Consider the following 57,671-nt stretch of genomic DNA (forward strand, 5'->3'; position numbering starts at 1 on the left):
CCGATCTGGCTGACCTGGGTGGTGATCAAGTTCGTGTTCGTGCTGCTGTCCGGCATCAGCAGCCCGCTGGTGGTGCCGCTGTCCGAACGCATCGCCGCGTCCTTCCCGCATTACCTGGGCTGGGTACGGGTGGAATGGATGCAGGACGTGTTCGCCCTGCTCGCCACGCTGCTGGTGATCCTGCTGGTGGGCGTGCTCAGCCGCCGGGTCATCGGCCAGCGCCTGCTGCGCTGGTTCGGCGCGGTGATCCGCCGCATCCCGCTGGCCAGCATCATCTACGACAGCGCCAAGAAGCTGCTGGACATCCTGCAGACCCAGCCGGGCAGCACCCAGCGGGTGGTGCTGATCGACTTCCCGCACCGCGAGATGAAATCGGTGGGTCTGGTGACCCGCGTCATCCGCGAACACGGCACCGGCCGCGAACTGGCCGCGGTGTACGTGCCGACCACGCCGAACCCGACCTCCGGCTATCTGGAGATCGTGCCGGTGGAGCTGCTGACGCCGACCGACTGGACCGTGGACCAGGCCATGAGTTTCATCATCTCCGGTGGCGCGGTGGCCCCGGACAGCGTGCCGTTCACCCGCGCCGGCGAGCGCTGAAACGCCGCTCGCCAGGGCAGGAACATGCTGCGCCGGGCGGGCACCGGGGGTGACTGCCGCCTTTATCCGTTGCCGGTTGCTCTTCACTAGCGCCGGCCGCTGAGGCAAGCTCCCGGGCCTGTGCGTTTCCGGAACCACCGATGACCTCCAGCCCGCTTCGCCTTCTCGCGCTTGCCATGGCCTCCGTCCTGATGTTCTCCGCCGCCGCGCCCGCCGAGGCGGCGAAGAAGAAGAGCCAGCGCCCGACCGCGACGCAATCGCGCACCGCCAAGCCCAAGGCGCGCGGCAGCAGGCCCCCGGCGCGTCCGGCGCCCCGCCCGGCGCGCGCGCCGCTGCCGGTCACCCAGGACAAGGCCACCCGCCTGAACCGGCTCTACGACGAGTACTGGGATGCGTCGATGCGGCTGAACCCGCTGCAGGCCACGTTCCAGGGCGACCCGCGCTTCAACGACCAGCTGCCCAACTTCCTGTCGCCGGCCTCGCGCCGCCAGGCGCACGACTTCATGGTCGAGTGGCAGGGCAAGGCCGAGGCGCTGGGCAAGGACGGCCTGCAGGGCCAGGACCTGCTCAGTTACGAGATCTTCATGCGCGACGCGCGCATCTCGCTGGCCGCCGAGCAGTACCCGTCGTGGATGCTGCCGATCAACCCCTACAACAACCTCGCCAGCATCATCGCGGTGCTCGGTTCGGGAGCCGGCGCGCAGCCGTTCCGCACGGTGAAGGATTACGAGAACTGGTCGCGGCGCTCGCTCGGGGTGCCGGCGCTGTTCGACCAGGCCATCGCCAACATGCGCGAAGGCATGGCCGCCGGCGTGGTGCAGCCGCGCGCGCTGATGGAGAAGGTGCTGCCGCAGCTGGACGCGGTGATCACCCCGACCGCCGAGGAAAGCATCTTCTGGGCGCCGATCCGCAACATGCCGGAGGACTTCCCGGCCGCGGACCGGGAACGGTTGGCCGCCGAATACAAGCGCATGATCGAGTACCGGCTGCTGCCGGCCTACCGCGCGCTGCGCGGCTTCATCGCCACCCAGTACCTGCCGGCCACGCGCGCCAGCGACGGCCTCGGCGCCCTGCCCGGCGGCCAGGCCTGGTACGCGCACACCATCGCCGGGTTGACCAGCGCCTCGCGCACGCCGGCCGAGATCCACGCGCTCGGCGAGCAGGAGGTCACGGACCTGCAGGAGCGCATCGCCCGGGTCATGAAGGAAGCCAGGATCCGCGGCTCGATGCAGAAGGCGTTCAACGCCATGCGCAACGACCGCCAGTTCACCTTCCGCGACGAGGCCGCGCTGCTGGCGCGCTACCGCGAGGTGGGGCAGCAGGTGGACGCGGCGCTGCCGGCGCTGTTCGCCACCCGTCCCAGGGCCGCGCTGCAGGTACAGCCGGTGCCGGCCGAACATGCATTGAACGCCAGCGCCGCCAGCTACCAGCCGCCGACCGCGGCCGACGGCGGCCAGCACGGGCGGCTGCAGGTCAACACCCGCGACCTGCCGTCGCGCAAGCGCTGGGCGGTGCCGATGCAGTACCTGCACGAGGGCATCCCCGGCCATCACCTGCAGCTTGGGCTGCAGCAGGAACTGTCGACGCTGCCGCGCTTCCGGCGGCTCGGCGGCGACGTCGCCTTCATCGAGGGCTGGGGCCTGTACGCCGAGTCGCTGGGCGACGAACTGGGTCTGTACCGCGACCCGTACGACCGCCTCGGCTACCTGCAGGCCACCCTGCTGCGCACCGTGCGGCTGGTCGCCGACACCGGCCTGCACGCGGCCGGCTGGAGCCGCCAGCAGGCGATCGACTACATGGTGAAGAACGCCGACATCAGCGCCGCCGATGCCGCCGCGGAAGTCGAGCGCTTCATGGCCCTGCCCGGGCAGACGCTGGCCTACCGGGTGGGCGAGATCAAGATCCGGCGCCTGCGCGAGAAGGCGCAGGCGGCACTGGGTGAGCGCTTCGATCCGCGCGAGTTCCACGATGAAGTGTTGAAGGACGGCTCGATGCCGTTGGATATTCTGGAAGCCAAGATCGACCGCTGGATTGCCAGCAAGACCCCCTGACCCTGCAAGGAGCCGCCATGCTGCCGTGGATGTCCCGACTCGCCCCGCTGTGCCTGTTCGCGTTCTCCACGGTGGCCGGCGCCGCGCCGCCGGCAGCGCCGGACGCCGGCATCGACGGCCTGATGCAACGCTATGACGGCCGCGTGCCCGGTGCCGCGGTGCTGGTGCTCAAGGACGGGCAACCGGTGTTCCGCCGCGGCTATGGGCTGGCGGTGCTGGAGGACGGCACGCCGGTATCGCCGGCCACCAACTTCCGGCTGGCGTCGGTGAGCAAGCAGTTCACCGCCGCCGCGATCCTGCTGCTGGCCGAGGACGGCGCGCTGTCGATCGACGACCCGCTGAAAAAGTGGCTGCCCGAGCTGCCGGCGGTGGCCGACGCGATGACCCTGCGCCAGCTGCTCAGCCACAGCAGCGGCCTGCTCGACTACGAAGACCTGATGGACCCGGCCGACACGCGCCAGGTGCATGACATCGACGTGCTGCACCTGCTGCAGAAGGAGAACCGCACCTACTTCGCGCCGGGCAGCAGCTACCGCTACAGCAACAGCGGCTACGCGCTGCTGGCGCTGGTGGTCGGCAAGGCCTCCGGCAGCGACTTCGCCAGCTTCCTGCGCCAGCGCATCTTCCTGCCGCTGGGCATGACCGCCACCTTCGCCCACCAGGACGGCGTCGACGAGGTGCCCGAGCGCGCCTACGGCTACAGCCAGATCGATGGCCACTGGCAGCGCACCGACCAGAGCACCACCAGCGCGGTGCTCGGCGACGGCGGCATCTATTCCTCGATCGACGACCTGGCCAAGTGGGACGCCGCGCTGTACGACGAGCGCCTGCTGCGCCGCGCCTCGCTGCAGCAGGCCTTCAGCGCGGCCACGGCGACGCCGGAACCGGACGTGCCGCACTACGGCTTCGGCTGGCGCATCAACGGCGACGCGCTGTGGCACAGCGGCGAGAGCATCGGCTTCCGCAACGTGATCGTGCGCTACCCGAAGCAGAAGCTGACGGTGGTCGTGCTGAGCAACCGCAACGATCCCGAGCCCTATGCGCTGGCGCTGCAGATCGCCCGCCGCTGGCAGGCCCCGCAACGGTGAAGCTGCAGGGCATCCACCATGTCGCGCTGATCGCGTCGGACTACGCGCGGTCGCGCGACTTCTACACCCGCATCCTCGGGCTGGAGGTGGTGGCCGAGCATTTCCGCGCCGAACGCCAGTCGTGGAAGCTGGACCTGCGCCTGCCCGACGGCACCGGGCTGGAGCTGTTCTCGTTCCCGGCCCCGCCGCCGCGCCCCAGTCGCCCGGAAGCGCGGGGCCTGCGCCACCTCGCCTTCCGCGTCGCCGCGCTGGACGCGGCCATCGCCCACCTGCAGGCCGAGGGCGTGGCCTGCGAGCCGGTGCGGGTGGATGAGTACACCGGCCGCCGCTTCACCTTCTTCGCCGACCCCGACGCGCTGCCGCTGGAGCTGTACGAACTGCCCTGACGGCGACCGGCCGCGACGGGCACGGCGCGCAGGTGGCCGCCTGGCCGCGCCCGCACGGGCGGCCGTGGCCGCGCCGCCGGTCACATCCGCCGCCCTCCCACGTCCCTGGTCCCAATGACTTCCGGCGCATTGCCGGCAGCCCGGCCGCGGCGGCATGTTGCGGCCATCATCCAAGGAGAGGTCCGGCCCCATGCTGCAGATCCGCGGTCTGTCGAAAACCTACGCCAATGGCGTGCATGCATTGAACAATGTCGATCTCGACATTCCGCGCGGCATGTTCGGGCTGCTCGGGCCCAATGGCGCCGGCAAGTCCTCGCTGATGCGCACGCTCGCCACGCTGCAGGAGGCCGATGCCGGCAGCGCCACCCTGACCACCGCCGATGGCACCGGCATCGACGTGCTCAGGGACAAGGACGCGCTGCGCCGCCGGCTGGGCTACCTGCCGCAGGATTTCGGCGTCTACCCGAAAGTCAGCGCGCTGGACCTGCTCGACCATTTCGCCGTGCTCAAGGGCCTGACCGCGCGCGCGCAGCGCCGGGAAGTGGTCGAGGGCCTGCTGCAGCAGGTGAACCTGTGGGATGCCCGCAAGCGCAAGCTCGGCACCTATTCCGGCGGCATGCGCCAGCGCTTCGGCATTGCCCAGGCGCTGTTGGGCGACCCGCAGCTGGTGATCGTCGACGAGCCGACCGCGGGCCTGGACCCGGAAGAGCGCAACCGCTTCCTCAACCTGCTTGCCGAAATCGGCGAGAACGTGGTGGTGATCCTGTCCACCCACATCGTCGAGGACGTCACCGACCTGTGCCCGGCCATGGCCATCATGAACAAGGGCCAGGTGCTGCTGTCCGGCAAGCCGGTCGATGCGATCGCCGCGCTGCAGGCGCAGGTCTGGCGCAAACAGGTGGCCAAGGCCGCGCTGGCGGACTATGAAAGCCGCTTCACCGTGCTGTCGACGCGGCTGGTGGGCGGCCACCCGGTGATCCATGTGTTCGCCGACACCTGCCCGGAAGCCGGCTTCGAGCCGGTCGCGCCGGGGCTCGAGGACGTCTACTTCCAGCGCCTGCGCCTGCAGGCGCAGGCCGCCTGACGGAGACGACCATGACCCTGGCCTTCCTGCGCTTCGAGCTGCGCGAGCAGCTGCGTTCCCCGTTGCTGTGGCTGCTGGCGGCGCTGTTCGCGCTGCTCGCCTTCGGCGCGGCCTCCAGCGATGCCGTGCAGATCGGCGGCGGCATCGGCAACGTGCACCGCAATGCACCGTCGGTGATCGCCACCTTCATGACCGCCTTCACCCTGATCGGGCTGCTGGTGGTCACCCTGTTCGTCAGCAATGCGCTGCTGCGCGACTTCGAGCTGGGCACCTCGGAACTGGTGTTCTCCAGCCCGATCCGGCGCCGCGACTACCTGCTCGGCCGGCTTGGCGCCGCGCTGCTGGCCAGCCTGCTGATGTACGCCATCATCGGCGCCGGCCTGTTCGTGGCGCAGTTCATGCCCTGGATCGACGCCGCGCGGCTCGGGCCGGTGTCGCTGCGCCCGTACCTGTGGTCGTTCGCGTTCATGGTGCTGCCGAACGTGCTGTTCACCACCGCGCTGCTGTCGCTGCTGGCGGTGACCACCCGCAACATCCTGTGGGTCTACATCGGCGTCATCGTGTTCTTCGTGCTGTACGGCGTCAGCCGCGCCCTGCTGGCCGACATCGACAACCTGCGCGTCGCTTCGCTGCTCGACCCGCTGGGCATGCGCGCGATGGGCCAGGCGATGCGCTACTGGTCGGCCGAGGAGCGCAACACCGGCCTGCCCGCCTTCAGCGGCTACCTGCTGGAGAACCGGCTGCTGTGGCTGGCGGTCACCGCCGCCCTGTTCGCCGCCACCTTCGCCCTGTTCCGCACCGAACGCAGCGGCACCGGCCGCAGGCGCGGCAGGAAGACCGCCAGCGTCGCCACCATCGACGGCAAGCGCAGCCAGGTGGTCGCCCCCCGGGTCACCCCGGCATTCACTGCCGCCACCGGCTGGCGGCAGCTGCTGCGCCAGGTCGGCTTCGATGCGCTGGGCGTGTTCCGCAGCGCGCCGTTCCTGGTGCTGCTGGTGCTGGGCATGGCCAACTTCATTCCCAGCGCCCTGCACCGCCGCACCCTGTACGGCACGCCCAGCTGGCCGGTGACCTCGCAGATGCTGGAGGCCCTGCAGGGCAGCTACAGCTTCCTGCTGATCATCATCGTGCTGTTCTACGCGGGCGAGCTGGTGTGGCGCGAGCGCAGCGCGCGCATCGCCGGCATCAGCGATGCGATGCCGGTACCCAACTGGGTGCCGCTGCTGGGCAAGTTCCTCACCCTGGTCGCGGTGGTCGCCGCGTTCCAGGCCGTGGGCGGGCTTACCGCCATCGCCATCCAGCTGGCCAAGGGCTACACCCAGCTCGAACCGCTGCTGTACATCAAGACGCTGGCGCTGAACTCGGTGGTCTACATCCTGATGGGCGGCATGGCGCTGGTGCTGCAGGTACTGAGCAACAACAAGTTCCTGGGGTACGCGCTGCTGATCCTGCTGCTGATCGGGCAGTCGGTGCTGGGCATGCTCGACTACACCCAGAACCTGTACAACTTCGGCAGCTGGCCGAACGCGCCGTACTCGGACATGAACGGTTACGGCCATTTCCTGACCGGGCAGCTGGCCTTCCAGGGCTACTGGGCGCTGTTCCTGCTGGTCCTGCTGCTGCTGTGCGCGGCGCTGTGGGTGCGCGGCGTCGATCCGGCCTGGCGCCAGCGCCTGCGCCTGGCCCGGCAGCGCCTGCGCGGCCCGCTGGGCGCGGGCCTGGCCGCCGCCGTGCTGGCGTTCATCGGCTGCGGCGGCTGGCTGTACTGGAACACCAACATCCGCAACGAGTTCGTCTCGCCGGACCAGGTGCTGGACCGCCAGGCCCGCTACGAGCGCGAGTACCGCAAGTACAAGGACCTGCCGCAGCCGCGCATCGTCGCCGTGGACAACCACGTCGACCTGCATCCGGAAACCCAGAGCGTGCGCATCGACGGCCGCTACCGAGTGCGCAACACCCATGCCACGGCCATCCCGGCGATCCATGTGGCGATGGCCGACGACCGCACGCTGGCCGGCATCGAGCTGGGCGGCGCCCGGCTGACCACCCACGACGCGCAGCTGGGGTACCGCATCTACACGCTGGATGTGCCGATGCAGCCTGGCGAGGAGCGCGACATCACCTTCACCGTGGACATCCACCCCGACGGCATCACCGCCGGCCAGGCGCAGACCGAGATCGTCGACAACGGCAGTTTCTTCAACAGCCGCGTGCTGCCGGCGTTCGGCTACGACACCGGGGTGGAGATCAGCGACCGCAACGAACGCCGCAAGCGCGGTCTCGGCGAGCCCACGCGCATGCCGCGGCTGGAGGATGCGGCCGCGCGCGCCAACAACTACATTTCCAACGACGCCGACTGGCTGGATTTCCGCAGCACCATCTGCACCGCGCCGGACCAGATCGCGCTGGCCCCGGGCTACCTGCAGAAGGCGTTCGAACGCGATGGCCGCCGCTGCTTCAGCTACGCCATGGACCGGCCGATGCTGAACTTCTACGCCTACCTGTCGGCACGCTGGGAAGTGAAGAAGGCGGCCTACAACGGCATCCCGATCGAGATCTACCACGACCCCAAACATCCGTACAACGTGGACCGGATGATCGAAGGCGTGCAGAAATCGCTGGCCTACTACGAGGCCAACTTCAGCCCGCACCAGCACAAGCAGGTGCGCATCATCGAGTTCCCGGGCTACCGCACGTTCGCGCAGAGTTTCGCCAACACCATCCCGTATTCCGAATCGATCGGCTTCATCGCCGACCTGCGCGACAAGGATGACGTGGACTACGTGTTCTACGTCACCGCGCACGAGGTGGCGCACCAGTGGTGGGCGCACCAGGTGATCGGCGCCAACATGCAGGGCGCGACGGTGCTGTCCGAGTCGCTGTCGCAGTACTCGGCGCTGATGGTGATGGAGAAGGAGTACGGGCGCGGCCACATGCGCCAGTTCCTCAAGGACGAACTGGACAAGTACCTGTCCGGCCGTGGTGGCGAGGACGTCGAGGAGCTGCCCCTGTACCGGGTGGAGAACCAGCAGTACATCCACTACCAGAAGGGCTCGCTGGTGTTCTACCGGCTGCGCGAGGAGATGGGCGAGCAGGCCCTGAACCGGGCGCTGTCGCGCTTCCTCCAGGCCAAGGCCTTCCAGCAGCCGCCGTACACCACCTCGGTCGAGCTGCTGGAGTTCATCCGCGCCGAGGCCGGCCCGGCGCACCAGGCGCTGATCACCGACCTGTTCGAGAAGAGCGGCTTCTACGACAACCGCGTGGTCGAAGCCACCGCGACCCGGCGTGCCGACGGCCGCTACGACGTGACCATGAAGCTGCATGCCGACAAGCGCTATGCCGACGGCCTGGGCAAGGAAACGCCGGGGACGCTGGACGACTGGATCGAGGTCGGCGTGTTCGCCAAGGGGGCCTCGGGCAAGGAGCGCGACGAGAAGGTGCTGTACCTGCAGCGCCACCACGTCACCACGGCCACGCCGGTGTTCACCGTGACCGTCGACGGGCGCCCGGACGAGGTCGGCTTCGACCCCTACAACAAGCTGATCGACCGCGTGTCGGCCGACAACCGCAAGCGGGTCGGCTACCGGTGACGGCGCTGATCCGGCCCTGACCGGGCGTGCTGCGGTGCGGATTCCGTACCGCAGCGAATGGGTATACATTCGCCTGCACCCGGTCGCTCCTGACCACGCCATCCGCCCTGGGAGGGGACACATGCGCAAGACCTTCAAGACCCTGTTGCTGGCCCTGCCGCTGGCCATGGCCGGCATCACCGCCGCCCAGGCCGACAACACCAGCGCCGAAGGCCGCTGGCGGCAGATCGACCCGGACACCCACCGGGCCAAGTCGATCGTCGAGATCAGCCGCACCAGCAACGGCGCGCTGCACGGCCGCATCGTCGAGCTGCTCAACCCCAGCCGCCCCAACCCGACCTGCGACAAGTGCAGCGACGACCGCAAGGGCAAGCCGATCACCGGCATGGAGATCATCCGCGGCATGCGCGCCGACGGCGCCAACAAGTGGAGCGGCGGCAGCATCCTCAAGCCCGACGAGGGCAAGGTCTACAAGTCCAAGATGGAGCTGATCGAAGGCGGCCGCAAACTGCAGGTCTCCGGCTGCATCGCCTTCATCTGCAAGTCGCAGGTGTGGGAACGGATGTAACCCGCCCGCCGGCGTACCCCGGCACGCCACCGGCAGCCCCCGCGAAACCCGGCCCAGGCCGGGTTTCGCGCGCACGGGGCGGGTTTACCGGTCGCCGCGGCGCGGCATGCGATAATCGGCGGTCCCCTCTGTTCCTGCCAACGGCCATGACCCGTACCGCGCTCGTCACCAATGCCCTGCCCTATGCCAACGGCCCGCTGCACCTGGGCCACCTGGTCGGCTACATCCAGGCCGACATCTGGGTGCGCGCGCGCCGGCTGATGGGCGGCAAGGTCTGGTACGTGTGCGCCGACGACACCCACGGCACGCCGATCATGCTGGCCGCGGAGAAGGCCGGGGTCAGCCCGGAAACCTTCATCGCCAACATCCAGGCCAGCCACGAGCGCGATTTCCTTGCCTTCGGGATCGAGTTCGACCACTACGACTCGACCAACTCGGCCGCCAACCGCGAGCTGACCGAGGCGCTGTACCAGCGGCTCGACGCCGCCGGTCATATCAGCCGCCGCTCGGTGGCGCAGTTCTACGACCCGGCCAAGGGCATGTTCCTGCCCGACCGCTACATCAAGGGCACCTGCCCGAAGTGCAAGTCGCCGGACCAGTACGGCGACAACTGCGAGGTCTGCGGCGCCACCTATGGCCCGACCGACCTGATCGACCCGAAGTCGGTGGTGTCCGGCGCGACGCCCGAGATCCGCGATTCGGAGCATTACTTCTTCGAGGTCGGCCGCTTCCAGGACTTCCTGCGCGACTGGCTGGCCGGCGACGTCGCCCTGCCGGGGGTGAAGGCCAAGCTGGCCGAGTGGCTGGACGCCGAGGGCGGGCTGCGCGCCTGGGACATCTCCCGCGACGCCCCCTATTTCGGCTTCGAGATCCCGGGCGCGCCGGGCAAGTACTTCTACGTGTGGCTGGACGCGCCGATCGGCTACCTGTCCAGCTTCCGCAACCTGTGCGCGAAGACCGGCGACGACTTCGACGCGGTGCTGGCCGCCGACAGCAGCACCGAACTGCACCACTTCATCGGAAAGGACATCGTCAACTTCCACGGCCTGTTCTGGCCGTCGGTGCTGCACGGCGCCGGCCTGCGCGCGCCGACCCGGCTGCACGTCAACGGCTACCTGACCGTGGACGGCGCCAAGATGAGCAAGTCGCGCGGCACCTTCGTCATGGCCCGCACCTACCTGGACGTGGGCCTGGCGCCGGAAGCGCTGCGCTACTACTTCGCCGCCAAGTCCTCCGGCGGCGTCGACGACCTGGACCTGAACCTGGCCGACTTCAGCGCCCGCGTGAATGCCGACCTGGTCGGCAAGTTCGTCAACCTGGCCAGCCGCTGCGCCGGCTTCATCTCCAAGCGTTTCGACGGGCGCCTGGCCGACGCACTGCCGGACCCGGCCCAGTACGAGCGCTTCGTCGCCGCGCTGGCGCCGGTGCGCGAGGCCTACGAGCGCAACGACCCGGCCGCCGCGATCCGCCTGACCATGGCGCTGGCCGACGAGGCCAACAAGTACATCGACGACGCCAAGCCGTGGGTGATCGCCAAGGAGCTTGATAACGGCCGGTCAGGCGCCGAGGCCGAACTGCAGGCGGTCTGCACCCAGGGCCTGAACCTGTTCCGCGTGCTGGTGGCCGCGCTCAAGCCGGTGCTGCCGGCCACCGCGCTGCAGGCCGAGGGCTTCCTCAATGCGCCGATGCACGGTTGGGCCGACATCGCCGCCCCGCTCACCGCCCATACCATCGCGCCCTACGTGGCGCTGTTCACCCGTATCGACCCCAAGATGATCGACGCCATGACCGACGCCTCCAAGGACACCCTGACTTCCCCGCCCGCCGCCGAGGCCAAGCCGGCCAAGGCCGAAAAGCCCGCCAAGGTGGAAGCGAAGACCGAGCCCAAGGCCGACGGCGACGCGCCCGCGTACATCGGCATCGACGACTTCGCCAAGCTCGACCTGCGCATCGGCAAGGTGCTCGAGTGCGGCTTCGTCGAGGGCTCGGACAAGCTGCTGCGCTTCCTGCTCGACGCCGGCGACCTCGGCCAGCGGCAGATCTTCTCCGGCATCCGCGGCAGCTACGGCGAGCCGGAAACGCTGGTGGGCCGCAACGTGGTGTTCATCGCCAACCTGGCGCCGCGCAAGATGCGTTTCGGCCTCAGCGAAGGCATGATCCTGTCGGCCGGCTTCGACGGCGGCGCGCTGGCCCTGCTCGACGCCGATGCCGGCGCGCAGCCGGGCATGCCGGTACGCTGACCCCGGCCGCGGTACGGCCGGCGGTCGCGGGCCTGCGCATGCGGGCCCGGGGCCACGCTCCGCGCCTGCCATTTCCCCGGCCGCATCGCGTCCCCTTTGCCAGAGAACGCCCCGCATCGGCACTGGAACCATGGAACTGGCCCTGTTCGATTTCGACCACACCATCACCGTCTGCGACACCTACAGCCGGTTCCTGCGCCGCGTGGCCACGCCCGAGCAGCGCGCGCAGGCATGGTGGCGGGTCGGGCCGTGGCTGCTGGCCTATCGGCTGAAGCTGATTTCGGCCACGCGCATCCGCCGCCGCGTCACCGCGCAGGTATTCAGCGGCCGCCATGCCGGCGAGATCGCGCAGATGGCCAGCGACTATGCCCGCGACCACCTGCCCGGCATGGTCCGCGCGGAGATGCTGGAGCAGATCCAGTGGCACCGGGCGCAGGGCCACACGGTGGCGGTGGTCTCGGCCTCGATCGACCTGTACCTGCAGTCGTGGTGCGACCAGCTGGGCCTGCAGCTGATCTGCAACCGGCTCGAAGTGCAGGACAACCGCCTCACCGGCCGCTACGCCGATGGCGACTGCGGGCCACGCAAGGTCGCGCATATCCGCCGGCGGTTCGACCTGGGCGCGTTCCAGCGCATCCACGCCTATGGCGACAGCCGCGAGGACAGGCCGATGCTGGCCCTGGCGCACGAACGCTGGTACCGCGGCAGGCCGGTTTCCTGATCCCCATGCACGACACCCACGACACCCTGATCGAACGCCTGGACCGGATGCTGCCGCAGACCCAGTGCGGGCAGTGCGGCTACGACGGCTGCCGCCCGTATGCCGCGGCGATGGCGCGCGGCGAAGCCGGCATCGACCACTGCCCGCCCGGCGGCGACGCCGGCGCCCGCACGCTGGCGCACATCCTGGGCGTGCCGGCGCGGCCCTATGACCGCAGCCGCGGCACGCACACGCCGGCACAGGTCGCGGTGATCGTCGAGGCCGACTGCATCGGCTGCACCAAGTGCATCCAGGCCTGTCCGGTGGATGCCATCGTCGGCGGCGCCAAGTTCATGCACACCGTGCTGGCCGACCTGTGCACCGGCTGCGAACTGTGCCTCCCGCCCTGCCCGGTGGACTGCATCGTGCTGCAGCCGGCATGAACGCCGCGCGGCCGTGGGGCCCTGTCCCCGCCCCACGGCCGTCCCGCATCCCCATGCATGCCGTCAGGCGGCGCCGGCAAGCTGGCGCAGCCCCGCCACCAGCCGGTCGATCTGCGCCGGCGAGGTGAAGATGCCCGGCGTGACCCGCACGCAGGCGCCGTGCGCCAGGCCGTCGCGGTGCACGGTGAACACCCCGTGCTCCTCGAGCAGGCGCCGGGCCACGCCGATGTTCTGCTGCAGCGTGACCTGCCCCACCAGCCGGAACGAGGCGATCGCGCTGCTCAGCCGCGGCTCGTCCGACCCCAGCAGCTGCAGCCCCGGCAGCGCGCGTGCCGCGTCGCGCCACTGGTCGCGCAGGCGCAGCAGGCGCGCGCGCTTGGCTGCGGTGCCGATGCGCTGGTGGAACGCCAGCGCCGCCGGCAGCGCCAGGAACGCGGCGAAATTGGCGGTGCCGGTATGCACGCGGCTGGCGATGCCGCGATCCGGATCGCCCATGTACGGGTCGATGTCGGCCACCCGTCCGCGGCGCACGTACATCGCGCCCACGCCGACCGGCGCGCCGATCCACTTGTGCAGGTTGATGCCGACGAAGTCCGCGCCCAGGCCGTCGATGCGGGTCTCGACCTGGCCGATGGCATGGGCCGCATCGACGATCACGTCCACGCCGCGGGCGCGGGCCATGGCCGCGATCTCCGCCACCGGCAGCAGCATGCCGTTGCGGTGGTTCACCTGGGTCAGCAGCATCAGTTTCAGGCGCGGGTTGCGCTGCAGCGCCTGCGTATAGGCCTCCAGCACCTGCGCATGGCCGCAGGGCTCGGGCAGGGCGATTGCCACCGGCTCGACGCCGCGTCGCGCGCGCAGCCACTGCATCGCGGTGATGGTGCTGTCGTAGTCGATGTCCGCATACAGCACTTGGTCACCCGGGCGCAGCCGGTTGTAGCCGCCGATCAGCGCCTGCAGCGCTTCGGTCGCGCCGCGGGTGAGCACCACCTCGTCCTCGCCCACGCCGAGGAAGTCGGCCAGCTGCCGCTGCACCGCGCGCATGCGCTGCGGAAACGCGACCCGCCCGAACCAGGCATTGCCGCGGTTCACCTCGACGGTGGCTTGCGCGTACGCCTGCAGCACCGGCCGCGCCATCGCCCCCCAGTAGCCGTTGTCGAGCATGACCACTTCGTCGCCGAGGTCGTACTGGGCCGCCACCGCCGCCCAGTAGGTTTCATCGCCGGCCAGCTGCGCCGGCGACACCCCCGCCGGCGCCTCCGGCAGCGCCGGCGCGGCAGCCGTCGCCATCGCCGGCGCGCCCGCGGCCAATGGCATCAGCGCGGCACCGCGCAGCAGGCGTCGTCGTGCGCCGTCCATGCTCAGAACGCCACCCGGTACTCGGCATAGACGTTGCGCCCGTCGGTGTCGTACGGCGCATTGCGCGAGTACACCAGGCCGCGGCTGGCCTGGAACACCGCCTCGTCCGGGTAGCGGTCGAACAGGTTGTCGGCTCCGATGCGCAGGCTGTTGCCCGCATTGAAGCGGTAGGCCACCGCCAGGTCGAAGAACTGCATGTCGCCGAAGCGCTGGAAGATGTCGCCGGTGGCATTGCCGGTGGCATCGGTCCAGGCGCCGTAATGGCGCAGCTTGCCCAGCACGGTCCAGTTGCCGATGTCGTAGTTGGCGCTGAAAGTGCCCTTCTGCCGCGGCAGCCGTTCCTCGAAGATCACCCGCTGGGTCTGGCTGGTGGCGACGCTGGTCGCGCCCTTGTCCACCTGCGTGCGGTTGTAGTTCCAGCCCAGCGTCAGGTTGAGCCGGCCCGGGCCGGCGTCGCCCACCCAGCTGCCCACCAGGTCCACGCCGCGCGTGGTGGTATCGAAGTCATTGGTGAAGTAGCTGACCGAGGTGTAGCCCATCGGGTTGGGCACCCCGGCCGGGATCTGGAACGACGCCGACTGGCTGAAACGGTCGGTGACCTTGATGTCGTACAGGTCCACCGAGCCGGACAGGCCGGCATCGTTGCGCCAGGCCAGGCCCAGGGACGCGGTGCGCGACTGTTCCGGCTTGAGCGCGCGGGCGCCCAGCAGGCGCGCCAGCGGATCGTTCGGCGACAGCCGGCCCGAGGTGAAGACCTGCAGCGTCACCGTGTCCAGCCCCTGCACGGTGCTGGTGGTGTACAGCTGGCCCGGGGTGGGTGCGCGGAAGCCGGTGGACACCGAGCCGCGCAGCGCGAATGCCGGGGTGATCTCGAAGCGGCTGGAGAGCTTGCCGTCGAGGGTGCCGCCGAAACTGGAGAAGCGCTCGTAGCGCGCGGCCGCGCCGACATTCCAGCGCGCGCTCACCGGCGCCTCCACGTCCACGTAGGCGGCATGGCTGCGCTGGCTCCAGCGCCCGGCGTTATCCGGGCCGAAGCCCGGCGCGCCGTTGGAGTTGCCGGCCAGTCCGGCCGCCGCGCCCGGGCCGATCGCGTACGACGCCGGGTCGCCGGCATCCACGCCGTAGGTTTCCTCGCGGAACTCCGCGCCGAAGGCGATGTTCAGCGGCGCCGGCAGCGCCGCCAGCGGCAGTGCGTAGACGAAATCGGCGTTGAGGTTCTTCTCCACCTGCGACAGCCGCCCCAGGTAGAACGCGGTCGGGCTGGCCGGCCCCAGCGAGGCGTTGATCGACTCGTCCAGGGTGTACTCGATGCGGTTGCGGCCATAGGCGCCGCTGACGTCCCAGCTCAGATCGGGGGTGAACTGGCCGCGTACGCCGGCCACCAGCTGCAGGTCGTCGTAGTCGCTGCCGTACTTGGGCGAGAAGCCGGTCGGGTACAGGCTGCGCACGTCCCAGCCGGGGAACACCGCGGTCGGCCTGTACACCGAGGCGGTGCCGTCGGGATTGCGCCAGTTGAAATCGCTGACCCCCTCGCCGCTGTTGTACAGGCCATGGGCGTAGGCCTCGGCGGTCTGCCCGAACGGCAGTTTCAGGTTGAAGCCCAGCCGCCGGTTTTCCAGGTCGGGCTGGCCCCAGCGCTGCACCGGATCGGGCACCTGCAGCTCGGGGTGCGCGTTCTGGAAGGCGATCGCATCGGGGCGCTGGCGGCTGCGCGAGGTGGCATCGGCGGTGTCGTAGTCGAGGAACAGCGACAGCACGCCGGCCTGCCCCAGGCCGACGCCGGTGCGGGCACCGAAGCGGCGGGCGCTGCCGTCGCCCTCGGCGTACTCGGACGCGCCCAGGGTGAACTCGCTGCCGATGCTGTCGTCAAGGATGATGTTGATGACGCCGGCGATGGCATCGGAGCCGTACTGCGCCGAGGCACCGTCGCGCAGCACCTCGATGCGCTTGATCGCGCTGGTCGGGATCTGCGAAAGATCCGGCCCCTGCGCACCGCGCGAGCCGAGCAGCGCCGAGCGATGGAAGCGGCGGCCGTTGACCAGCACCAGGGTCTGGTCCGGCGACAGGCCACGCAGCGTGGCCGGGCGCACGAACACCTGGCCATCGGCCATCGGCAGGCGCTGCACCACGAACGACGGCACCAGCTGCGCCAGCACGTCGGACAGATCGGTCGATTCGATCGCCTGGATTTCCTCCTGCGAGAACACGTCCACCGGTGCCAGCGTATCGAACTGGGTGCGGTTGGAGCCGCGCGTGCCGGTGACGATCATCGCGTCCAGGGTGGTCGGCTGGGCGGCCGCGTCGGCGCCAGCGGTAGCGGTGGCGGCGCGCGCATCGGTGCAGGCAAGGGGAAACAGGACGGCGCCAACGGCCATCGTCAACAGGCAACGCTTCACTTCGGACTCCGGTAGGCAGGGGACCGGGCCGGCAATGCCGACCCGCGGCGCGCATGGTCGGCGCCGCGCGTTTCCCGCCGATGACAGAAGCCCTGCATCTGCTTCATGCAGAAAGTGGCTTTGGCATGTTGCCGGCTGGCGATGCCGGCGCGTGCGTCACTCCAGCCGCTGCAGCTCCCACGCGCGGTGGATGCGCGCGTTGCGTTCGAAATCCGGACCGATGGTCCTGGCGCTGATCTCGCGGCAGCGCGCGAACCCGGCGATGGCGTTCTCTTCGAGTTTGAAGCGGCGGAAGTTGTTGGAGAAGTACAGCACGCCGCCCGGCGCCAGCCGCGCCACCGCCGCGCGCAACAGGCGCAGCTGCTCGCGCTGCACGTCGAAGTCCTCGGCGCGCGCGGAGTTGGAGAAGGTCGGCGGGTCGCAGAAAATCACGTCGTACTGGCCCTGCTCGGCCTCCAGCCACTGGATCGCATCGGCCTGCACCAGCTGGTGGCGGCTGCCGCCCATGCCGTTCAGGGCCAGGTTGTCGGCGCACCACTGCAGGTAAGTACCGGACAGGTCGACGCTGGTGGTCGCGGCCGCGCCGGCCACCGCCGCTTCCACGCTGGCCACGCCGGTGTAGCAGAACAGGTTGAGGAAACGCTTGCCGCGCGCCTGCGCGGCCATGTGCCGGCGCAGCGGGCGGTGGTCGAGGAACAGGCCGGTATCCAGGTAGTCGAACAGATTCACCCGCAGCAGCGTCTCGTTCTCACGCACCAGGATGAACTCGCCGCGCTGCTCGAAGCGGCCGTACTTGCTGCCGCCCTTGCCGCGCTCGCGCGATTTCAGCGCCACCTGCTCGGCCGGCACCTCGAACACCTCGCGCGCGGCGGCCAACAGCTCGTTGCGGCGGCGGCGCACGTCGGCGTCGGGGATGGTGGCCGGCGCGGCGTATTCCTGCACGTGCAGGAAGGTGCGGCGCTTGCCGCCGTCCTCCTGGTAGACGTCGATGGCCGCCGCGTACTCCGGCAGGTCGGCGTCGTAGGCACGGAAGCAGCTCACGTTCTCGCGCGCACGCCAGCTCTTGAACTTCTTCAGGTTCTTGCGCAGGCGGTTGGCCACCATCTGCGCGCCCTCGCTGAGTTCCCGCGGCTGGCCGTCGTCCGCGCGCCCGGCCACCGCGATGGGGTCGCAGACGATCAGCGTGCACTCGATGGCGCCGTTGAACAGCTGGTAGGTCCTGCGCGCGCGCAGGCCGGTGGCGAAGGCCAGCTCGGCGTTGCCGCACAGCAGGCTGGCGCGCCACTGCGGCACCGTGCGCTTGAGCGCCTCGCCCAGGCGGCGGTACAGCGCGGCGTCGGCGGCCAGGCGTTCGTCATAGGGCGGGTTGCAGACCACGCAGCCGGTTTCCTGCGGCGGCACCTGCAGGTCGGCCACGTCGCGCACGCCGAACCAGATGGCCTGGCCGACACCGGCTTCCTCGGCGTTCTGCCTGGCCGCACGGATCGCCTGCGGGTCGAGGTCGCTGCCGTGGATGACCTGTTTCAACGCGGCGCGGCCGACACGCTCGCGCTCGCGCGCCTCGGCCACCAGTTCGCGCCACTGCGCCTGGTCGAAACCGCGCCAGCGGCTCGGCGGCCTGGTGGAAAGTCCGGCCATGGATGGCCGGGCCGTTGCGGAGGGATCCGCATAACGCTGCAGCCCGGGCGCGACGTCGGCGGCCATCAGCGCGCCTTCGATCAGCAGCGTACCGCCGCCGCACATCGGGTCGAGCAGGCCGCCGCCTTCGGCGTGGATCTTCGGCCAGCCGGCGCGCAGCAGCACCGCGGCGGCCAGGTTTTCCTTGAGCGGTGCATCGTTCTGCGCCAGGCGCCAGCCGCGCCGGTGCAGCGAACCGCCGCCGAGGTCGATGGAGATCGTGGCCCGGCCCTTGCGCAGCGACAGGTTGATGCGCACGTCCGGCAACTCGACGTTCACCGACGGCCGCTCCAGCCCCTGCCCGCGCAGCCGGTCCACCACGGCGTCCTTGATCCGCTGCGCGGCGAAACGCGCGTGGGTGATGGCGTCACCGGAGACATGCGCATCGACCGCCAGGGTCAATTCGGCGTCCAGATGCGTTTCCCACGGCATCGCCAGCACGCCTTGGTACAGCGAGCCCTCGTCCGGGCAGTCGAACTCGGCCAGCGGCCACAGCACGCGGCTGGCCAGGCGCGACCACAGCACCACGCGCTGGGCGTCGCGCAGTTCCCCTTCGGCATTGACCCCGGCGATGGTCGCGGTGGCGCGGGGCAGGCCGAGCGCCAGCAGTTCGTCGGCCAGGAGGTACTCCAGGCCCTTGGCGCAGGAAACGAAGAATTTCACGGGGATACCACGGGGGAACGGCAATGGGCCGGGGGCGCCATTGTACGGGGCCCATGTAGATGCGGGGCTTGCCCCGCATGAAGCGTTCCCGGTGAAGCCACATGCGGGGCAAGCCCCGCATCCACGGGATCGGCAGCCGTTACAAGGCCTGCAGCAGGGCTTCGAATTCGCGTGCCGAGGCGTCGACGTGGTGTTCCAGGCGGTGGCCGTCGTCGACCAGCAGCAGCCGCGCGGCGCGGGCCTGCGCCCAGGCGATCACCGCGGCCGGCGGGATCAGTTCGTCGCCCCAGGCATGGACCACGCTGGTCGGCACCGGTGCCGCGTCCAGCGCCGGCATCGGCCCCATCCGGGTCGGCGGCACCATCAGGAACAGCCCGCGCACCGGCACCTGCAGCGAGGCGATGGCGGAGATGTAGGCGCCAAGGCTGGACCCGGCCAGCACCACCGGGCCGCGCGCGGCGGCCTCGCCGGCCAGGCGGATCAGGCGCTGCAGGCGCCCCGGCACGTCGCCCACTTCGCTGATCTCGCGGCGGGCATCGAGGTCGGTGTAGTCCGGGCGCTCATGGGTCCAGCCCAGGCGCTGCGCCACCTCGGCCAGCGCGGTGACCTTGGTCGCGTCGGGACCGCTCTCGAAACCATGGGACAGGATGCAGTGGCCGCGACTCATGGGGCACCGTGGGAGGAAGCATGGCGGGGCGGCAATGCTAGCATCGGCCGATGCACGCCATGCCCGCGATCCATATCGATCCCCTGCCCTACGAGCCGCTGCTGGCGCTGCGTGAACCGGGCGCGATCGACCTGGTGGTGATCCACTGCACCGAACTGCCGGACTTGGCGATGGCACGCGCGTACGGCGAACGCGTGCTGTACGCCAGCGGCACCGGCAACAGCGGCCACTACTACATCGACCGCGACGGCAGCATCCACCAGTACGTCGCGCCGGAACGCAGCGCCCACCACGTGCGCGGCATCAACCCGCGCGCGCTCGGCATCGAACTGGTCAACAGCGGCCGCTACCCGCACTGGCTGGACTCGCGCCACCAGGCGATGGACGAGGCGTACCCGCAGGCCCAGATCGACGCCTTGGTGGCGCTGCTGCGCTGGCTGCCGCAGCGGCTGCCGGCATTGCGCTGGATCGCCGGCCACGAGGATCTGGACACCGAGCAGGTGGCGGCCAGCGACGACCCGGCGCGCACGGTGCCACGCAAGCGCGATCCGGGGCCGCGGTTCCCGTGGGACCCGGTGCTGGCGGCGATCACGCTGCAACGCCTGCCGGCAGCCGCGTAGGCGCGGCTTCAGCCGCGACCGGGCGGATGCATCGGACGCCGGCGATGGCGGCAGGCGCTGCGGTGGAGCGCCATTCCGGGCAGGCCCCGTCGCGGCGGGCGCCGTTGCCGTGGACGCCAGGGGGCGGGCCGGGCAGACCTGCACAGCCGTGGGTGCCGGCGGACAGCCGTTCATTGGCTGGCCGCGGCGGTCGCGCCGGAATCCGCAAGGGCGCAGGCACCGCCACGCCCGCCGTCGCCGGCGGGCACGTTCGCCGCCCAGGCCGCTGCTACGCGCGCGCCACCGGGCGCGAGGGATCGGATGACCAGCCACTCCACGAATCGGCGAACACCCGCGCCCCGCCCAGGCCGGCGACCTCGAAGGCCAGCAGCAGGTGGCAGGCGGTGACGCCGGAGCCGCACATCATCACCGCCTCGCCCGGCGCGTAGGTGCCCAGCAACGGTTCCAGTTCGGCGCGCAGCTCCGCCGCCGGGCGGAAGCGGCCATCGCGCAGGTTGAGCGCGAACGGGCGGTTGCGCGCGCCCGGCACGTGCCCGGCGACCCGGTCCAGCGGCTCGACCTCGCCGCGGTAACGTTCGCCGGCACGGGCGTCGATCAGCCAGCCCGGCGCCTGCGACAGGCGCGCGGCGATTTCGTCGGCAGCGGCAACCTGTGACAGGTCGAAGCGCCCGGGATACGGCGGCAACGCCGGCACCTCCGCCGGCTCGGTCGACAGCGGCTGCGCGGCGGCCTGCCAGGCCGCCAGCCCACCATCGAGCACCGCGACCCGGCGGTGGCCGATCAACCGCAGCAGCCACCACAGCCGCGCCGCGGCCATGCTGCCGTCGCCGGCGTCGTAGACCACCACCTGGGTATCCGGGCCGATGCCCCAGCGCCCCACGGTGGCGGCGAAGGCATCACTTTCCGGCAGCGGGTGACGGCCGTGGCCCTGCCGCGACAGGTCGGACAGGTCGCGGTTGAGATCGGCATACACCGCGCCCGGCAGGTGCCCCGCCGCATACTGCGCGGCGCCGGACTGCGGGTCGGCCAGCGAGAAGCGCGCGTCCACCAGCCGCAGCGCGGTGCTGGCGGTGGCACGGGCGTCGAGCAGGCGCGGGGCTTGCGCGGCAAGGGCGGCGGCAAGCGAAGCGACGTCCACCAGCGTGGTCCATGGCGGGGCGATGGCATTCATGGGGTCTGCTCCAGTCGGCGACGCAGGTTGTAGAGGATGGCCGCGGTGGCGCCCCAGATGCGCTGCCCCGGCCAGGTGTACTCGAGCACGTGGCGGACGCGGCCGCGGTGGTCGATCTCGACCTGGCGCAGGTTGCCCGGGTCCATCAGGAAATCCAGCGGCACTTCGAACACTTCGGCCACTTCCGCAGGCTGCGGCACCGGCACGAACGCCGGGTCGATCACCGCCACCACCGGGGTCACCCGGAAACTGGAGATGGTGACGAACGGATCCAGGTAGCCCAGCGCCTGCACCCGCTCATGCGGCAGCGCGATCTCCTCGCTGCTCTCGCGCAGCGCCGCCGCCACCGGGTTGCGGTCGCCCGGTTCGATGCGGCCGCCGGGAAAGCCGACCTGGCCGCCGTGGTTGCGCAGGGTCTCGGTACGGCGGGTCAGCAGTACCTGCACGCCCTGCGGCCGCGGCACCAGCCCGGCCAGCACCGCGGCCTCGGCCGGGGGACCCGGGGGCAGCAGGTCGGCCAGCTCGTCGTGGTTCCAGCCTTTGCCGGCAGGCGCGGCGGCCAGCGGGTTCAACGCGCGCAGCAGCCGTTCGTGCCCGGGCAGCGCCGCCGCCAGCGAACCGGCAGCGCGCGCGCGCAGCGGCAGCACGTCCTGCATCAGCTGCCGGCGCTGGTGTTCGCTCATGCCGATCCAGCCGGCGATCTCCGCGCGCGTGCGCAGGCAGCCACGGCAGTGGCCGGCCGGGTCCAGCGAGCAGATTCCGATGCAGGGACTGGAAACGGCACGGCGCGTGGCATCCATCGAGTGCGACATCCTGCAAGCCTAGCGCGAACGCGGGCACCGGGGCGTACCGCGCGACAGCCACCGCGGCGCGGCCGTCATCGCGGCGTGTCGCCGCGCGCGGATGCCCGGCGCAGGCAACGCCGGGAAGCCCAATGAAAAATGCGCCGGCGTACTGGCCGCCGGCGCATTCGTCCTGCCCACTGCGGGCAGTGGTTACTTGACGCTGACCAGCTTGACTTCGTACTGGACGGCCACGTTCGGCGGGAAGCCGGTACGCGGATCGGCACCGAAGGCCTTGTCCGGCGACAGCGAGATTTCCCACTTGGAGCCGGCCGGCATCTGCAGCAGCGCTTCGCGCATGGCCTGCATCTCCACGTCGCTCAGCTTCAGCGCCGGCACGTCGTGGGCCTGCACGTTCTCCGGGCGCTGGCCGTAGGGGAACGGACCGGCAACCTGCAGCTGCACGGTGCTGGCCTGGGTCGGCTTGGCGCCGTTGCCGGTCTCGATCACGCGGTACTGGACGCCGCTGGGCAGGGTCTGCACGCCGGCCTTGGCCTTGTTGGCGGCCATGAACTGGTCGCTGCGGGTCTTGTTTTCCGCGGCCACCTTCTCGTACTCGGCCTTGGCCGCCGCGGCACGGCCCTGCTCGCGCTTCTGGAACGCTTCGACGGCCGGCTTCAGCTGCTCGGCGGTGATCGCCGGCTGCTTCTTCGCGTACGCGTCCTGCAGGCCCTTCACCACCGAGGCGATGTCCAGCTGTTCGCCGCGGCCGGTGAGCTCGGCCAGGTTGTTGCCGTAGTCGTATCCGAAGTAGTAGCTCAGCTTGCCCTTCTCGGACGAGACGTCCTGGGCCATTGCAGTGCCGGTGAGGGCCAGGGCGGCCACGGCGACCGCGATAGAACGCAACTTCATCAAACAGTTCTCCAGGAAAGATGTCTCAGGGCAACCATGCCGCTAGAGGCGACGGGTTAGGATAGCCGCCACAACGGCGGACCGCCACTGACGACAAGGGCTTCTGACCAACGGTCGTGGCGGGAGTTCCCCAATCACTTTTTCTTAACTTTTCGTGGAGTCCGCATGTCCGACGCACCGGTTTCGATCAACACCCGCGACGGCGTCCGCACCATCACCGTGCAGCGCCCGGAGAAGCTCAACGCGCTCAACCGCCAGACCCTGGAGGCGCTGGACGCCGCGTTCGCGGACGCGGCCACGGCCGCGGACGTGCGCGTGGTGGTGCTGACCGGCGCCGGCCCCAAGGCGTTCGTGGCCGGGGCCGACATCGCCGAGATGAACGGCCTCAGCGCGGTCCAGGGGCGCGACTTCTCGCTGCTCGGGCAGCGCCTGATGCGGCGCATCGAGCGCCTGCCCAGGCCGGTGATCGCCATGGTGAACGGGTTCGCACTGGGCGGCGGGCTGGAACTGGCCATGGCCTGCCACCTGCGCATCGCCGCCGACAGCGCCCGGCTCGGCCAGCCGGAAATCAACCTCGGCCTGATCCCGGGCTTCGGCGGCACCCAGCGCCTGCTGCGCCTGGCCGGCCGCGCCGCCACCCTGGAACTGTGTTTGCTCGGCGCGCCGATCGACGCCGCCCGCGCCCAGCAACTGGGCATCGTCAACCGCGTGGTCGCCGCCGCCGAGCTGGAAGCGGAAACCCTGAAGATCGCCACGCAGCTGGCCAAGGCCGCGCCGCTGGCGCTGCGCGGCATGCTCGACGCGGTCAATATCGGCGGCGAATGCGGCATCGAGGAAGGGCTGGAGTACGAAAGCGCGCAGTTCGGGCTGATGTTCTCCACCGAGGACATGCGCGAAGGCACCCGCGCGTTCCTGGAACGCCGCGCCCCGGAATTCCGCAACTGCTGACCCGCACCGCGATGCCCGCTGCTTCCGCATCCCCCGCCAGCTGCTGCAGTACGTGCTGGACGACAACCTCGACGCCGCGATCGACGCCGGCCTGATGGACTACGCGCCGCAGCCCGGCGACGCGACGCTGGACCCGCAGCACCCGGACCTGCCACAACGACTGGCCCAGGCCCAGCAGCGGCTGCAGGGCGCCTGGGCGGCGCGTGAGCGGTACCGTGCCCGCGCCGTGCGCCTGGCGCGGCGCGCCGCCGAGCGCGAGGCCCGGCGCGCACCGCCGCCGGCGCCGGACCGCAGACCCGCCCTGCCCGCGGCCGCGGCGGCGATCCTGGCCCGCGCCCAGGCAAAGGCGAAGCAGCCATGAAGAAACCGACGAGCCCGCGCACCGCGGCCAAGGCAGCAACCGGCACCGGTGCCGGCATGACGACGGCGGCGAAGCCCGGACGCGCGCGCCCCGCTGCCGGCGCCGCTGCGGGCGCGCGCGCGTCACGCAGCAGGCGCATGAACGGCGCGGAAGTGCGTGAGATGTTCACCCGACTGCGCGAACTGAATCCGCACCCGACCACCGAGCTGGAATACCGCACGCCGTTCGAGCTGCTGGTGGCGGTGACGCTGTCGGCGCAGGCCACCGATGTCGGGGTGAACAAGGCCACCCGCAAGTTGTTTCCGGTGGCCAACACCGCACAGGCGATCCTCGCGCTGGGCGAGGAAGGACTGAAGCCCTACATCTCCACCATCGGCCTGTACAACGCCAAGGCGAAGAACGTGATCGCCGCCTGCGCGATCCTGGTGGAGAAGTACGGCGGCGAGGTGCCCGCCGACCGCGCCGCGCTGGAAGCGCTGCCCGGGGTTGGCCGCAAGACCGCCAACGTGGTGCTCAATACCGCTTTCGGCGAACCGACGATGGCGGTGGACACGCATATCTTCCGCGTGTCCAACCGCACCGGGCTGGCGCCGGGCAAGGACGTGCGCGCGGTGGAGGACGGGCTGCTGAAGGTGATCCCGGCGGAGTTCCTGCAGGATGCGCATCATTGGTTGATCCTGCATGGACGCTATGTGTGCAAGGCGCGCAAACCGGACTGCCCGCAATGCGTGATCCGCGACCTGTGCCATTTCAAGGACAAGACCGTCGCCTGAGGCGGCGGCAGGGCCAGCCGCGGGCGCGGCATCGACCCAATGGCGCCGATCCGGCGCTGCGGGCCGGCGCGCAAGCCAGACTCCCCGCAGTGCGTGATCCGCGACCTGTGCCATTTCAAGGACAAGACCGTCGCCTGAGGCGGCGGCAGGGCCAGCCGCGGGCGCGGCATCGACCCAAAGGCGCCGATCCGGCGCTGCGGGCCGGCGCGCAAGCCAGACTGCCCGCAGTGCGTCATCCGCGACCTGTGCCACTTCAAGGACAAGACCGTCACCTGAGGCGGCGGCATGGCCAGCCGCGGGCGCGGCATCGACCCAATGCCGCCGATCCGGCGCTGCGGGCCGGCGCGCAAGCCAGACTGCCCGCAGTGCGTGATCCGCGACCTGGGCCACTGCAAGGACAGGATCGTCGCCTGATGCCGCCACGCGTGGCAGCCGCGCGCGGCGCCCATGCAGGGGCCGACAGCCCCCCTCGCGGGCCGCCCGCCCGCTGGCGCACGCGACTGCCATCTGCGCGACACCTGCCGGTAACAGCCACCCCGTCCACTACGCCGGGGTGGGCGCGACGGCAGCGGGCGCAGGTCGCGGGACTGTCACATTTACGCAATCTTTACGCCCTAGCCTGCGCATCATCCTCAACCTGCCCGCAAGGCTACCCATCCCATGAAACTGCATCGCCAACTCCTCACGGCGGCCGTCGCCGCGGCACTGTTCGCGCCGGCTGCCCATGCCGAAGTCGCCATCGACGTCATTGGCGGTTCCGAGATCACGTTTGAAGGCCTGGTACAGGCTGACGGCAACTGGTTCAGCAACGACCGCGCCGACCTCAACGGCACCACCGGGATGAACGGCAAGGACAGCGAGTTCGAGCTGCGCCGCGCCGAGCTGGTGCTGAAGGGCAAGGGCCCGGGCAACGTCGAGTGGGTGGTCGGCTACGACGCCAAGGCCGACAAGTTCCTGGACACCAACCTCAAGTACAAGCTGGGCGGCAACGCCAACCACTTCCTGCAGGCCGGCCAGTTCAAGCAGCCCAACAGCCTGGAAGAACTGTCCAGCACCAAGAACAACGACTTCATTTCCAAGGCCACCGTGACCAACACCTACGCCGTCGCCCGCCGCCTCGGCGTGGGCTACGGCATCGGCGACGCCAACTGGTCGCTCACCGCGTCGGCCTTCGGCCGCGAGCTGACCCGCAACCTGGCCCACGGCAGCGGTTACGGCGTGCGCGGCACCTTCGCCCCGATCAACGAGAAGGGCAACATCCTGCACTTCGGCCTGAGCTACGCCGACTACGACACCGATGCCGACACCCTGCGCCTGCGCGCGCGCCCGAACGCCGACCTGGCCACCGTGCGCCTGGTCGACAGCGGCGACCTGAAGGACACCGACCGCATCGGCACGCTCGGCGCCGAAGCGATGTACGTGCACGGCCCGTTCAAGGCCCAGGGCGAGTACTACAGCGCCAAGGTCAAGCGTTACGACCACGGCAACTACACCACCGACGGCTACTACGTCAGCGGCGTATGGAACGTCACCGGCGAGACCTGGGGCTACAAGGGCGGCACCCCGAGCCTGGGCCTGCCGGACGAGCCGGGCCGTGGCATGTGGCAGCTGGGCGCGCGCTTCGACCACATCGACCTGAACGACGGCGGCCTGCGCGCGCCGGCCGTGGCCGGCGGCGCCCCGCTGGTGGACGGCGTGCTGGGCGGCAAGATGGACATCTGGACCGTCGGCGCCAACTGGTACTGGCGCTCCAACTTCAAGGCCTCGCTGAACTACGTGATGGTCGACAGCAAGAAGTACTCCTCCAGCGCGCGCGGCTTCGTCGCCGACAAGCCGAACATCCTGGAAGCCCGCCTGCAGTTCTTCTGGTAAGCGGCTCCCGCTCCACGCTGCACCACGGACGCCCCGCAAGGGGCGTTCGTCGTTTCAGCCTGCGCCGCTCGCGCGTGCCGCGCTGCGGCCCGTGCAGGCCACCGGCCGGGCGTGCGGGTTGCCCGTTGCCGCGGCGTGGCCGTTGCCGGCCGGCGCACTCCCCTCCCTCGCCCTTGCGCACTGCGCACTGCGCACGGCGCTCGCAACGGCCCCGACACGCCACCCGCGGGAAGCCCAGCGCTCCCGCCTTGCGCGGGGCCACGCGACACTCCGTCGCCAGCGGCGTGGCGGCGTCTTCCAGCGCCCCCACGCTACCGGCATCACGCCCGGCGACGGCGCCCGCCACCTGCAGGCCACGGGCTCACCGCACTCCGCTGGCCGCCGCCGCAACACCGGTCCGGCTCCGCGGCGCCTGTCATGTCCGCGTCACATGACAGACGCGGCGTTGTCATCGAATGGTTATGGAATAGGCGCCGGGCGGAACTGACCGCACATTCACCTGCCAGGAGCCATTCGTGATCCACGCCATCAAATCGCGCGCCGTCGTCGCCATCCTCGCCGCGTCGTCCGTGTTCGCCGCCAATGCCGCCGACGTCACCGGCGCCGGCGCTTCGTTCATCTACCCGGTCATGTCCAAGTGGTCGGCCGACTACAGCGCCGCCACCGGCAAGAAGGTGAACTACCAGTCCATCGGCTCGGGCGGCGGCATTGCCCAGATCAAGGCCAATACGGTGGATTTCGGCTCGTCCGATGCCCCGCTCAAGCCCGAGGAACTGGCCGCCGCGGGCCTGGTGCAGTTCCCGTCGGTGATCGGCGGCGTGGTCCCGGTGATCAACGTGGCCGGCGTGGAAGCCGGTGCGATGAAGCTGGACGGGCCGACGCTTGCCAACATCTTCCTGGGCAAGATCACCAAGTGGAACGACCCGGCCATCGTCGCCCTCAACGCCGGCCTGACCCTGCCGGACGCCAAGATCACCGTCGTGCACCGCTCCGACGGCTCGGGCACCAGCTTCAACTACACCAACTACCTGTCCAAGGTCAGCGCCGACTGGAAGAAGCAGGTCGGCGAAGGCACCACCGTGCAGTGGCCGGTGGGCATCGGCGGCAAGGGCAATGAAGGCGTGGCCGCCTACGTCAAGCAGATCCGCGGCGCGATCGGTTACGTCGAGTTTTCCTATGCGCTGCAGAACCGCCTGACCTTCTCGCGCCTGAAGAACGCCGCCGGTAACTTCGTGCAGCCGCGCGACGAGACCTTCTCGGCCGCCGCCGCCAGCGCCGACTGGGCCAACGCCAAGGACTTCTACCTGGTGATGACCAACGCCCCGGGCGAGCAGTCCTGGCCGATCACCGCCACCAACTTCATCCTGATGCGCAAGCAGCCCAAGACCGTGGAAGGCGCCAAGGCCACCGTCGAGTATTTCCGCTGGATCTATGCCAACGGCAGCGCCCAGGCCCGCCAGCTGGACTACGTGCCGCTGCCGGCCCCGCTGGTCCGCCAGATCGAGACCTACTGGCAGCAGAACATGCGTTACTGAGTAAAGAGCCGGCGGGCCCTCTCCCTCGTCGCCTCGGGCGCGGATCAAGTGATCCGCGCTTTTTTTTGCGTGGGCGGCGGACAGGAAGCAGGGGAACCGGGGCGAGATGCCGCGCGCGGGGGCCGCCCCGGCAGGCGCCCGCTTTCCCGGCGCGACACCGCTGCCGGGCGCCCGCCCCCATGGCCGCCGCCCCGTTTTCCAGCCCATGTAATCAGGCTGTAACAAAAACATCATTTCATAGCCGCATCCGCCGGCAGCGCCGGCCTTTCTGCCGCCATGGAGCTCCCGCATGAAACTGCACACGACCGGCCTTGCCGCCCTTTCCCTGGCCATCGCGCTGGGCCTGTCGGGCTGCGGCGGCAAGAGCGACTCCGCTCCCGGCGCGGCGTCCGCCCCCGCAACGCCCGCCGCCGCCGGCGACAAGGTCGCTGCCGAGATTTCCGGCGCCGGCGCCTCGTTCATCTTCCCGCTGGTCTCCAAGTGGTCGGCCGACTACAACGCCGCCACCGGTGCGCGGATCAACTACCAGTCCATCGGCTCGGGCGGCGGCATCGCCCAGATCAAGGCCGGGACCGTGGATTTCGGCTCGTCCGACAAGCCGCTGTCCTCCGAGGAACTGGCCCAGGCCGGCCTCGGCCAGTTCCCGTCGGCGATCGGCGGCGTGGTCCCGGTGGTCAATCTGGAAGGCCTGCAGCCGGGCCAGCTGCGCCTGAGCGGCACGCTGCTGGCCGACATCTTCCTGGGCAAGATCAAGACCTGGAACGACAAGGCCATCGCCGCCGCCAACCCGGGCGTGGCGCTGCCGGACACCAAGATCACCTTGGTGCACCGCTCCGACGGCTCGGGCACCACCTTCAACTTCTCCAACTACCTGTCCAAGGTCAGCGGCGAATGGAAGGACAAGGTCGGCGAAGGCACCTCGGTGCAGTGGCCCGACGGCGTCGGCGGCAAGGGCAACGAGGGCGTGGCCTCCTACGTGCAGCAGATCAAGGGCTCGCTGGGCTACGTTGAACTGGCCTACGCGCTGCAGAACAACATGCCGTACGCGTCGATGCAGAACGCCGCCGGCAACTGGGTGCAGCCGACCGCCGAGAGCTTCGCCGCCGCGGCCGCCAGCGCCGACTGGGCCAACGCCAGGGACTTCAACCTGGTCATCACCAACGCCCCGGGCGAGCAGGCGTGGCCGATCACCGCCACCAACTTCATGCTGATGCGCAAGCAGCCCAAGGATGCCAAGCGCAACCAGGACACGCTGGCCTTCTTCAAGTGGGCGTTCGAGAACGGCCAGCAGCAGGCCAACGAACTGCACTACGTGCCGCTGCCGGCCGAACTGGTGACCCAGATCGAGGGCTACTGGGCCAGCGAGTTCAAGTGACCGGGGCCTAGCGAGCCACCGCCGCGCCCAGCGGGCGCGGCGCTCCGCACCGCCTCCCGCCGTCCTTCCCCACAGGCCATGCCGCTGCCATGAACGCCACTGCCGCCTCCCTCGCACCGCCCACCTCGCGCGACCTGCGCGACGCCCGCAACGACCGCCTGTTCCGCGGGTTCCTGATCGTCACCGTGGTGCTGGTGCTCACCGCCCTGGCCTGCGCCGCGCTGTCCATGCTGTGGGGCGGCCGCCACGCGCTGCAGGAGCAGGGGCTGAGCTTCTTCTACACCGCCGACTGGAATCCGGTCGAAAACCGCTTCGGCGCGCTGGCGCCGATCTACGGCACCATCGTCACCGCGCTGATCGCCATGCTGATCGCGGTGCCGGTGAGCTTCGGCATCGCCTTCTTCCTGACCGAAGTCGCGCCGCGCTGGCTGCGCGGCCCGGTCGGCACCGCCATCGAACTGCTGGCCGGCATCCCGTCGATCATCTACGGCATGTGGGGCCTGTTCGTGCTGGTGCCGGTGATGACCGAATACGTCACCCCGTTCCTCAACGACCACCTCGGCGGACTGCCGCTGATCGGCCCGCTGTTCCAGGGCCCGCCACTGGGCATCGGCATGCTCACCGCCGGCTTCGTGCTGGCGATCATGGTGATCCCGTTCATCTCCTCGGTGATGCGCGAGGTGTTCCTGACCGTGCCGACCCGGCTGAAGGAATCGGCTTACGCGCTGGGTTCGACCAAGTGGGAAGTGAGCTGGGACATCGTGTTGCCCTACACCCGCTCGGCGGTGATCGGCGGCATCTTCCTCGGCCTCGGCCGCGCCCTCGGCGAGACCATGGCGGTGGCGTTCGTGATCGGCAACAGCGTGCGCCTGACGCCGTCGCTGCTGGAGCCCGGCACCACCATCGCCGCGCTGATCGCCAACGACTTCGGCGAAGCCACCGAAACCTACCGGTCGGCACTGCTGCTGCTGGGCTTCGTGCTGTTCATCGTCACCTTCGTGGTGCTCGCCATCGCCCGCCTGATGCTGATGCGCCTGGCCCGCAAGGAGGGCAACTGATGTCCACCGCCGACTCGCTGTACCTGCGCCGCCGCCTGGTCAACGGCGCCGCGCTGCTGATGGCCTGCGCCACCGCCGCATTCGGCCTGCTGTTCCTGGGCTGGATCCTGTGGACCCTGCTGGCCAAGGGCCTGCCGGGCATCAACCTGGACCTGTTCACCAAGATGACGCCGCCGCCGATGCAGGACGGCGGCCTGCTCAACGCGTTCTTCGGCAGCGCGGTGATGTGCGCGCTGGCCATCGCCATCGGCACCCCGCTGGGCGTGGCCGCGGGCACCTGGCTGGCCGAGTACGGCAATGCGTGCAAGGCCGGCACGGTGGTGCGCTTCGTCAACGACATCCTGCTGTCGGCGCCGTCGATCGTGCTGGGCCTGTTCGTCTACACCCTGTACGTGATGCAGACCGGCGGCAACTTCTCCGCCTTCGCCGGCGCGCTGTCGCTGGCCTTCATCGTGCTGCCGGTGGTGATCCGCACCACCGACGAAATGCTGCGGCTGGTGCCGGTGCAGATGCGCGAGGCGGCGCTGGCGCTGGGCGTGCCGCAGTGGAAGGTGATCGTGCAGGTGCTGTACCGCAGCGCCATGGCCGGCATCGTCACCGGCATCCTGCTGGCGCTGGCCCGCATTTCCGGCGAGACCGCGCCGCTGCTGTTCACCGCCTTCGGCAACCAGTACTGGAACAGCAACGTGTTCCAGCCGATGGCCTCGGTGCCGGTGGTGATGAACCAGTTCGCCGGCAGCCCCTATGAATCCTGGCAGGTGCTGGCCTGGGCCGGCGCCCTGGTGCTGACCGTGTTCGTGCTGCTGGTCAGCCTGTCCGCGCGTGGCCTGCTGCTGCGCAACCGCATTTCGAACGATTGATCCGAACGACCGACCTACTTCCATGGACCTGCCCATGAACGACCTCAGCAATGCCGTGCCGATGCAGCGCATCGCCGTGCCCTCCGCGCACCAGGACCTGCAGACGCCGGCACCGGTCAAGCTCGCCGCGCGCGGCCTGGACTTCTATTACGGCCAGTTCCATGCGCTGAAGAACATCAACCTGGAAATCCCGGAAAAGCGCGTCACCGCGCTGATCGGCCCGTCCGGTTGCGGCAAGTCCACCCTGCTGCGCATCTTCAACCGCATCTATGCGCTGTACCCCAAGCTCGAAGCCCGCGGCGAGGTGCTGCTGGACGGCGAGAACATCCTCTCGGCGAAGTACCCGATGAACCGCCTGCGCTCCAAGGTGGGCATGGTGTTCCAGAAGCCGGTGCCGTTCCCGATGACCATTTTCGAGAACGTGGCCTACGGCATCCGCCACCACGAGAAGCTGTCCAAGGCCGAGATGGCCGACCGCGTCGAGCACGCGCTGCGCCAGGGCGCGCTGTGGGACGAGGTCAAGGACAAGCTGGGCCAGAGCGCGTTGGGCCTGTCCGGCGGCCAGCAGCAGCGCCTGTGCATCGCCCGCGCGGTGGCGCTCAAGCCGGACGTGCTGCTGCTGGACGAGCCGACCTCGGCGCTGGACCCGATCTCCACCAGCCGCATCGAACAGCTGGTCGAAGAGCTGAAGAACGACTACACCATCGCCATCGTCACCCACAACATGCAGCAGGCCGCGCGCGTGTCCGACTACACCGCCTTCATGTACCTGGGCGACCTGATCGAACACGACCGCACCGACGTGATCTTCTCCAACCCGTCCAGGCAGCAGACCGAGGACTACATCACCGGCAGGTTCGGCTGAAGCGGCGCGCCTGGCCGATGCCGCGACGGCATCGGCCGCACCCGCACGGCCGCACCGCGCGCTGCGCCGGCCACGCGCCCGGGCGCTGCCGCCGCCACGGCCGCAGCGAATCACGGGCCGGTGCGGCAGCGGCGATCCGCCTCGAACAAGCCCCCTTCCGCACTCCCGCTTCCGTCATCGCCCAGAGACGCCCATGAACACCCATCCCAACGACCACATCGTGAAAAGCTACGACGAAGAACAGCACCGCCTGGTGGCCGAGATCGTGCGCATGGGCGAGATGTCCGTCGCCCAGCTCGAAGCCGCGCTGGACGTGATCGAGCGCCGCGACGAAAGCGCCGCGCGCCGGATCATCGCCAACGACGAGGCCATTGACGCGCTGGAGCAGCAGATCAGCCACGACGTCATGCGCCTGGCCCTGCGCGGCCCGATGGCGCGCGACCTGCGCGAGATCCTCGCCGGGCTGCGCATCCCGGCCGACATCGAACGCATCGGCGACTATGCCGCCAACGTCGCCAAGCGCTCCATCGCGCTGGCCGCGGTGCCGCCGCTGCCGCAGATCCAGGGGCTGCGCGCCCTCGGCCGGCTCGCCGCGCAGCAGGTACGGCGCGCGCTCGATGCCTATCGCAACGGCGATGCCGACGCCGCGCAGGCGCTGCGCCAGGACGACGCCCGGCTGGACGCGCAGTACACCGCGCTGTTCCGCGAGCTGCTCACCTACATGATGGAAGACCCGCGCAACATCACCCCGTGCACGCACCTGCTGTTCATGGCCAAGAACCTGGAGCGGATCGGCGACCACGCCACCAACATCGCCGAGAACGTCTGGTTCCTGGTGCATGGCGACGCACCGCTGCCGCCGCGCGAGAAGCGCGACGAGACCAGCACGGTCGACCACACCTGACCGCAGGCCCGCATCCCCGCTCCCGTTGGAGCGAGGCTGCAAGACCTGAGCGTCACCGGCGCGCATGGGCCTGCGCGCAGTGGAAGACAGCCCCCTTTTCCGCTCGGGGAGGGGCTGGAGCGCGGGACGAAGCCGGGCGCAGCACGCCTGATTGAGGCCGAGGCTTCCCGATCATTTCGCACAAGCGCACGTGGCGACACGCCGATGACCGCGATCACCGGCAATTCCCGGCGGCGCACATTCATTCGAAGGGGGAAGGAAAAAACGACGTTCCCCTCCACCACGCGGTCGTCTCACGCCGCATTGTTGGCGCTGTCGCCGCCTGTCACGTCACAGGCCGCGCCCGAGGCCAGGCGGGCATCGTCGCTGGCCAGGAAGACGACCAGCGGCGCGATCGACCCGGGCGGCAGCCAGGGCAGGCCGAGCGGCGATCGGGCGGCGAGCCGCCGCTTGGCCACGGACTCGAGCTCTTCCAATGGCGCAGCGTTGTCCAAGTCGTCCAGCGCCTGTGCATAGCGCTGCCTGTACCGCGTGAGCGGCGCATCGATCAGGCCGGGAATCACCGCATTGACCGTGATGCGGTATTGCCCCAGTTCCAGCGCGGCCGATTTCACCAGCTCGATCAGTCTCCCCTTGGACGCCGAATACGCGGCGCCATATTTGGTGCCGTGCCTTCCCTGCGTGGAGGAGGTGACGATGATGCGGCCGCCGCCATTGGCGACGAGGCAAGGCGCCACCGCGCGGATGGCGTTGCAGGTGCCGGTGAGGTTGACGTCGATCTGGTCGTGCCAGTGCGCGTCCTCCATTTCCAGCAGCGGCGCGAACACCTGGATGCGGGCATTGGCGAAGAGGATGCCGATCCGGCCGAAGCGCTCGACGGTCCATGCGGCCGCTTCGCGCAGGGCGCCGACGTCGCACTGGTCGAGCCGCCGCGATGCCCATCTCCCGCCGGCATCGACCACCTGCCGGCCGGTTTCGCCCCGGTCCTGGACGGTGGCCGGCGCCACCTCCAGGACCGGACTCACCGCACCGGCGACATCGATGCCGACCACGCTCGCGTCCTCCGGCGCGAAGGCCGCCGCGGCGGCCCGGCGCGAAGTGGATCGCCGCCGGACCATACCGGAACCGCCGCGCGGTTTACCGGCTCAAGGCGGCGACGCCGTAGCGCCGGCGCCGCGCGCGGAGACGCGCCAGACGGTATTGCCGACGTCATCGGCGATCAGCAACGCGCCGCCGGCGTCCTCGGCCAGACCGACCGGCGCGCCCTTCAGGGTCTTTTCGTCCGCCGAAGCAAAGCCGCCGACGACCTGCTCCGGCGTGCCCACGGGCTTGCCACCCTGGAAACGCACGAAGACGACGTTGTAACCGCTCAGCGGGCTACGGTCCCAGCTGCCGTGCTGGCTGACGAATGCGCCGCCGCGGTATTTCTCCGGCAGGCCGTCACCGCGGTAGAACCACAGTCCCAGCGGCGCCACGTGCGAACCCAGCGCATAGTCGGGGCGGATCGCCCTGGCCACCAAGTCAGGGCGTTGCGGCTGCACGCGCGTATCCACGTGCTGCCCGTAGTAGCTGTAGGGCCAGCCGTAGAAGCCTCCCTCCTGCACCGAGGTGAGGTAGTCGGGCACCAGGTCCGCGCCGATCTCGTCGCGCTCGTTGGCGATGGCCCAGAGCTTGCCGGTCGCCGGCTCCCAGCCCAGGCCGGTCGGGTTGCGGATGCCCGAGGCGTAGATGCGGCTGGCGCCGGTGCGCGCATCCACTTCAAGTACCACCGCGCGGCGGTATTCCACGTCCAGGCCGTTCTCGGTGATGTTGCTGTTGGAACCGACGCCGACATACAGCCGGCTGCCGTCCGCGCTGGCCAGCAGCGCCTTGGTCCAGTGGTGGTTGATGGTGCCGGGCAGGTCGGCGAACTCGACACCGGGATCGGACATGCGCGTTTCCCCGGGCGTATAGCGGTACTTCATGATGGCGTCGGTGTTGGCGACGTACAGCGTGTCGCCGATCAGCTGCACGCCGAACGGCGAATGCAGGTTCTCGATGAACACATGCTTGCGCCATTCGCCCGGCTGGCCGGGTACACGGCGCAGCAGGGTGATGCGGTTGCCGCCCTTGCCGCCCTTGCCGGACTGGTTCTTGACCAGGCCGGCGATCATCTGCTTGGGCGAGGAGACCGGCTCGGCACCGGGGCCGTTGGCTTCGACCACCAGCACGTCGCCATTGGGCAGCGCCAGCAGCTGGCGCGGGTGCATCAGCCCGGAGGCGATCGGCTCGATCTCCAGCCCGTCGGCCACCGCCGGCTTCTCGCCCTGCGCCCAGCCGGTGCCCTTGGGCACCTGCATCGGCGGCACGAAGAAACTGCGCGGCTCGGGCAACGGCGGATTCGCCCCGGATTGCTGTGCCGGCTCGTAGGCCGCCTTTTCGCAGCCGGCCAGCGCCATGACCAGCGCCACGGCGAACGCCATGGCCAGATTCGCCCTGCTCATGGCCTGTCCTCCGATACCGATGCCGGTTGCAGCGCGGTGATGACCAGGCCCACGGCGATCAGCGCCACGGTGACGGCGGACAGCCACACCGCCTCGGGCACCACGCCGTAGGCATCGCGGCTATGGACGAAGGCGTTGACGATCGCCGCGACGATGGCGAAAAGGTTGAGCCAGAAGTCGAGTTTTTCGATGCGGGTGCTGCGGCGTGCCGGCACCCATACCTGCACCAGGTTGATCAGGCGCGGCACGATGGCGAACAGCAGGCCGATCGCGTTGAGCCAGGCTGCCGACTTGACCCACAGCACGTTGGCGCTGCACGCATAGGTCACGTCGAAGACCAGCGTCGCGACGAAGAACCCGAAGGGTATGGGATTGAGCAGCGCGAACAACGCATGCGCGATCCGCGAACGTCTCGGTACAGGATGGATGGGCATGGAAATCCAGGTTCATGGGCCGGAGGATCGACGGTCGCAGACCCGGCGGATATTTCCGCCCCGATGATGGCCCGCTGCTGCTAACTATAGGACCACTGCCATGACGGCGATGTCACCGGCGGCGAGGGCCAGGCCTGTCGCCGCATCCGGCCGGCCAGGTGCCGCCATGCCCGCGGTTACCTGCCATACCCGGCGCCGGGCGCGGTCTGGCACCGCGCTCCCTGCACCGCTCCACGGAGTCAGAGCCGCTGCCGCACCGCCTCGAACAGCGCCACGCCGGTGGCCACCGACACGTTGAGGCTTTCCACGTCGCCCGGCATCGGGATCCGCACCAGGCCGTCGCAGGTCTCGCGGGTCAGCCGGCGCAGGCCGTCGGACTCACCGCCCATCACCAGCGCCACGTTGCCGCGCAGGTCCAGCTGGTGGATGGTCTGCTCCGCCTCGCCGGCCAGCCCGTACAGCCACACGCCCTGCTTCTGCAGGTCCTTCAGGCAGCGCACCAGGTTGGTCACCGCCACCACCGGGATGCGGTCGGCCGCGCCGGCACTGGTCTTGCGCACGGTGGCATTGACCGGCGCGCTCTTGTCCTTGGGGATCACCACCGCGGTGACGCCGGCGGCGGCGGCGCTGCGCAGGCAGGCGCCGAGGTTGTGCGGGTCCTGCACCTCGTCCAGCACCAGCAGCAGCGCCTTGCCTCCGGCGGCCTCGACCAACCCTTCCAGCTCGTTCTCGCCCCACAGTTTCGCCGCGGCGTAGCGCGCGACCACGCCCTGGTGGCGCACCTGCCCGGCCACGCCGCCCAGCGCCTGCGCGGCCACGCGGCGCACGTCGATGCCCTTGCGCCGCGCGTTCTCCTCGATCTCCACCAGCCGCGGGTTCTTGCTGCCGGCCTCGATCAGCACCTCGCGGACATTGTCCGGGTCCTTCTCGATCGACGAAGCCACGGCGTTGACGCCGACGATCCACTGGTTCTGCTTGCTCATTGCGACCGCGCGAGGGGAGTTGGGCGCGTAATGGTAGTGCATCGGCCCGGCCGGCACCGGCGCCGGCTGAATGCAGGCCCGGCGGCCGCCTGTCCTGGCGCCGTGCCGCTCCGGCGGGCGCGGGCTCGAAAAGGCGCCCTCGATGCCGCCCCGGCTATCGGCGCATCCCCGGGGAAACGCCGGCAGCCCGTGAACAGGTGCCAGACGCGGGTCCGCTGGCCCTGCGCAGGGCCGTTGCGTGCCTCAGTACTTCTGCTTGGCGCGCTTGGCCGGCTTGCCGCGCGGCGGCAGCGGTGGCAGGCCCTGGTCCGCCGCGCTGGCGTCGCCATCGAGCCGCTCGACCAGGCGGAAGTCGATCTTGCGGTCTTCCATGCTGGCCTTGAGCACCAGGATGCGTACCCGGTCGCCGAGCCGGAACTGGACGCCGCGACGGTCGCCGGTAAGCGTCTTGCGCAGCGGATCGAACTGGTAGTAATCGTGCGGCAGCTGGGTGACGTGCACCAGCCCGTTGACCTTGGAGTCGTCCAGCTCCACGAACAGGCCGAAGCTGGTCACGCCGCTGATCACGCCGTCGAACTGGCCGCCGACGTGCTTTTCCATCCATGCCGCGCGGAAGCGCTCGTCCACCTCGCGCTCGGCCTCGTCGGCCCGGCGCTCGCGCTCGGAACACTGCAGCGCCAGCGCCGCCATCTCGCGCGGGGTGTAGGTGTACTTGTCGCGCGGGCCGCCGGTGAGCGCGTACTTGATGGCACGGTGCACCAGCAGGTCCGGATAGCGGCGGATCGGCGAGGTGAAGTGCGCGTAGGCCTCCAGCGCCAGGCCGAAGTGGCCGTTGTTGTCCGGCGAGTACACCGCCAGCGACTGGCTGCGCAGCAGCACCGATTCCAGCAGCGCCGCGTCCGGGCGCTCGCGCACCTTCTTCAGCAACCGGGTGTAGTCGCCCGGCTGCACCTTGCTCCACGCCGGCAGGCTCAGTTTGAACTCCTTGAGGAACTCCAGCAGGTCGGCGAACTTGGATTCCGGCGGCCGCTCGTGCACCCGGAACGGCGCCGGGATGTGGGTGGCCAGCAGGTAGCGCGCGGCCTCGACGTTGGCCGCGATCATGCATTCCTCGATCAGCTTGTGCGCGTCGTTGCGTACCAGCATCCCGGCCTGGGTGACCTCGCCGCGGTTGTCCAGCACGAAGCGCACTTCCGAGGATTCGAACTCGATGGCGCCACGGCGTTCGCGGGCCTTGGCCAGGATGCGGTACAGCTGGTGCAGGCTCTGGATCTGCGGCAGCAGCGGGCCGATGAAGGCCTTGGCGTCGGCGTCGTCCTCGCCCACCGCGTTCCACACCTGGGTGTAGGTCAGGCGCGCGTGCGAGTTCATCACCGCCTCGTAGAAACGCGACTGCACCACCTCGCCCTTGCGGTCCACCTGCATGTCGCAGACGAAGCACATGCGGTCTTCCTTCGGCCGCAGCGAGCAGATGCCGTTGGACAGCGTCTCCGGCAGCATCGGCACCACGTACCCGGGGAAGTACACCGAGGTGGCGCGCTTGAGCGCCTCCTCGTCCAGCGGGGTGCCGGGGCGCACGTAATGTGAGACGTCGGCGATGGCCACCACCAAGCGGAAGCCGTCGCGGTTCGGCTCGCAGAACACCGCGTCGTCGAAGTCCTTGGCATCCTCGCCGTCGATGGTCACCAGCGGCAGCGCGCGCAGGTCCACGCGGGTGCCGATCATCGCCGGGTCCACGGTCATCGGGATCGCCGTCGCCTCGTCCAGCACTTCCGGCGGGAACTCATGCGGCAGGTCGTGGCCGTGGATGGCGGTTTCCACCACCAGCGACGGGGTCAGCTTGTCGCCGAGCACCGCGATGACCTTGCCGATCGGCGGTCGCCGCGTATCCGGGGCCTGGGTCAACTCGCACACCACCAGCTGCCCGTCCTTGGCCCCGCCGGTGGCGTCGGCCGGGATCTGGATGCTGCGCTGGATGCGCTTGTCGTCGGGCACCACGTAGTTGATGCCCAGCTCCACGCTGAAGTTGCCGATCAGGCGGTTGACGCCACGCTCGAGCACGCGCGCGATGCTGCCTTCACGGCGGCCGCGGCGGTCGATGCCGGTGACATTGGCCAGCGCGCGGTCGCCATGCATGACCTTGCGCATTTCGTACGGCGGCAGGAACAGGTCGTCGCCGCCCTCGTCCGGGCGCAGGAAACCGAAGCCTTCGGGGTTGGCGATGACCACGCCGGGAATCAGGTTGGTGACCAGCACCGGGGCGAAGCCGCCGCGGCGGTTCTGCACCAGTTGCCCGTCGCGCACCATCGCGCCCAGGCGCTTGGCCAGCGCGTCGGCCCGATCCGGCTCGGTCAGACCGAGCCGGGCGCCGATCTCCTCGGCGTTCTGCGGCCCGTCGCAGCGGTCCAGCAGCTGCAGGATCGCCTCGCGGCTGGCAATGGGCTGGGCGTAGCGTTCGGCTTCGCGCGCGGCATAGGGGTCGTCGAGGACCGCGGCCGGTGCCGGCCGCGAGCGACCACGCACGAAACTCTTCGGTGGCGCGGTGTCGCGGGATTTGCCGCGGCCGCCCTTGGCGGGCGTGGCCAGGCTCTCCGGCATCCACGGCGGCAGCTTGGCCGACTTGCGCGGCTTGCCCGGCGTTGCGCCGGGGGCGGACTTGGGAGCCTTGCCGGCCCCGGTGGTCTTTTTGTTTTTCATCAACCCCCATGGTACCCGGTGCGACGTGCATGAAGTGCGTACGACAGCCACCGCCGCCACGCCGGAACCCGTTGACAAACCCGGCAGCGATCACCAGAATTGCCGGCTCGCATCGCCCAGGTGGCGGAATTGGTAGACGCACTAGTTTCAGGTACTAGCGGGTAAAACCGTGGAGGTTCGAGTCCTCTCCTGGGCACCACGATGCGAAACGACGAAACCCGCGCAGGCGGGTTTTTTTGTGCCCGCCATCCGCGCCGCCCTTCCCGCCGGGCCATCGACGGTGCTGCCGGAAACCGCCACCGCGGGTTCTCCCGTGGCATGCGTGGCGCGCATGCCCGTGACCGCGCACGCCGGCATGCGTCGCGCACCGGCGGGCGCGCGCCTTACCGCCGCAGGCGGGCGCCTGCCCGGCCGCCAGCGCATGCATTGAGTGGTTGACGCCGGTACGGACACCCTGCATAATTCCGCTCCTGAGTCGCCCAGGTGGCGGAATTGGTAGACGCACTAGTTTCAGGTACTAGCGGGTAAAACCGTGGAGGTTCGAGTCCTCTCCTGGGCACCATGACTCAACAGATCAAACCCGCGCAAGCGGGTTTTTTCGTATCTGCGATCATGCGTCGGGCGCACGCCGGCAGACGGCGGCCCTGGTTTGTTTCCCATGCGCGTCGTCCGGAACCGGCTGCCATCTTCCGGCGGCGATCGACGCACGGCAGCGGAACCCTGCACCCGCTGCGGCGTACACGCCCTGTATTGCACGCCTCCTTACCTTCCCTGCCGCGCACGCACGAATGCCTGCACGAAGCGTTGACACCGCGTCCGGCCATCGGCACAATTGCCGCCCTGAGTCGCCCAGGTGGCGGAATTGGTAGACGCACTAGTTTCAGGTACTAGCGGGTAAAACCGTGGAGGTTCGAGTCCTCTCCTGGGCACCACGACTCAACAGATCAAACCCGCGAAAGCGGGTTTTTTCGTATCTGCGGCCCGCTGCGACTCCGCCGGGGTTGCGCCCAGTCCACCGCCCCCGCCGGATACGACGATCCCCGCCTTGCGGGCGGGGATCGCGGTGACTCAATGACCGCCGGCACTGGCCGCGCCGGCACCGGCGCCGAACGGCGGTTTGGCCAGCCACAGGAAGGCGATGATCGCCAGGAACGTCCAGCCCAGCAGATAGAAGATGTCGTTGAAGCCCATCTGCGAGGCCTGGTGGTCGATCATGCTGTTCAACAGCGCGGCGCCGTGCTGCAGGTCACCGTGCCCCATCGCCAGCACCTGCTCCTGCATGCCGGGCGTATACACCGATACATGTTCGGTCAGGTGCGCATGGTGCTGCTGGGTGCGGTGCGCCCACAGCCAGGTGGTCAGCGACGCGGCGAAGCTGCCGCCCAGCGTGCGCAGGAAAGTGGCCAGGCCGGAGCCGGCGGCGATCTCGCGCCCGTCCAGGTCCGACAGCAGGATCTGCAGCACCGGCATGAAGAACAGGGCCACGCCCACGCCCATGATCAGCTGCACCCCGGCCACGTGCTGGAAGTCCACCTGCAGGTTGAAGCCCGAGCGCATGAAGCTGGTCAACGACAGGAACACGAAGGCGATGGAGGCGAGCATGCGCATGTCATAGCGCGACGCGTACTTGCCCACCAGCGGCGCCAGGATCACCGGCAGCACGCCGATCGGCGCCGTCGCCAGGCCCGCCCAGATCGCGGTGTAGCCCATGTCGCGCTGCAGCCACAGCGGCATCATCAGCGCCACGCTGAAGAACGCTGCGTACGCCACCACCATCGCCAGGGTGCCGGCGCGGAAGTTGCGGTGGCGGAACAGGCGCAGGTCGACGATGGGGTCCTTGTCGGTCAGTTCCCAGATCAGGAACATCGCCAGCGACACCACTGCCACGCATGACAGCACCACGATCTTGGTCGAGGCGAACCAGTCCTCGTCGTTGCCCAGGTCGAGCACCAGCTGCAGCGCACCGACGCCGATCACCAGGGTGACCAGGCCGACGTAGTCCATCTTCGGCCTGTCGATGTGCTCGGGCCGGCCCTTGAGCTGCGCGCCGACCACCAGCGCGGCGAAGATGCCCAGCGGCACGTTGATCAGGAAGATCCACTCCCAGCTGTAGTTGTCGGTGATCCAGCCACCGAGGATCGGCCCGCAGATCGGTGCGACCACCGTGATCATGGCCAGCAGCGCCAGCGCCTGGCCGCGTTTCTCGCGCGGGTAGATCGACACCAGCAGCGACTGCGTGATCGGGTACATCGGCCCGGCGACGAAGCCCTGCAGCGCACGCGACAGCACCAGCATGCCCATGCTCTGCGCCAGGCCGCACAGCAGCGAGGTGATGACGAACGCCAGCGTCGCCCACACGAACAGCCTGCGTTCGCCGAAACGGCGGCTGAGCCAGCCGGTCAGCGGCAGCGCGATGGCGGTGCTGACCGCGAACGAGGTGATCACCCAGGTCGCCTGCTGCGAACTGGCGCCGAGGTTGCCGGCGATGGTCGGCAACGAGACGTTGGCGATGGTGGTGTCGAGCACCTGCATGAACGAGGCCATCGCCAGGCCCACGGTACACAGCGCCACGCTGGGCGGCGCGAAACCGGCGGCCGGCTGCGGCATGGCCGGAGCTTGAGCGGACATGCGCGGCGACCTCAGCCGGCCTGGCGCGGCAGGTTGTCGTGGATGATCCGCGCGATCGCCGCGTCGGCGTCATGCAGCTGCCTGGCGTAGACGTCCGTATCGAACACGGTGCCCTCGGCCGGCTTGGCCGGCAGCACGCCGCCCTTCTGGTCGCGCAGGCTCACTTCGGCCTTCATCGACAGGCCGATGCGCAGCGGATGCTGCGCCAGCTGGCTGGCGTCGATGGCGATGCGCACCGGCACGCGCTGCACGATCTTGATCCAGTTGCCGCTGGCGTTCTGCGCCGGCAACAGCGAGAACGCCGAGCCGGTGCCCAACCCGAGGCTGGTGATGCGGCCCTTGTACTTCACATCGCCGCCGTACAGGTCCGAGCGCAGTTCCACTTCCTGGCCCAGGCGCATGTGCCGCAGCTGGGTTTCCTTGAAATTGGCGTCCACCCACATCTGCTCGGCGGGCACCACCGCCATCAGTGCCGTGCCCGGCTGCACGCGCTGGCCGACCTGCACCGAGCGCCGCGCGACATACCCGGCGACCGGCGCGACGATGCCCGCACGGGCGTTGTTGAGCCACGCCTGGCGCAGCTGCGCGGCGGCGGCCTTCACGTCCGGCTGGGTCGCGACCACGGTGTCGTCGACCAGCGCGCGGCTGCGTTCCACGGTCTCGCGCGAACCGGCCACCGCGGCCTCGGCCGCGGCCAGCTCGTCGCGGGCATGGGCCAGTTCCTCGTTGGAGATCGCGCCGCTGGCGGCCAGGTCGCGGCGCCGGGCGAAGTCCTCGCGCACGCGCCGCAGGGTGACCTTGCGGGCGTTGAGGTCGGCCTGCGCGCCTTCCACGCTACGGTACAGGCCGCGCACCTGGCGCACGGTGCGCGCCAGGTTGGCTTCGGCCTGCTGCAGCGCCACCTCGGTGTCGGCCGGGTCCAGCTGCACCAGCAGCTGGCCGCGCTCCACGCGCATGCCGTCGTCGGCGGCGATGGCGACCACGGTACCGGCCACCTGCGGGTGATCTGCACCTGGTTGCCCTGCACGTAGGCGTCGTCGGTTTCCTCGAACCAGCGACCGAAGGCGAAATACCACAGCGCGAACGCCGCCAGCAGCAGGACGACGAGGACAAGCAGGCCGCGCAGCAGCCGGCCACGGCGGCTGCCAACGACGGGAGCTTCAGGAGTGTGGGTCTGGCTCATGGGGTGTTTCTCAGGAATGCGGGGACACGGGGGAAGAGGAGGACAGCGGGGCGGCGACGCCGTCGGCCGACGGCGCATAGCCGCCGCCCAGCGCCTGGCTCAAGCGCGCGGCGGCGAGCAGCTGCTGCGAATGCAGCGCGGTCAGCGCCTGCTGCGCACCGAGCAGCTGCGACTGCGCGGATAGCACGTCCAGGTAGTTGCCGATGCCCGCGCGGTAGCGTTGGCCGGCCAGCTCGAACGCCGAGCCGGCGGTGGCGACCGCCTGCTGCTGCGACTGCACCTGCTGCTCGAGCGAGCGCACCGCGTTGACCTGGTCGGCCACCTCGCGCAGCGCATCGACCACGGCCTGGTTGTAGCCGGCCACGGCCAGGTCGTAGCTGGCGTCGGCACCGGCAAGGCCCGCGCGCAGGCGGCCACCTTCGAAGATCGGCAGACTCAGCGCCGGACCAAGGTAGGCGAAAGTGGAACCACTCCTGAGCAGGTCGCCGACGTTGGGCGCGACCACCCCGGCCAGCGCGGTCAGGTTGAAGCTGGGGTAGAACCGGGCCTTGGCGACCTTGATCTGCCTGGCGGCCGCTTCCACCCGCCAGCGCGCGGCGACGATGTCCGGGCGGCGCCCGAGCAGCTCGCTGGGCAGCACGCCCGGCAGCTGCAGCGCGGTGACGTCCAGCGCCTGCGGACGGGCGATGACCAGGCCGCGGTCCGGGCCCTGGCCGAGCAACGCGGCCAGCGCGGTGCGCGCGGCGTCGATCTGCTGCTGCGCGGCCTGCAGCTGCTGCTGCGCGGCGGGAACCCGGGCTTCGGCCTGGCGCACCTGCAGGTCGCTGTCGATGCCGGCGGCGCGGCGCTGGCGCACCAGCTGCAGGGTCTTGCGCGCACGCTCCAGCTCCTGCTCGGCGATGTCGTGGGCACGCCAGGCACGATCCAGTTCGACATAGGCCTGGACCATGCCCGAGGCCAGCTTCAGGCGCGCGGCCTGGGCATCGACGGCGGCGGCATGCGCCGTGTCCACCGCCGCTTCCCAGCTGGCGCGCTTGCCGCCCCACAGGTCGAAGCCGTAGCTGAAATCGAATGCGACCTGGCCACTGCCCATGTAGCGGCCACCGAGTTCCTCGCCGACCATCGATTCGGGCAGGCGCACGCCGGTGTAGCCGCCGGAGACGGACAGGCTCGGCAGGCGCTCGGCGCGGGCGATGCCGGCCTGCGCCTGGGCCTGGCGCAGGCGTGCGTCGGCCGCGTCCAGGCTGGGATGGCCGGCCAGCGCCTCGGCCACCAGCGCGTCGAGCTGCGGGTCGCCGAAGGCACGCCACCAGTCACTGGCCGGGAACGCGGCCACCGACAGGTCGCTGGTGGCCAGGGTGCGTTCGCTGTGCAGGCTGCCGGTGTCGAGCAGCCGCCCCTGCGGCTGCAGTCCGCCGCTGCTGGCGCAGGCGGCGAGCGCCAGCACCAGCGTCGCCGGCAACAGTGGCCGCGCGCGCTGGCGCAGGGAGTGGGAGACGGGGAAAGGGATCATGGGGGCGTCAGGGAGTCGCGGATGCGGGTGAGAAGGGACATCAGCTGCGCGCGTTCGTCGGGGCTCAGGTCACGCATGGCGTAATCCATCACCGCGTCGCCGCGCTTCTTGAGCCGCGCGCACAGCTCGCGGCCCTGTTCGGTCAGCACGATCTGCAGCGCCCGCCGGTCCTGCGCATGCGCCTCGCGGCGCACGCAGCCCAGCGATTCGAGCTTGTCCAGCAGGCGGGTGACCGCGCTGGGCACCTGGTCCAGCGCCTGCGCCAGTTCGTTGGCGGTGCACGGGGCCATGTGCGCCAGCGTCTTCAGGCCCACGAAATGGGTGAAGCCGATGCCGATGTTTTCTTCGGCCATCGACGCGTCGAGCTGCCGGGCCAGGCCGTCGCGGGTCTGGCGCAGCAGCAGGCCGAAGCTGGGGGGGTTGGTGGTCGCGCAGATCATGGGCGCGGATTTTATTGCATCCGGAATAATTCTCAATGGAAATATTCCACCCGGCATGAAATGCGCCGTTGCAGCATTGGATCAATCGCGCGGCCGGCCGGGCCCGGGCCCGGGCCTGCGGCTTGGCATCCCCGACCGCATCCGGATAATCACCGGCTCGCGGGGGCGACGGCCGTCGCCGCCCCCCAGCACCAGGTAACAGCCCCGCATGACCGAACTCGTACGCCCCGCCTTCCACGGCTTCGAGCAGCAGCCGCTGCGCGAGTACGCCGAGCGCGCCTATCTCGACTATTCCATGTACGTGGTACTGGACCGCGCCCTGCCCTTCCTCGGCGACGGGCTCAAGCCGGTGCAGCGCCGCATCATCTATTCGATGAGCGAGCTGGGCCTGAACGCCGCGTCCAAGCCGAAGAAGTCCGCGCGCACCGTCGGCGACGTCATCGGCAAGTACCACCCGCATGGCGACAGCGCCTGCTACGAGGCGCTGGTGCTGATGGCCCAGCCGTTCTCCTACCGCTACCCGCTGATCGACGGCCAGGGCAACTTCGGCTCCAGCGACGACCCCAAGTCGTTCGCGGCCATGCGCTATACCGAATCCAAGCTGACCCCGATCGCCGAGGTGCTGCTGGGCGAGCTGGGCCAGGGCACCACCGACTGGTCGCCCAACTTCGACGGCACGCTGGAGGAACCGAGCTGGCTGCCGGCACGGCTGCCGCACCTGCTGCTCAACGGCACCACCGGCATCGCCGTGGGCATGGCCACCGACGTCCCGCCGCACAACCTCAACGAGATCGTCAGCGCGCTGGTGCGGCTGATCGACGACCCGGACGCGACCGTCGCCGACCTGTGCGAGCACGTGAAGGGCCCGGACTACCCGACCACCGCCGAGATCATCACCCCGGCCAGCGACCTGCGGCAGCTGTACGAGACCGGCAACGGCAGCGTGCGCGCCCGCGCCACCTTCCTCAAGGAAGGCAGCAACATCGTCATCACCGCGCTGCCGCACCAGGTGTCGCCGTCCAAGGTAATCGAACAGATCGCCCAGCAGATGCGGGCCAAGAAGCTGCCCTGGCTGGAGGACATCCGCGACGAATCCGACCACGCCAACCCGGTGCGCGTGGTGCTGATCCCGCGCTCCAGCCGCGTCGACGCCGAACAGCTGATGGGCCACCTGTTCGCCACCACCGACCTGGAGAAGAGCTACCGGGTCAACCTCAACGTCATCGGCCTGGACGGCCGCCCGCAGGTCAAGAACCTGCGGCAGCTGCTGGGCGAGTGGCTGCGCTTCCGCCAGGACACCGTCACCCGCCGCCTCAACCACCGGCTGCAGAAGGTCGAGCGCCGCCTGCACCTGCTGGAAGGCCTGCTGGTGGCCTTCCTCAACCTGGACGAGGTGATCCGCATCATCCGCACCGAGGACGAACCCAAGCCGGCGCTGATCGCCCGCTTCGGCCTGTCCGAGGACCAGGCCGAGTACATCCTCGAAACCAAGCTCAAGCAGCTGGCCCGCCTGGAGGAAATGAAGATCCGCGGCGAGCAGGACGAGCTGGCCGCCGAGCGCGAGAAGATCCTGTCCATCCTCGGCAGCGCCGCGAAGCTGAAAAAACTGGTCAAGGACGAACTGCTGGCCGACGCCAAGAAGTTCGGCGATGAGCGCCGTTCGCCGCTGGTGCAGCGCGACGCTGCCCAGGCCATCGACGAGACCGAGCTGGTCGCCAGCGAGCCGGTCACCGTGGTGCTGTCGGAGAAGGGCTGGGTGCGCGCGGCCAAGGGCCACGACGTGGATGCCGCCGGCCTGTCCTACCGCGAGGGCGACAGCCTGCTGGCGGCGGTGCGCGGGCGCAGCACGCAGCAGGTGGCGTTCCTCGACAGCGAGGGCCGCGCCTACTCCACGCCGGCGCACACCCTGCCCTCGGCGCGCGGCAACGGCGAGCCGTTGACCGGCCGCTTCTCGCCGGCCGCCGGCAGCAGCTTCGTGACCCTGGCCAGCGGCGACAACGACACCCGCTTCGTGCTCGCCTCCTCGCACGGCTACGGCTTCGTCACCCGCTTCGAGAACCTCACCGGCCGCAACAAGGCCGGCAAGGCCATGCTCAACCTGTCCCCCGGCGCGGCGGTGCTGCAGCCGATGGTGGTGGCCAACCCGCAGGCCGACCGCATCGTCGCGGTCACCAGCGCCGGCAACATGCTCGCCATCCCGGCCAGCGACCTGCCCGAGCTGGACAAGGGCAAGGGCAACAAGATCATCGAGATCCCCAAGGCCAAGCTCGCCACCGAGCGCGTGGTCGCGGTGGTCGCGGTATCGCCCGGCGCCACCCTGCAGGTGCGCAGCGGCCAGCGCACCATGAACCTGTCGTTCAAGGAGCTGGATGCGTACGTGGGCGCGCGGGCCAGCCGCGGGCACCTGCTGCCGAGGGGGTGGCAGAAAGTGGAAGGCCTCGATGTCCAGTAGCCCGTTTCACTGACGCGCGGCGGCGCGGCCGGTATTGCAGTCGCCACGCGCAGGCGTGGCGCGGCAGAAGGTGGAAGGCCTCGACGTCCAATAACCCGTTTCACTGGCGCGCGGCGGCGCGGCCGGCATCGCCGTTGCCATGCGCATGCATGGCGCGGCGCGCAGTGTGAACGATCCATGCTGTGTTCCGGCCGTGGCGACGGCCGGAAACCCGCCTTACAAGGAAGCAACATGACATCCCAGCAAGACGCTTCACCGCAGAGCATCTGTCCCGAGTGCCGCGGCGACAACCTGTATACCCACGGCGGCATCAGCGCCCGCGGCGGCTACGGCCCGGACCTGCTGCCCGGCGCCAGCGGCGTGTTCGCCAGCGCCAAGATGCGCAGTGTCGTGTGCCGCGATTGCGGCCTGGTCCGCTTCTATGCAGGCAACGACGCGCTGGCGCGGATCACGCCGGAGAACGGCTGGCGGAAAGTCCGCTGAGGGGAACGCCATGCAACCCGAATTCTGGCTGCAGCGCTGGCAACAGGGACAGATCGGCTTCCACCGCGGCGAGGTGATGCCGCTGCTGGAAAGACATTGGCCTGCGCTGCAGGTCGCGCCGGGCGGCCGCGTGCTGGTGCCCTTGTGCGGCAAGAGCCTGGACATGCACTGGCTGGCCGCGCAGGGCCACCGCGTGCTCGGCGTGGAGATCTCGCCGCTGGCGGTGACGCAGTTCTTCGCCGAGGCCGGGCTGCGGCCCGAACGCCGCAGCAGCGCGCTGGGCGAGCATTTCAGCGCCGGCCCGATCGAGATCATCCTGGGCGACGCCTTCACCCTCGATGACGCGACCCTGGCCGGTATCGCCGGGCTTTACGACCGCGCTGCGCTGATCGCGCTGCCGCCGGAACTGCGCCAGCGCTACCGCGACACCGTCTACGCACGGCTGCCGGCCGGCTGCCGCGCGCTGCTGATCACGCTCGAATACCCGCAGGCGGAAAAGGCCGGGCCGCCATTCGCGGTGGGCCAGACGGAAGTGGAATCGTTCGCGCCGGCGTGGCGGGTGGAACTGGCCGAGCGCCGCGACATCCTCGCGCAGGAGCCCGGCTTCCGCGCCGAAGGCGTCAGCGCGCTGTCCACCGCGGTCTACCGCATGCGGCGCGCCGGCGACTGACAGGCACGCTCCCTGCATCAACGAAAAGGCCGGGAATTCCCGGCCTTCGTCGCTCATGGGCGTGGGTTGGCCACGCTCAATGCGCCGGCGACCCCTTCGCATCCATCTTGCTGGCCTGGTACAGCTCCAGGCCGATGCGCTTGATCAGGCCCAGCTGCTGCTCCAGCCACCAGGCATGGTCTTCCTCGGTGTCGCGCAGCTGCGCGATCAGGATGTCGCGGCTGACGTAGTCACCGTGCGACTCGCACAGCTTCACCGCCGCGGCCAGGTTGGCGCGCACCTGATATTCAGTCTGCAGGTCCTTCTCCAGCATCTCGACCACGCTCTTGCCGGGGGCGAAGACGTGCGGGCGCATGTCCGGGTCGCCGCCCAGGAACAGGATCCGCCGCAGCAGCGCGTCGGCATGCCCGGTCTCCTCCTCCATCTCGTGGCCGATGCGCTCGTACAGCGCGTGCAGGCCCTGGTCTTCGTAGCGGCGCGAATGGATGAAGTACTGGTCGCGCGCGGCCAGTTCGCCGCGCAGCAGCTCCTTCAGGCAATCGATGACTTCCGGGTGTCCCTGCATGGGGGTGCTCCTGATATGCGTAGGGGCACAGGATGCCCGATCCGGCACGGCGATGATCTAATCGGAATCAGTTTCAGTTGCGCCCTGCGTACGGCACCGCCCTCGCCTACAATCGCGCTTCCTGGGGCCGGGGAGAGGCGCATGAGGCGCTGGCTGCTGCGTTCGCTGTGGGTCGTGCTGGGGCTTTCGATCCTTGTGTCGGGGGGCTCTGGCTGCTGCTGCGCGGCAGCCTGCCGGAACTGGACGGCGAGCTCGCCCTGCCCGGGCTGTCGGCCCCGGTCCAGGTGCAGCGCGACGGCAACGGCATGGTCACGGTGGATGCCGCCGACGAGCGCGACATGGCCCGCGCGCTGGGCTACGTGCACGCCCAGGAACGCTACTTCGAAATGGACCTGATGCGGCGCTCGGCGGCCGGCGAGCTGGCCGAACTGTTCGGCGCCAAGGCCCTGCCGCTGGACCAGCGCATGCGTGTGCACCGCCTGCGCACGCGCGCGCACGACACCCTGGACGTTGCCCTGGGCGAGCGCCGCGCGGTGCTCGAGGCCTACCGCGACGGCGTCAACGCCGGGCTGGCGGCACTGCCGGTACGGCCCTGGCCCTACCTGCTGCTGCGCCAGCAGCCGCGCCCCTGGCGCCTGGAGGATTCGGTGCTGGCCGGGCTGGCGATGTACGCCGACCTGCAGGACCCGGGCAACAGCCGCGAGCTGGCCCTGGCCCGCATCCGCGAGGTGGTGCCACCCGCGCTCTATGCCCTGCTCGCGCACGACGGCAGCAGCTGGGATGCGCCACTGTTCGGCGCCGCGCGCGGCGATGCACCGCTGCCCGATGCGGCGACGCTGGACCTGCGCCAGCTGGCCGGCAGTGGCGGCGGCGAGGCCACGGCCGCGCGTCCTGCCCCCGCGCCGCGGCGGGACAGCGGGATCGGCTGGCCACCGGTGGCGGCCGACAGCGCGCCGGGCAGCAACAACTTCGCCGTCGCCGGCGCGCTCACCCGCGATGGCCGCGCGATCCTGGCCGACGACATGCACCTGGCCCTGCGCGCGCCCAACCTTTGGTTCCGCGTGCGCCTGCGCCATCCCGATGCGGCCGCGCCGGGCGGCAAGGTCGACGTGGCCGGGTTCAGCCTGCCGGGGCTGCCGGTGGTGATCGTCGGCAGCAATACCCATGTGGCCTGGGGCTTCACCAACAGCTACATCGACACCGCCGATTTCGCGCGCCTGCCGGCCACCGCACCGTTGCGCGAATACCACGAAACCATCGCCGTGGCCGGCGCGCCCGCCGACACCCTGGTCGTACGCGAAAGCGACTGGGGCCCGGTGCTGCACGACAACGCCGACGGCAGCCTGCTGGCGCTGCGCTGGACCGCACAGCTGCCGGGCGCGGTGCGCCTGGATTTCGCCGACATGGCCCGCGCCGGCGACCTGGACGCCGCGCTGGCGGTGGCCGACCGCGCCGGCATCCCCGCGCAGAACCTGCTGCTGGCCGACCGCCACGGCCGCATTGCCTGGCGCCTGGCCGGCGCACGCCCGGACCGCAGCGGGACGTGCACCGCCGGCGGCATCGCCAACACATCCGATGCGCCGTTGCCGCCGGGCACGTCGCCCTTCAACGAACCCTGCCATCCGTGGCCACTGCGCACGGATCAGGCGCCGTCGCTGGTCGATCCCGCCGACCACCGCCTGTGGACCGCCAATGGCCGCGTGCTCGATGGTGCCATGCTGGCCGAGGCCGGCGATGGCGGCTACGACCTCGGCGCGCGGGCACGCCAGGTCCGCGACGGCCTGTTCGCGCGCGGACAGTTCGACGAGCGCGACCTGCTCGCCATCCAGCTTGACGATCGTGCCGTGCTGATGGAGCGCTGGTGGAAGCTGCTGCGCGCCACCGTGGAGCACAGTGACGACCCGGCGCTGCGGCGGCTGGAAGCGGCCAGCCGCCACTGGGACGGCCGCGCCGCGGTCGACTCGGCGAGCTACCGCATCGCCCGCGGCTTCCGCGGCATCGTCCTGGATACGCTGGAGGACGGCCTGCTGGCGCCCGCGCGGCAGCGGCTCGGGGAGGACTTCGTGGCGCCGCGCCTGCCGCAGCTGGAGGGCGTGGCCTGGCCGCTGCTGGAACAGCGCCCGCCGCACCTGCTGCCACCGCCGTTCAAGCGCTGGGACGAACTGCTGGCGCACAGCGCGCGGCAACTGGAAGCGGACCTGGCCGCGCAGGGCCACGACCTGGCCGCGCGTACCTGGGGCGAGCGCAACACCGCGGCGATCTGCCACCCCGTGTCGCGTGCGCTGCCTGCGCTGTTCAGGCGCTGGCTGTGCATGCCGGCACAGGCGCTGCCCGGCGACGGCAACATGCCGCGCGTGCAGACGCCCGACTTCGGCGCGTCCGAGCGCATGGTGGTCTCGCCCGGCCATGAAGCCGACGGCATCGTGCACATGCCCGGCGGCCAGAGCGGGCATCCGCTGTCGCCGTTCTGGGGCGCCGGCCACGACGACTGGGTACACGGCCGGCCGACGCCGTTCCTGCCGGGCGCCACCACCCACACCCTGGTGCTGCGCCCGCGCTGAAACGGCGGGCGCAGCACGGATCAGCCAACGCGCGGCGCTATTTCAGGCGCACCGTCCATTCGACCTCGAGCATGTCCTCCGCGTTGAACAGGCGGCTGACCTGAACCCAGCTCGCGGCAGGGTACCTGCCGTCGGCGAAGAACGCCTTGCGCGCCGGAATGGCCTTGACCAGTGCATCCATGTCGGTGGTGTACGCGGTTTCCTTCACCACCTGGCTGCTGTCGGCGCCGAAGCGCTGCAGGATCTTCGTCAATTCGCCATAGCACGCCCGTACCGCGGCCTGCATGTCCTGGCCGCGGCAGGGCACGCCGGACACATACAGGGTGTCGCCATCGCGCACCACGCCGCTGTAGCCGATATCCGCTTCCCAACTGCCCAGCGCGTGGCGCTCCAGCGGCACCTCCGCGGCAGCGGCAGCGGCAGGCACAGCGCACAGCAGACCGGACACCAGCAACGAATACGCACGCATCGAAGAACCCCCTTGAGCGCAACAGTGAGATGAGCGGCGACGGCGGCGCCCGGCAGGGACCGCCGCCGCCGCGATGGATACGGACGCGCCAGCCCCAGGGACAGACGCGCCGTGCGATGAGGAAAGACCGGCGGCGCAGCAGTGCGCCGCCGCCCTGCTCATCCCGCCAGCGCCTGCGCGTGCACGCCGGCCACCGCGCGACCGGACGGATCGGCCATCGCCGCGAAGCTGGCGTCCCAGGCGATCGCCGCCGGCGAGGAACAGGCGATGGACTTGCCGCCCGGCACCGTCTCCGCCGCCGCCGGGCTGGGATAGAACTGCTCGAACAGGCTGCGGTAGTAGTACGCCTCCTTGGTCTGCGGCGGGTTGTACGGGAAGCGCTTGTCGGCGGCGGCGAGTTCGCGGTCGCTGACCTGCGCCTCGGCATGCGCCTTGAGCCCGTCGATCCAGCCGTAGCCGACGCCGTCGCTGAACTGCTCCTTCTGCCGCCACAGGATTTCCCTGGGCAGGTAGCCCTCGAACGCCTCGCGCAGCACCGCCTTCTCGATGCGGCCGCTGGCCTTGTCCACCATCTTGTGGCGGGCGTCCATGCGCATCGCCACGTCGAGGAAGGCGCGGTCCAGGAACGGCACCCGCGGCTCCACGCCCCAGGCCATCATCGACTTGTTGGCACGCAGGCAATCGTAATTGTTGAGCGCGTCGAGCTTGCGCACCAGCTCCTCGTGGAACTCGCGCGCGTTCGGCGCCTTGTGGAAGTACAGGTAGCCGCCGAAGATCTCGTCGCTGCCCTCGCCGGACAGCACCATCTTCACCCCCATCGCCTTGATCCGCCGCGCCAGCAGGAACATCGGCGTGGAGGCGCGGATGGTGGTGACGTCGTAGGTCTCGATGTGGCGGATCACTTCCGGCAGCGCATCCAGGCCTTCCTCGAAGGTGTACTCGAAGCCGTGGTGCACGGTGCCGAGCATGTCGGCGGCGATCTTCGCCGCGGCCAGGTCGGGCGAGCCGGCCAGGCCGATGGCGAAGCTGTGCAGGCGCGGCCACCAGGCTTCGCTGCGGTCGCCGTCCTCGATGCGATGGCGGGCGTAGCGCGCGGCCACCGCCGCCACCAGCGACGAATCCAGCCCGCCGGACAGCAGCACGCCATAGGGCACGTCGGTCATCAGCTGGCGGTGCACGGCGGCCTCGAAGGCTTCGCGCAGCGCCTGCCGGGACACCTCCACGCCCTGCACCGCGTCGTAGTCGCGCCACGGCCGCGCGTAGTACTGCAGCAGCTCGCCGGTGGCGCTGTCGTACCAGTGGCCCGGCGGGAACTGCGCCACGTCGGCGCAGGTATCGGCCAGCGATTTCATCTCCGACGCCACGCACAGGCGGCCCTGCTTGTCATGCCCCCAGTACAGCGGCACCACGCCGATCGGGTCGCGGGCGATGATCGCGCGCCCGGCGACCTTGTCCCACAGGGCGAAGGCGAAGATGCCGTTGAGCCGGTTGAGGAACGACGCGGGGTCGTCCTCGCGGTACAGCGCATTGATCACCTCGCAGTCCGAGCCGGTCTGGAACGCATAGGGCTGTACCAGTTCCTGCTTCAGTTCGCGGTGGTTGTAGATCTCGCCGTTGACCGCCAGCGCCAGCGTGCCGTCCTCGGACAGCAACGGCTGTGAACCGCCGGCCGGGTCGACGATGGCCAGGCGTTCATGCACGAGGATGGCGCGCTCGTCCACGTACACGCCGCTCCAGTCGGGGCCGCGGTGGCGCTGGCGCTGCGATTGTTCGAGGGCCTGGCGGCGCAGCGCCTGCAGGTCGTCGCCCGCCTGCAGGCCGAAGATGCCGAAGATGGAACACATGGGGACTGCTCCTGGTTGTGGGGGCTTTTCGTTGAATCCCGGTCATGGCTGGCCGGGCGCTTGTGGAGGGACCCACGCACGCAACAAAAAACCCGCATCGGCCGATGCGGGTTTTCTGGTCACTGGGCGTATGGTGCTTGTGGCTCAGTCGCAGACCCGCATCGGCCGCGCGCGATTGTTCGCAACCGCATTATTGCGGTTGTTCGACACGTTCACGTTGGTGCGGGCGTTGCGGTTCATGGGGCCGACGATAGCGTGGCCCTGCGACGGCGTGCAACTGTTTCGTGGGCAACCGATGTGCCCGTGCGTGCGCGCCTGCGATCCCACGGCCGCCGCGGCGGCCGCGGGCGGATCAGGCCAGCAGCCGCGCGATCAACTGCCGGTACAGGTCGGGCAGCGCCCGCAGGTCGTCCAGGCGCACGTGCTCGTCCACCTGGTGGATGCTGGCGTTGACCGGCCCCACCTCGATGCACTGCGCGCCCAGCGGCGCGATGAAGCGGGCATCGGAGGTGCCGCCACCGGTGCTCTCCTCGGGCGTGGCGCCGGCGAACCCGGCCAGTACCTCGCGCGCGACGCTGCGCAGGCGTCCTTCCGGGGTGTAGAAAGGCTCGCCGCTGCGGTGCCATCGCAGCGTGTAATCAAGGCCATGGCGGTCCAGCAGCGCGGCGATCTCCGCCTCCAGCCGCCCGGCATTCCAGTGCGGGTTGTAGCGCAGGTTGAACATCACCTGCAGGTCGCCGGGGATGACATTGCCGGCGCCGGTGCCGGCGTTGATGTTGGAAATCTGCAGGCAGGTCGGCGGGAAGCTCTCGTAGCCGTCGTCCCAGTGCCGCGCGACCAGTTCGGCCAGCGCGGGGGCGGCCAGGTGGATCGGGTTGCGCGCCTTGTCCGGATAGGCGACATGGCCCTGCACGCCCCTGACCTGCAGCGTCGCCGACAGGCTGCCGCGGCGGCCCACGCGCAGCAGGTCGCCCAGGGTCGCGGTGGACGACGGCTCGCCGGTGATGCACCAGTCGATGCGCTGCCCACGCTCGCCGAACAGGCGCGCGACGTGGCGCACGCCATCGATGGCATCGCCCTCCTCGTCGCTGGTCAGCAGTACCGCCAGCGTGCCCGGGTGATCGGGATGGGCGGCGACGAACTGTTCGGCGGCGACCACGAACGCGGCCACGCTGCCCTTCATGTCGGCCGCGCCGCGGCCGTAGAGCATGCCGTCGCGCACCTCCGGCTGGAAGGGATCGCTGGTCCAGGCCGCAACCGGGCCGCTGGGGACCACGTCGGTATGGCCGAGCAGTACCAGTACCGGCGCGCCGCTGCCGTGGGTGGCCCACAGGTTGTCGACCTCGCCCAGGCGCAGGTGCTCGCAGTGGAAGCCGGCGGCGCGGAGGCGGCCGCCGAGCAGTTGCTGGCAACCGGCGTCGTCCGGGGTCACCGACGGCCGGGCAATCAGTTCGCAGGTCAGTTCGACCACATCGTCCATCGGCGCCATTGCCTTACCCGATGCCGAAGCGCTGCTTGAAGCCGTTGTCGGAAAAACCCTGGCTCAGCGCGCCGTCGTCGGTGACCACCAGCGGGCGCCGGATCAGCTGCGGGTACTCGCGCAGCAGCAGCTTCCACTCGGCGTCCGAGCCCGGCGCCTTGCGCGCATCGGGCAACTGCCGCCAGGTGGTCGAGGACTTGTTGACCAGCGCGTCGAAACCACCGGCCTTGCCGGCCCATTCGACCAGGGTCTCGGGGCTGGGCTTGTGCTCGCGGTAGTCGATGAAAGCATGGGCGACGCCGAAACGGTCCAGCCACTTGCTGGCCTTCTTGCAGGTATCGCAGTTCTTGAGTCCGTAGAGAGTGGTCATTGCAGGATCCAGGGCTTGCCCTCTCCGGCCAGGGAGAGGAGGAACATCAGTCGGCCAGGCCGCGCAGCAGGTCGTTGACGCTGGTCTTGCTGCGGGTGCGGGCGTCGACCTGCTTGACGATCACCGCGCAGTACAGCGAATGGGTGCCGTCCTTGCTCGGCAGCGAGCCGGACACCACCACGCTGTAGGGCGGGATGTAGCCGTAGCTGATCTCGCCGGTGGCGCGGTTGTAGATGCGCGTGCTCTGGCTCAGGAACACGCCCATGCCGATCACGCTGTGGTGGCCGACCACCACGCCTTCGACCACTTCCGAGCGCGCGCCGATGAAGCAGTGGTCCTCGATGATGGTCGGGCTGGCCTGCAGCGGTTCCAGCACGCCGCCGATGCCGGCGCCGCCGGACAGGTGGCAGTGCTTGCCGACCTGCGCGCACGAGCCGACCGTGGCCCAGGTATCGACCATGGTGCCCTCGCCCACGTACGCGCCGATGTTGGTGAAGCTGGGCATCAGCACCACGTCGCGGCCGAAGTGCGCGCCGCGGCGGGCGATGGCGCCGGGCACCACGCGCACCCCGGCGGCGCGGAATTCTGCCTCGCCATACCCGCCGAAGCGCGATTCGACCTTGTCCCAGAACGGCGCCGGACGCCCGTCCATCACGCTCATGTCGTTGACGCGGAAGTACAGCAGCACCGCCTTCTTCAACCACTCGTTGACCTTCCAGCCGCCATTGCCATCTGGCTCGGCGACCCGGAACTCGCCCGACTCCAGGCCGTCGATGACGCGGTTGACCAGCGGCCGGGTGTAGCCCTCGATCTCGTCCATGGTCAGCATCGCGCGGCGTTCGAACGCGCTCTCGATGCCGAACTTCAT

General features: G+C 69.9%; 45 protein-coding genes, 3 tRNA genes and 2 pseudogenes (2 of these 50 cut by a window edge). 28 read left to right on the forward strand and 22 right to left on the reverse strand.

The window, feature by feature from the left end:
* The 10 genes from B1L07_10395 to B1L07_10440 all read left to right on the forward strand — a co-directional run.
* Window positions 1-600, forward strand: the 3' portion of a protein-coding gene (locus B1L07_10395) for a hypothetical protein (GenBank protein AUZ55424.1). 78 nt of this gene lie to the left of the window's left edge; only the last 600 of its 678 coding nucleotides appear in the window; its start codon lies off the left edge, out of view; it ends in the stop codon at window positions 598-600.
* Between the two features lie 140 nt (window positions 601-740).
* Window positions 741-2,651 carry a hypothetical protein gene (locus tag B1L07_10400; GenBank protein AUZ55425.1) on the forward strand — a complete coding sequence of 637 codons (1,911 nt, stop codon included), beginning with the start codon at window positions 741-743 and terminating at the stop codon, window positions 2,649-2,651.
* 17 nt (window positions 2,652-2,668) lie between these two features.
* Entirely contained in the window at window positions 2,669-3,739 is a 1,071-nt protein-coding gene (locus tag B1L07_10405) for a serine hydrolase (GenBank protein AUZ55426.1), read from the forward strand.
* A complete protein-coding gene (locus B1L07_10410) occupies window positions 3,718-4,125 on the forward strand; it encodes a hypothetical protein (GenBank protein AUZ56549.1) in 408 nt (135 codons plus the stop codon). The genes B1L07_10405 and B1L07_10410 overlap by 22 nt, the downstream gene beginning before the upstream one ends.
* 190 nt (window positions 4,126-4,315) lie before the next feature.
* A complete protein-coding gene (locus tag B1L07_10415; protein AUZ55427.1) occupies window positions 4,316-5,209 on the forward strand; it encodes a multidrug ABC transporter ATP-binding protein in 894 nt (297 codons plus the stop codon).
* A gap of 11 nt (window positions 5,210-5,220) precedes the next feature.
* Entirely contained in the window at window positions 5,221-8,799 is a 3,579-nt protein-coding gene (locus B1L07_10420) for a hypothetical protein (GenBank protein ID AUZ55428.1), read from the forward strand.
* Between the two features lie 121 nt (window positions 8,800-8,920).
* A complete protein-coding gene (locus B1L07_10425) occupies window positions 8,921-9,367 on the forward strand; it encodes a hypothetical protein (GenBank protein ID AUZ55429.1) in 447 nt (148 codons plus the stop codon).
* 146 nt (window positions 9,368-9,513) lie between these two features.
* Complete coding sequence (locus tag B1L07_10430; protein ID AUZ55430.1) at window positions 9,514-11,607, forward strand: methionine--tRNA ligase; 2,094 nt, start codon at window positions 9,514-9,516, stop codon at window positions 11,605-11,607.
* Window positions 11,608-11,737: 130 nt separating this feature from the next.
* Window positions 11,738-12,328 carry a phosphotransferase gene (locus B1L07_10435; GenBank protein AUZ55431.1) on the forward strand — a complete coding sequence of 197 codons (591 nt, stop codon included), beginning with the start codon at window positions 11,738-11,740 and terminating at the stop codon, window positions 12,326-12,328.
* A 5-nt stretch (window positions 12,329-12,333) separates the two neighbouring features.
* Window positions 12,334-12,750 carry an electron transport complex protein RnfB gene (locus tag B1L07_10440; protein AUZ55432.1) on the forward strand — a complete coding sequence of 139 codons (417 nt, stop codon included), beginning with the start codon at window positions 12,334-12,336 and terminating at the stop codon, window positions 12,748-12,750.
* A gap of 63 nt (window positions 12,751-12,813) precedes the next feature.
* Here the strand turns inward: B1L07_10440 and B1L07_10445 are convergent, their stop codons facing one another.
* The 4 genes from B1L07_10445 to B1L07_10460 all read right to left on the reverse strand — a co-directional run bounded on the left by B1L07_10445 (window position 12,814) and on the right by B1L07_10460 (window position 19,512).
* Window positions 12,814-14,109 carry a penicillin epimerase gene (locus tag B1L07_10445; GenBank protein ID AUZ55433.1) on the reverse strand — a complete coding sequence of 432 codons (1,296 nt, stop codon included), beginning with the start codon at window positions 14,107-14,109 and terminating at the stop codon, window positions 12,814-12,816.
* Between the two features lie 2 nt (window positions 14,110-14,111).
* On the reverse strand, window positions 14,112-16,484 hold the full coding sequence (locus B1L07_10450; protein ID AUZ55434.1) for a TonB-dependent receptor: 2,373 nt from the start codon (window positions 16,482-16,484) through the stop codon (window positions 14,112-14,114).
* A gap of 177 nt (window positions 16,485-16,661) precedes the next feature.
* The gene (locus B1L07_10455) at window positions 16,662-18,845 is read right to left on the reverse strand and encodes a 23S rRNA (guanine(2445)-N(2))/(guanine(2069)-N(7))-methyltransferase (GenBank protein ID AUZ55435.1); all 2,184 of its coding nucleotides are present in this window, start codon (window positions 18,843-18,845) and stop codon (window positions 16,662-16,664) included.
* A 139-nt stretch (window positions 18,846-18,984) separates the two neighbouring features.
* On the reverse strand, window positions 18,985-19,512 hold the full coding sequence (locus B1L07_10460) for a hypothetical protein (GenBank protein AUZ55436.1): 528 nt from the start codon (window positions 19,510-19,512) through the stop codon (window positions 18,985-18,987).
* 50 nt (window positions 19,513-19,562) lie between these two features.
* On the opposite strand from B1L07_10460, the gene B1L07_10465 reads away from it, so the two are divergent.
* Entirely contained in the window at window positions 19,563-20,132 is a 570-nt protein-coding gene (locus B1L07_10465) for an N-acetylmuramoyl-L-alanine amidase (GenBank protein ID AUZ55437.1), read from the forward strand.
* A 268-nt stretch (window positions 20,133-20,400) separates the two neighbouring features.
* Here B1L07_10465 and B1L07_10470 read toward each other — a convergent pair whose 3' ends face one another.
* The 3 genes from B1L07_10470 to B1L07_10480 all read right to left on the reverse strand — a co-directional run bounded on the left by B1L07_10470 (window position 20,401) and on the right by B1L07_10480 (window position 22,997).
* On the reverse strand, window positions 20,401-21,303 hold the full coding sequence (locus tag B1L07_10470; GenBank protein ID AUZ55438.1) for a sulfurtransferase: 903 nt from the start codon (window positions 21,301-21,303) through the stop codon (window positions 20,401-20,403).
* Window positions 21,300-22,103 carry a CoA pyrophosphatase gene (locus tag B1L07_10475; protein ID AUZ56550.1) on the reverse strand — a complete coding sequence of 268 codons (804 nt, stop codon included), beginning with the start codon at window positions 22,101-22,103 and terminating at the stop codon, window positions 21,300-21,302. Before B1L07_10475 ends, B1L07_10470 begins: the two co-directional genes overlap by 4 nt.
* Window positions 22,104-22,298: 195 nt before the next feature.
* Window positions 22,299-22,997: a peptidylprolyl isomerase gene (locus B1L07_10480; protein AUZ55439.1), complete on the reverse strand. Its 699-nt coding sequence runs from the start codon at window positions 22,995-22,997 to the stop codon at window positions 22,299-22,301.
* 165 nt (window positions 22,998-23,162) lie between these two features.
* Here B1L07_10480 and B1L07_10485 point away from each other — a divergent pair, with 165 nt between their 5' ends.
* The 10 genes from B1L07_10485 to B1L07_10530 all read left to right on the forward strand — a co-directional run bounded on the left by B1L07_10485 (window position 23,163) and on the right by B1L07_10530 (window position 33,548).
* Window positions 23,163-23,945, forward strand: coding sequence for an enoyl-CoA hydratase (locus B1L07_10485; GenBank protein ID AUZ55440.1), 783 nt, complete (start codon window positions 23,163-23,165; stop codon window positions 23,943-23,945).
* Between the two features lie 28 nt (window positions 23,946-23,973).
* Window positions 23,974-24,306, forward strand: coding sequence for a hypothetical protein (locus B1L07_10490; protein ID AUZ55441.1), 333 nt, complete (start codon window positions 23,974-23,976; stop codon window positions 24,304-24,306).
* Window positions 24,307-24,443: 137 nt separating this feature from the next.
* On the forward strand, window positions 24,444-25,079 hold the full coding sequence (locus B1L07_10495) for an endonuclease III (protein ID AUZ55442.1): 636 nt from the start codon (window positions 24,444-24,446) through the stop codon (window positions 25,077-25,079).
* 660 nt (window positions 25,080-25,739) lie between these two features.
* The gene (locus tag B1L07_10500) at window positions 25,740-26,951 is read left to right on the forward strand and encodes a porin (protein ID AUZ55443.1); all 1,212 of its coding nucleotides are present in this window, start codon (window positions 25,740-25,742) and stop codon (window positions 26,949-26,951) included.
* Window positions 26,952-27,466: 515 nt separating this feature from the next.
* The gene (locus B1L07_10505; GenBank protein AUZ55444.1) at window positions 27,467-28,486 is read left to right on the forward strand and encodes a phosphate ABC transporter substrate-binding protein PstS; all 1,020 of its coding nucleotides are present in this window, start codon (window positions 27,467-27,469) and stop codon (window positions 28,484-28,486) included.
* Between the two features lie 289 nt (window positions 28,487-28,775).
* Complete coding sequence (locus tag B1L07_10510) at window positions 28,776-29,861, forward strand: phosphate ABC transporter substrate-binding protein PstS (GenBank protein AUZ55445.1); 1,086 nt, start codon at window positions 28,776-28,778, stop codon at window positions 29,859-29,861.
* Window positions 29,862-29,950: 89 nt separating this feature from the next.
* The gene (locus B1L07_10515) at window positions 29,951-30,919 is read left to right on the forward strand and encodes a phosphate ABC transporter permease subunit PstC (GenBank protein AUZ55446.1); all 969 of its coding nucleotides are present in this window, start codon (window positions 29,951-29,953) and stop codon (window positions 30,917-30,919) included.
* Complete coding sequence (locus B1L07_10520; protein AUZ55447.1) at window positions 30,919-31,779, forward strand: phosphate ABC transporter, permease protein PstA; 861 nt, start codon at window positions 30,919-30,921, stop codon at window positions 31,777-31,779. The genes B1L07_10515 and B1L07_10520 overlap by 1 nt, the downstream gene beginning before the upstream one ends.
* 34 nt (window positions 31,780-31,813) lie before the next feature.
* A complete protein-coding gene (locus B1L07_10525) occupies window positions 31,814-32,644 on the forward strand; it encodes a phosphate ABC transporter ATP-binding protein (protein ID AUZ56551.1) in 831 nt (276 codons plus the stop codon).
* A gap of 193 nt (window positions 32,645-32,837) precedes the next feature.
* The gene (locus B1L07_10530) at window positions 32,838-33,548 is read left to right on the forward strand and encodes a phosphate transport system regulatory protein PhoU (protein ID AUZ55448.1); all 711 of its coding nucleotides are present in this window, start codon (window positions 32,838-32,840) and stop codon (window positions 33,546-33,548) included.
* A 293-nt stretch (window positions 33,549-33,841) separates the two neighbouring features.
* Here the strand turns inward: B1L07_10530 and B1L07_10535 are convergent, their stop codons facing one another.
* The 5 genes from B1L07_10535 to B1L07_10555 form a co-directional block, all read right to left on the reverse strand.
* Complete coding sequence (locus B1L07_10535) at window positions 33,842-34,666, reverse strand: short-chain dehydrogenase (GenBank protein AUZ55449.1); 825 nt, start codon at window positions 34,664-34,666, stop codon at window positions 33,842-33,844.
* Between the two features lie 27 nt (window positions 34,667-34,693).
* Window positions 34,694-36,031, reverse strand: a complete 1,338-nt coding sequence (locus B1L07_10540; protein ID AUZ55450.1) for an L-sorbosone dehydrogenase — start codon at window positions 36,029-36,031, stop codon at window positions 34,694-34,696.
* Window positions 36,028-36,465: a hypothetical protein gene (locus tag B1L07_10545; GenBank protein AUZ55451.1), complete on the reverse strand. Its 438-nt coding sequence runs from the start codon at window positions 36,463-36,465 to the stop codon at window positions 36,028-36,030. The genes B1L07_10540 and B1L07_10545 overlap by 4 nt, the downstream gene beginning before the upstream one ends.
* A 239-nt stretch (window positions 36,466-36,704) precedes the next feature.
* Window positions 36,705-37,448: a 23S rRNA (guanosine(2251)-2'-O)-methyltransferase RlmB gene (locus B1L07_10550; protein ID AUZ55452.1), complete on the reverse strand. Its 744-nt coding sequence runs from the start codon at window positions 37,446-37,448 to the stop codon at window positions 36,705-36,707.
* A 243-nt stretch (window positions 37,449-37,691) separates the two neighbouring features.
* Window positions 37,692-40,145, reverse strand: coding sequence for a ribonuclease R (locus tag B1L07_10555; GenBank protein AUZ55453.1), 2,454 nt, complete (start codon window positions 40,143-40,145; stop codon window positions 37,692-37,694).
* Window positions 40,146-40,259: 114 nt separating this feature from the next.
* On the opposite strand from B1L07_10555, the gene B1L07_10560 reads away from it, so the two are divergent.
* The 3 genes from B1L07_10560 to B1L07_10570 all read left to right on the forward strand — a co-directional run bounded on the left by B1L07_10560 (window position 40,260) and on the right by B1L07_10570 (window position 41,077).
* Window positions 40,260-40,344, forward strand: a tRNA-Leu gene (locus B1L07_10560).
* A 278-nt stretch (window positions 40,345-40,622) separates the two neighbouring features.
* Window positions 40,623-40,707 (forward strand) — tRNA-Leu (locus B1L07_10565).
* Between the two features lie 285 nt (window positions 40,708-40,992).
* Window positions 40,993-41,077: transfer RNA gene (locus B1L07_10570), tRNA-Leu, on the forward strand.
* A 136-nt stretch (window positions 41,078-41,213) separates the two neighbouring features.
* Here B1L07_10570 and emrB read toward each other — a convergent pair.
* The 4 genes and pseudogenes from emrB to B1L07_10590 form a co-directional block, all read right to left on the reverse strand.
* Entirely contained in the window at window positions 41,214-42,773 is a 1,560-nt protein-coding gene (emrB, locus tag B1L07_10575; protein ID AUZ55454.1) for an MFS transporter, read from the reverse strand.
* 11 nt (window positions 42,774-42,784) lie between these two features.
* Window positions 42,785-43,956, reverse strand: a pseudogene (locus tag B1L07_10580) (multidrug transporter).
* A 10-nt stretch (window positions 43,957-43,966) separates the two neighbouring features.
* Window positions 43,967-45,469: a multidrug RND transporter gene (locus B1L07_10585; GenBank protein AUZ55455.1), complete on the reverse strand. Its 1,503-nt coding sequence runs from the start codon at window positions 45,467-45,469 to the stop codon at window positions 43,967-43,969.
* Window positions 45,466-45,909 carry a MarR family transcriptional regulator gene (locus tag B1L07_10590; protein ID AUZ55456.1) on the reverse strand — a complete coding sequence of 148 codons (444 nt, stop codon included), beginning with the start codon at window positions 45,907-45,909 and terminating at the stop codon, window positions 45,466-45,468. Before B1L07_10590 ends, B1L07_10585 begins: the two co-directional genes overlap by 4 nt.
* Window positions 45,910-46,117: 208 nt before the next feature.
* Between B1L07_10590 and B1L07_10595 the strand changes: the two genes are divergently transcribed.
* From B1L07_10595 to B1L07_10605, 3 genes are all read left to right on the forward strand, one after another.
* Window positions 46,118-48,361, forward strand: coding sequence for a DNA topoisomerase IV subunit A (locus B1L07_10595; GenBank protein AUZ55457.1), 2,244 nt, complete (start codon window positions 46,118-46,120; stop codon window positions 48,359-48,361).
* A 231-nt stretch (window positions 48,362-48,592) separates the two neighbouring features.
* Window positions 48,593-48,844, forward strand: a complete 252-nt coding sequence (locus B1L07_10600; protein AUZ55458.1) for a hypothetical protein — start codon at window positions 48,593-48,595, stop codon at window positions 48,842-48,844.
* 10 nt (window positions 48,845-48,854) lie between these two features.
* Window positions 48,855-49,514: a thiopurine S-methyltransferase gene (locus tag B1L07_10605; GenBank protein ID AUZ55459.1), complete on the forward strand. Its 660-nt coding sequence runs from the start codon at window positions 48,855-48,857 to the stop codon at window positions 49,512-49,514.
* 76 nt (window positions 49,515-49,590) lie between these two features.
* On the opposite strand, the gene B1L07_10610 is transcribed toward B1L07_10605, so the two are convergent.
* Window positions 49,591-50,079, reverse strand: a complete 489-nt coding sequence (locus B1L07_10610; GenBank protein AUZ55460.1) for a bacterioferritin — start codon at window positions 50,077-50,079, stop codon at window positions 49,591-49,593.
* 141 nt (window positions 50,080-50,220) lie between these two features.
* On the opposite strand from B1L07_10610, the pseudogene B1L07_10615 reads away from it, so the two are divergent.
* Window positions 50,221-52,640: pseudogene (locus B1L07_10615) on the forward strand (penicillin acylase).
* Between the two features lie 37 nt (window positions 52,641-52,677).
* Here B1L07_10615 and B1L07_10620 read toward each other — a convergent pair.
* From B1L07_10620 to B1L07_10640, 5 genes are all read right to left on the reverse strand, one after another.
* The gene (locus B1L07_10620; protein ID AUZ56552.1) at window positions 52,678-53,040 is read right to left on the reverse strand and encodes a hypothetical protein; all 363 of its coding nucleotides are present in this window, start codon (window positions 53,038-53,040) and stop codon (window positions 52,678-52,680) included.
* 227 nt (window positions 53,041-53,267) lie between these two features.
* A complete protein-coding gene (gene asnB, locus B1L07_10625; protein ID AUZ55461.1) occupies window positions 53,268-54,953 on the reverse strand; it encodes an asparagine synthase B in 1,686 nt (561 codons plus the stop codon).
* A gap of 352 nt (window positions 54,954-55,305) precedes the next feature.
* Complete coding sequence (locus B1L07_10630; protein ID AUZ56553.1) at window positions 55,306-56,433, reverse strand: succinyl-diaminopimelate desuccinylase; 1,128 nt, start codon at window positions 56,431-56,433, stop codon at window positions 55,306-55,308.
* Window positions 56,434-56,446: 13 nt separating this feature from the next.
* Window positions 56,447-56,803: an arsenate reductase gene (locus B1L07_10635; GenBank protein AUZ55462.1), complete on the reverse strand. Its 357-nt coding sequence runs from the start codon at window positions 56,801-56,803 to the stop codon at window positions 56,447-56,449.
* A gap of 46 nt (window positions 56,804-56,849) precedes the next feature.
* Window positions 56,850-57,671, reverse strand: the 3' portion of a protein-coding gene (locus tag B1L07_10640) for a 2,3,4,5-tetrahydropyridine-2,6-dicarboxylate N-succinyltransferase (GenBank protein AUZ55463.1). Its footprint extends 222 nt past the window's final position; the window shows 822 of its 1,044 coding nt (coding positions 223-1,044); its start codon lies beyond the right edge, outside the window — the gene reads right to left on this strand; it ends in the stop codon at window positions 56,850-56,852.

Source organism: Stenotrophomonas acidaminiphila (assembly GCA_002951995.1).
GTDB classification, from domain to species: Bacteria; Pseudomonadota; Gammaproteobacteria; order Xanthomonadales; family Xanthomonadaceae; genus Stenotrophomonas; species Stenotrophomonas acidaminiphila_A.

Excerpts from the sequence above, each read along its gene's own strand:
- B1L07_10400 (AUZ55425.1), top strand. The coding sequence starts at position 741 with ATGACCTCCAGCCCGCTTCGCCTTCTCGCGCTTGCCATGGCCTCCGTC.
- B1L07_10405 (AUZ55426.1), top strand. The coding sequence starts at position 2,669 with ATGCTGCCGTGGATGTCCCGACTCGCCCCGCTGTGCCTGTTCGCGTTC.
- B1L07_10415 (AUZ55427.1), top strand. The coding sequence starts at position 4,316 with ATGCTGCAGATCCGCGGTCTGTCGAAAACCTACGCCAATGGCGTGCAT.
- B1L07_10420 (AUZ55428.1), top strand. The coding sequence starts at position 5,221 with ATGACCCTGGCCTTCCTGCGCTTCGAGCTGCGCGAGCAGCTGCGTTCC.
- B1L07_10425 (AUZ55429.1), top strand. The coding sequence starts at position 8,921 with ATGCGCAAGACCTTCAAGACCCTGTTGCTGGCCCTGCCGCTGGCCATG.
- B1L07_10430 (AUZ55430.1), top strand. The coding sequence starts at position 9,514 with ATGACCCGTACCGCGCTCGTCACCAATGCCCTGCCCTATGCCAACGGC.
- B1L07_10435 (AUZ55431.1), top strand. The coding sequence starts at position 11,738 with ATGGAACTGGCCCTGTTCGATTTCGACCACACCATCACCGTCTGCGAC.
- B1L07_10440 (AUZ55432.1), top strand. The coding sequence starts at position 12,334 with ATGCACGACACCCACGACACCCTGATCGAACGCCTGGACCGGATGCTG.
- B1L07_10445 (AUZ55433.1), bottom strand. The coding sequence starts at position 14,109 with ATGGACGGCGCACGACGACGCCTGCTGCGCGGTGCCGCGCTGATGCCA.
- B1L07_10450 (AUZ55434.1), bottom strand. The coding sequence starts at position 16,484 with ATGGCCGTTGGCGCCGTCCTGTTTCCCCTTGCCTGCACCGATGCGCGC.
- B1L07_10460 (AUZ55436.1), bottom strand. The coding sequence starts at position 19,512 with ATGAGTCGCGGCCACTGCATCCTGTCCCATGGTTTCGAGAGCGGTCCC.
- B1L07_10465 (AUZ55437.1), top strand. The coding sequence starts at position 19,563 with ATGCACGCCATGCCCGCGATCCATATCGATCCCCTGCCCTACGAGCCG.
- B1L07_10470 (AUZ55438.1), bottom strand. The coding sequence starts at position 21,303 with ATGAATGCCATCGCCCCGCCATGGACCACGCTGGTGGACGTCGCTTCG.
- B1L07_10475 (AUZ56550.1), bottom strand. The coding sequence starts at position 22,103 with ATGGATGCCACGCGCCGTGCCGTTTCCAGTCCCTGCATCGGAATCTGC.
- B1L07_10480 (AUZ55439.1), bottom strand. The coding sequence starts at position 22,997 with ATGAAGTTGCGTTCTATCGCGGTCGCCGTGGCCGCCCTGGCCCTCACC.
- B1L07_10485 (AUZ55440.1), top strand. The coding sequence starts at position 23,163 with ATGTCCGACGCACCGGTTTCGATCAACACCCGCGACGGCGTCCGCACC.
- B1L07_10495 (AUZ55442.1), top strand. The coding sequence starts at position 24,444 with ATGAACGGCGCGGAAGTGCGTGAGATGTTCACCCGACTGCGCGAACTG.
- B1L07_10500 (AUZ55443.1), top strand. The coding sequence starts at position 25,740 with ATGAAACTGCATCGCCAACTCCTCACGGCGGCCGTCGCCGCGGCACTG.
- B1L07_10510 (AUZ55445.1), top strand. The coding sequence starts at position 28,776 with ATGAAACTGCACACGACCGGCCTTGCCGCCCTTTCCCTGGCCATCGCG.
- B1L07_10515 (AUZ55446.1), top strand. The coding sequence starts at position 29,951 with ATGAACGCCACTGCCGCCTCCCTCGCACCGCCCACCTCGCGCGACCTG.
- B1L07_10520 (AUZ55447.1), top strand. The coding sequence starts at position 30,919 with ATGTCCACCGCCGACTCGCTGTACCTGCGCCGCCGCCTGGTCAACGGC.
- B1L07_10525 (AUZ56551.1), top strand. The coding sequence starts at position 31,814 with ATGAACGACCTCAGCAATGCCGTGCCGATGCAGCGCATCGCCGTGCCC.
- B1L07_10530 (AUZ55448.1), top strand. The coding sequence starts at position 32,838 with ATGAACACCCATCCCAACGACCACATCGTGAAAAGCTACGACGAAGAA.
- B1L07_10535 (AUZ55449.1), bottom strand. The coding sequence starts at position 34,666 with ATGGTCCGGCGGCGATCCACTTCGCGCCGGGCCGCCGCGGCGGCCTTC.
- B1L07_10540 (AUZ55450.1), bottom strand. The coding sequence starts at position 36,031 with ATGAGCAGGGCGAATCTGGCCATGGCGTTCGCCGTGGCGCTGGTCATG.
- B1L07_10545 (AUZ55451.1), bottom strand. The coding sequence starts at position 36,465 with ATGCCCATCCATCCTGTACCGAGACGTTCGCGGATCGCGCATGCGTTG.
- B1L07_10550 (AUZ55452.1), bottom strand. The coding sequence starts at position 37,448 with ATGAGCAAGCAGAACCAGTGGATCGTCGGCGTCAACGCCGTGGCTTCG.
- B1L07_10555 (AUZ55453.1), bottom strand. The coding sequence starts at position 40,145 with ATGAAAAACAAAAAGACCACCGGGGCCGGCAAGGCTCCCAAGTCCGCC.
- emrB (AUZ55454.1), bottom strand. The coding sequence starts at position 42,773 with ATGTCCGCTCAAGCTCCGGCCATGCCGCAGCCGGCCGCCGGTTTCGCG.
- B1L07_10585 (AUZ55455.1), bottom strand. The coding sequence starts at position 45,469 with ATGATCCCTTTCCCCGTCTCCCACTCCCTGCGCCAGCGCGCGCGGCCA.
- B1L07_10590 (AUZ55456.1), bottom strand. The coding sequence starts at position 45,909 with ATGATCTGCGCGACCACCAACCCCCCCAGCTTCGGCCTGCTGCTGCGC.
- B1L07_10595 (AUZ55457.1), top strand. The coding sequence starts at position 46,118 with ATGACCGAACTCGTACGCCCCGCCTTCCACGGCTTCGAGCAGCAGCCG.
- B1L07_10600 (AUZ55458.1), top strand. The coding sequence starts at position 48,593 with ATGACATCCCAGCAAGACGCTTCACCGCAGAGCATCTGTCCCGAGTGC.
- B1L07_10605 (AUZ55459.1), top strand. The coding sequence starts at position 48,855 with ATGCAACCCGAATTCTGGCTGCAGCGCTGGCAACAGGGACAGATCGGC.
- B1L07_10610 (AUZ55460.1), bottom strand. The coding sequence starts at position 50,079 with ATGCAGGGACACCCGGAAGTCATCGATTGCCTGAAGGAGCTGCTGCGC.
- asnB (AUZ55461.1), bottom strand. The coding sequence starts at position 54,953 with ATGTGTTCCATCTTCGGCATCTTCGGCCTGCAGGCGGGCGACGACCTG.
- B1L07_10630 (AUZ56553.1), bottom strand. The coding sequence starts at position 56,433 with ATGGACGATGTGGTCGAACTGACCTGCGAACTGATTGCCCGGCCGTCG.
- B1L07_10635 (AUZ55462.1), bottom strand. The coding sequence starts at position 56,803 with ATGACCACTCTCTACGGACTCAAGAACTGCGATACCTGCAAGAAGGCC.